This window comes from Brucella sp. IR073 (assembly GCF_049065735.1).
Lineage (GTDB): Bacteria > Pseudomonadota > Alphaproteobacteria > Rhizobiales > Rhizobiaceae > Paramesorhizobium.
Genome location: NZ_JBAKHD010000005.1, coordinates 1 through 56,301, shown reverse-complemented (window position 1 = coordinate 56,301; position 56,301 = coordinate 1). Strand labels below are relative to the sequence as shown.

The following is a 56,301-nucleotide window of genomic DNA, read 5'->3' as shown; positions in this document are numbered from 1 at the left end:
GGCGGTCGCCCTCCCCGCGAGGGCGTGGATCGAAACCCGACCCTGAATGGCCGCGCTCCGAAAGCGTCTAGTCGCCCTCCCCGCGAGGGCGTGGATCGAAACAGGATCTTCACGATAAGCTGATGGCTGCGGCCGGTCGCCCTCCCCGCGAGGGCGTGGATCGAAACTCGCCTTATCAGCGCTCGGCATCGTCTGGCTGCGTCGCCCTCCCCGCGAGGGCGTGGATCGAAACAAAAATCACCAGAACCCTAAGCTCGCAACCAGCGGTCGCCCTCCCCGCGAGGGCGTGGATCGAAACCTTCAAACCGATGTGCTGCGGATGGACGGTCTGCGGTCGCCCTTCCCACCAGGGCGTGTTCCCATGAAAGCTCGGCACGAATCGAACCGCCGGCGGCGGCGCACTGCCGCTCCCCGTCCCTCGTCTCCGCTCCTCCTTATCCACAACCCTCATCAACCCTTTCGCAACCATACACTAATTGAGCTTCCGATACTTTAGGAACTGCCGTTACATCACAACGTCCTGTTGCAGAAATGTGACAGACTTTTGACACGAAGCGGACTAGAGGAGCCTCATTGAATTCAACTGTGAGGTTTGAGATGAAAGCTGTACTTCTGGCTTCCGTAGCTGCGCTGTTTGCGACGTCCGCCATGGCCGCGGATGCTATCGTTTCGGAGCCGACGCCGCCTGCCGCTGCTGTCGACACCTTCTCGTGGACCGGCGGCTATATCGGCCTCAACGCTGGCTATGCCGGCGGCAAGTTCAAGCATCCGGTGACGCTTACCGATGAGCTGCTCGGCGAAACGCTGCTGTCCGACTCGATCGACTTCGACGCCGATGGCTTTGTCGGCGGTGTGCAGGCTGGCTACAACTACCAGCTGGGCAACGGCATTGTTCTGGGCGCGGAAGCCGATTTCCAGGGTTCGACGCTCAAGGGCGACGAGTCGGAACTGCTCGGGACCACTCTCAAGGGTGAGACCAAGGTCGAGTGGTTCGGTACGGTGCGTGCGCGCCTGGGCTACACCCCGGTCGAACGCCTCCTGGTCTACGCCACCGGCGGTCTGGCTTATGGCAAGATCAAGTCGTCCCTGAGCGACGGCACCGATAGCATTAGCGACTCCGAGACCAAGACTGGCTGGACGGTCGGCGCCGGCGCCGAATACGCGCTCGACAACCATTGGACGGTCAAGGGCGAGTATCTCTACACCGATCTGGGCAAGCGTACGCTGGTCGACTTCACCACCGCCGACCTCTACAACCTCAATGTTAAGAACGACGTGACGTTCCACACCATCCGCGTCGGCGTGAACTATAAGTTCTGAGCATGATCCCGAACCGAAGGTCAGCGTCAGCAAAAAGTTGTAGACTTTTCGGCTAAAGATCATGCGGCGAAAAAGTTAGAGCCACAAACGGATAGGAAGCCGCCCTTCTCCAGTCGGGCGGCTTTTTCTTTAAAGCATGTTGGTCGCGTTTCCCCGGAACACTCGCCTCCCCACGGAGTTCCCCTACGGTATCCCAACCAAGGAGGCCGATATGGAAACCCAGTACCCAACCCCGCCATTCGACACCCCGCACCAGCCGATGCCCGGCATGACGGAGGAAATGAATCCCAAGCCGGACCATGGCGAGAACAGCTATCGCGGCTCGGGCAAGCTCATGGGCAAGAAGGCGATCATCACAGGCGGCGATAGCGGCATCGGCCGCGCCGTCGCGATCGCCTTTGCCCGGGAAGGCGCTGATGTGCTCATTGCCTATGTGGAGGAGGATGAGGACGCGGAGGATACCTGCGCACTCATCGAGGCCGAGGGGCGCAAGGCCGTCGCGGTGAAGTGCGACCTGCAATATGCCGAGTCGTGCCGCGATGTGGTGCGCGCCGCCGCAAGCGAGCTGGGCAGCATCGATATCCTCGTCAACAATGCCGCGCATCAGGCGAGCTTCTCGCGCCTGGAGGACATAACGGACGAGGAATGGGAACTGACCTTCCGCGTCAATATCCACGCGATGTTCTATCTGGTGAAGGCCGCGCTGCCCTATATGAAGCCCGGCTCTTCCATCATCAACACCGCCTCGATCAATTCCGATATGCCCAACCCGACGCTCCTGGCCTATGCGACCACCAAGGGCGCGATCCAGAATTTCACCGCCGGCCTGGCGCAAATGCTGGCCGAAAAGGGCATTCGGGTGAACACGGTCGCACCGGGGCCGGTCTGGACGCCGCTCATCCCCTCCACGCTTCCGGATGATGCGGTTTCGAATTTCGGCAAGCAGGTGCCGATGAAGCGCCCGGCCCAGCCTGCGGAACTGGCTTCCGCCTATGTCATGCTGGCCGATCCGCTGTCGAGCTATACCTCCGGCGCTACCATCGCTGTGACGGGCGGAAAGCCGATTCTCTAGGGAAGCGTTGGCGGGACAGTACCCCCCTCTGCCCTGCCGGGCATCTCCCCCTCAAGGGGGGGAGATCGGCTGACAATGATGGTCCGCCTTTATTTTGCGATGTTTGCGATTGGTGCCGGCCGCTGGCGAGGGCGTAATCTCCCCCCTTGAGGGGGAGATGCCCGGCAGGGCAGAGGGGGGTTGCCTCGCGATTCCGTCAAAACACTATAATCAGTATCCCCTCCAGATACCTTGCAGCCGGCATTCACCCGGCTGCAATCCCCCGGCCCATGCGCACAAAAAAACGCCCGCCAGTTGGCGGGCGTTTCGTTGGGGAGCGTGCATCAATTAGTGCTCGCCGCCCTTGCGACCAGCTTCGGCAGCGCGTTCGCGGTCGTTCTTGAAGTTACCGCCAGATACCTGGCCACCCTTGTGGCCGGCTTCAGCGGCGCGCTCGGGATCGTTCTTGAAGTTGCCTCCCGAGGCACGTCCGCCCTTTGCGGCGATCTCGCGCTGCTTGTTCTCGTCCATGGAAGCAAAACCGCGGTTGGAAGTGTTATCAGCCATTGTCTTTCTCCTTGAGCTGGTGAAACACACCTTGTTAACCAGTGACTAACGAGGATGTTCCCGGCTATTTTCGTTTTTTTCTTAAAAGTTGATCTCACTCCGCTGCGTTGGATTTGAGCGCTTTTTACTACGGCTCGCTTGCTCCGGGCGGGCACGATCCCCGCAATCATCATGCCGCCGCCGGCGCAATCCGCCGCGTCGTGAGGGCCATCCACAGGCCGAGCGTGGCGGCAAGGCCGCCGATCAGGAACACGAACGAATAGCCGCATGAATCCGCGAGAATGCCGGCCACGGGTCCCGTCGCGCCATAGGCAAGGTCCTGAAAGGCGGCGAAGCCGCCCAGCGCCGTGCCGCGCAGATGCGCCGGCACCTGCTTGACCACTTCGGAGCCCATGGCGGGAAACACCAGCGAGCAGCCGAGCCCGGTCAGCAGCGCCCCGGCGAGAGCCGCATAGGGCCCCGGCGCCATCCACAAGAGATACTGGCCGCAGGCTTCCACCGCGAGCGAGACGATGGCGACGGGCGCTCCGCCGATCCGGTCCGGCAGATGGCCGCCGAGAAGCCGCATCAGCACGAAACCCACACCGAAGCAGGTGAGGCCAAGCCCGGCATGGGGCCAGCCACGGCTGAGGAAATAGAGCGAAAAGAATGCGCCCAGCGCCGCAAAGCCGACCCCTTGCAGTCCCACCGCGGCGCCCGGACGCCAGATGCGCCCGATGATCCGCCAGAACGGCTCGCGCTTGCCCGCCTGCGGCGCAATCGCCGGAAGCCAGTAAATGGCAACAAGCCCGGCAAGCGGCAGGACCGTCGTGACAGCCATCAGCCCGCCAAAGCCCAGCCGGTCGAGCAGCATCAGCCCCAGCGGGCCGCCCAGGGCGAAAGCGCCATACATGCCCATGCCGACCAGCGCCATCACCTGGCCCGAGCGGGCGTGGCCCATCAGGCCGATGCCCCAGCTGATCATGCCGACCATGGCCACGCTCTCGCCGAGCCCGAGAAGAAGCCGCCCGAGGATCAGCACGCTATAGCTCGCACCGGCGGAAAGCCCCGGCCAGCTCGCCAACAGGCAGATCACCCCCGCCGCCGCATAGATGACAAGGCCGCGCTGCATGCACAGCTTGCCGCCAAGCCTGTCCGCCCATGCCCCGGCCCGCCCGCGCGTCAGGATCGTGGAGAAAAAGGCAATGCCGACCGCGAGGCCGCCATAGGCATTGTCGAGGCCGAGCCCCTGCACCACATGCACCGGCACCGCCGGAAGCGCCATGGCGACGCTGAGATAAGACAGAAAAAGCGCCGCCGTCAGCGCGACGACACGGCGATAGGCCAGATCTGGCCGCGTGGTATCATGCATTGTTGCATACTCTTGATTAGAGTTTTTTACGGAAGCATCGGCGGGACAGTACCCCCCTCTGTCCTGCCGGACATCTCCCCCTCAAGGGGGGAGATTGGCTGACACGACGCGCTTCCTCCGTTCTGCGACGTTCGCGATTGGTGCCGAACGTCTATGAAGTCCAATCTCCCCCCTTGAGGGGGAGATGCCCGGCAGGGCAGAGGGGGGTTGCCTCGCGCTTCCGTCCAAACAAAATTTCCTCTAGGTGGATTCGAGCACCAGCTCACCCGACCCGCATGGAAAGCTCGATATCCTCCCCAAACGGCACCGACATGTACCCATTGCCGGGCGAGCGGACATACTCGAGATATTCAGGACAATAATTGGCATTGTCGGCGACGATGAAGGCGCCGGGGCGCAAGCGGTCTTCGACAAGCCTCAGAATTTCCGGATAGAGCGACTTCGCGCCGTCGAGGAGCAGCACGTCGACCGTTTCAGGAAGATCGGCGCTCAGCGTCTTGAGCGCGTCGCCCTCGCAGATTTCGATCAGATCGATAAGCCCGCCTTCCGTCAGGTGCTGCCGCGCCCGCTCGACTTTCGACGGCTCGAACTCGCTGGTGATGAGCCGCCCGCCGCCATTGTCGCGCAAGGCCGCGGCGAGGTGCAGGGTCGAGATGCCGAAGGATGTGCCGAACTCGACGACTGTCCTCGCCTTGCAGCCGCGCGCCAGCATATAGAGCAGCAGCCCGGTTTCGCGCGAGACGGGAAGCCACAAATCCTTGAGCCGTCCATAAAGGTCGAGATATTCGGTCTTGCTGCGCATCAGGCGCTCCCGCTCGGCGCGGGATATTGCGGCGAGCGCCGGGCTCGTCGCCCTCTCGGCTTCGTCAAACAGGCGGTCGAGAAGCGGCGCCAGCGGCGCGGTGGTAAGCGTGGTCATCATATTCTCCGTTAGCAAGGAAGACAGCTCTTGTGCCGGGCCGGAAAATACGAATAATTCATCGCGTTTCCTATTCGCATTGGTGGAGCGTATGATGAGCGGCGGCCGTAAAGCTCTGGTATCATTGAGAAAACAGCCGAAACAAGCCCGCTCCAGCGAGCTTGTTTCGGCCATTCTGCAAGCCGCTGTTCAGGTTTTGACGCAGGAAGGCGCACAGCGTTTTACCACCGCGCGCGTGGCGGAAAGGGCTGGCATCAGCATCGGCTCGCTCTATCAATATTTTCCGAACAAGGCGTCCATTCTGTTCCGGCTCCAATGCGACGAGTGGCGGCAGACGGCCCGCATGTTGCGGCAGATCCTGGAAGAGAGGGAGAAGCCGCCGCTCGACCGGCTGCGGACACTGGTGCACGCTTTCCTGCGGTCCGAATGCGAGGAGGCCGCGGTCCGCGTGGCCCTCGACGACGCGGCTCCGCTCTATCGCGATGCGCCCGAGGCGGAGGAAGCGCGGGCGGAAGCGGACCGGGTCCTGACGGATTTCATGCAAGACCTGCTCCCCGGCGCATCGGCGGATATCCGGGAGCGGGCCGGAGACCTGATCATGACGACGATGACGGCGGTCGGCAAGCAATTCTCGGAAACGCCGCGAACCGAGACCGAAATCGCGGCTTATGCGGACGCCATGGCCGATATGCTCCGCGCCTATGTGGTGGATCTACAGCGGGGTTGAACGCGCTTGGAGCAGTTCATGTTTTGACGGAATCGCGAGGCAACCCCCCCTCTGCCCTGCCAACGCCTCCGTCAAAAAAGCCCTACCCCAAAGCCCGCTCATAAGCCGCGCCATACGCACCCGCCAGAAAGCCATTGGAAAAGGCCGCGCCGGGCAGAAGCGCGGTAAGATCCTGCGCAGCCTCCTGTCCATCCAGAACCCGCCGGAAGATACTGGCGACCGCAACCATATCGGTGCCATGCGGCGAGAGGCGGAACGAGGTGACGCCCGCACCGGTCAATTGCCCGATATTATCAAGAAGATTGCAATAGGTGGAGGACAGCGTCTGCACGCCGTTGACCGCAAGGAAGGATTCGCCGTCGAGCGTATTCACCTCCAGCCCATCCGGATCCTCGCCGCAGACGAACTGGCAATTGTCCTTGGCCAGCCCATGCACCCGCGCATGATAGCAGCGCCCGGAAATGGCCAGCGGCACACGCCCGAAAGCCCAGACCTCCGGCTCGATGCCGCACGACGCCGCTTCCCGCGCCAGAATCCCGATGGAGGCGAGCGGCAACTCCGGCGGCAGGCAGACGCGTGTCGCGCCACGCCGCGCCAGATGGGCAAGCGTGCCCTCATTATAGACATTAACCAGCGGGCCGACCGTGAAACGCCGCCCGGGGTCCATATGCGCGAGCATGGTCAGGTCGTTGACCTCCACCTCCATGCCGTCATTGACCGCGAGGTCCACGCACATCTGCCGCTCGCGCTTCAGCGTGACGAGCGCCAGCGAGGAAAGGATCACCGTCTTGCCCGCGCGCTCGAGCCGCTCTATGGCCTCGGGAATGCGGTCGATATAGAATGGCAGGCGCTTGGAGCAGACCACTTCGCCAAGGCATACCCGGTCAACCGGCGCTTCGTCCGCGATCCGGGCATAGAAATCGCTCCATTGATCCGCCGTCCAGTTGAAGAGCAGCGGCCCGAGCGTGATGGTCGTTTTTTCCGTCATAGCCATGTCCTCATCACCTTTACCGCCACGTTTTGCGATAGGCGCCTGCGGTTGTCGTCTGTCCCTCGCTCAAATGCTGGAGCACGCCGGCGGGGATCGGCTCGCCCGCCATTTGCGCGTTGACCGCGTGGCGGAAGCTCGCCACCACGTCGCGGATATAGGACCGGCTGCGCTGACGCCCCTCGATCTTGAAGGCGCTGACGCCCGCTTGAACCAGTTGCGGGATGAGCGTTGCGGCGTCGAGGCTCACCGGGTCCTCGAAGACATGGCCCTTGTAATCGCCCGCCGAGAAGCACCCTTTGCAGAGTGTCGGATAGGGCGCCGGCTGATGCTTCGGCACGCGGTCGATGGTGAATTCGCCGAGGCGCGAGACGAGCTCGCCATTTTCCTCGCGGTAGTGGACATGGCTCGCCGGTGAGCAGACGCCGTTCATGTTGGGCGATTTGCCTGTCGCGTAGGAGGAGAGCGAGCAGCGCCCTTCCGCCATCACGCACAGGCCGCCGAAGACGAAAACCTCCGTCTCGCAGGCGACGTCCCGGTTGATCGCCGCGATCTCGCTGACGGTGAGCACACGCGGCAGCACCACCCGCTTGACGCCAAATTCCTCCACATAGAAGCGGATCGCATCGGCATTGGCCGCCGCCGCCTGCACCGAGAGATGGCGCCTCAGGCCGGGATGTTTCTCGCTGGCATAGGCGAGGAGGCCGATATCGGCGAGGATGACCGCATCCGCCTCTGCCCGCTCCGCATTGCCGATGGCCCGGTGCCAGATGTCAGCCGCTCCGGCCCTTGGAAACGTGTTGATGGCGAGGAGAACGCGCACTCCGGCGGCATGGGCATAGCGCACGCCCTCCGCCATTTCCTCGGGCGAAAAATTGAGGCCGGGGAAATTGCGCGCATTGGTCTCGTCATTGAAGCCGCAATAGACGCTGTCCGCCCCGGCATCGACGGCGGCGCGCAAGGCCGCGGGCGTTCCAGCCGGACAAACGAGCTCCGGCCTCACCTTGTTCTGCATGTCAACTCCTGTCGCAGCGCGTCAATGGCAGGCCGGTCAAGCGCGAGGCGACCGGCGCCAGCCTTTCGGCGATGGCCTCGCCGCCCTTCATGCCGAACATCGCCGCCGCCTCGGCGACGAGATCCAGTTCCGCATCGTCGATGGCATTGCGCAGGGCGAGCACCGCCTCCGTGTCACCCTCGATGACGATATCGCGGGAGAAGAACAGCGCGTCGCCATCCGCCGCGCCATGAACCAGACCGATCAGCGCGCCGAGCGGCCCGGCGATGCGCGCCTCCCATTTGCCACATTGATGCCTCCTCCGCGCCTCGATTCGGGGTGCATCACGGGCCGGATTCAGGCGAAAAACGAAGGGAAGATCGGTAGGATCGATCAAAAAAATCTTTTCGCCCTGCGCCCCCAGCCGCGCGAACAGCCCCGGCTTCCTACACGCGACGCTTGTGACCAACCGCTGCAGCAGAAGTTCGAGAGGACGAAGCGGCAAAGGCGTAAGCATGAGCCGAAGCGCGCCTGGGACGACGGGAATGACATTTGCATTGTTCATGACAGGGGAGAAAGCAGGCCGAAGCGCGCCCGTCTTTGCGCCAGCGCAAGGACATCGCCAGTCGCAAAGGCGCATGGAAAAATCCATGCCGATCCGCGACCTCCCCTCTTTCAGAAATTTGCGCGATTTTCTCCGTTTCCTCGAGGCTGGAGACGATCTCACCCGCGTCACGCCCCCGGTTTCGCTCGTCCATGAGATGACGGAGGTGCATCGCCGCGTCCTGAAGCGCGGCGGGCCGGCCTTACAGTTCGACCACGCAACCCATGCGGACGGCACCCGCGCGGCGATGCCAGTGGTGGTCAATCTCTTCGGCACAATCCCCCGCGTCGCCGCAGGCCTCGGCGTCACGCCGGAAAACCTGCCCGTGCTGGGCGAGGCGCTTTCCGCGTTGCGCGAACCCAAGCCGATCAATGGGTTAAGCGACGCGATGGGCCGCCTCCCCATGCTCAAGGCCGCCCTGCACACCCGCGCCCAAACCGTGTCGCACCCGCCGGTGCAGGCGATCATCCGCCGGGGAAACGACGCCGATCTTAGTCAGTTGCCGGTCCAGACCTGCTGGCCGGGAGAGCCTGCGCCGCTCATCACCTGGCCGCTCGTCATCACCCGGCCGCCCGATGCCGATCGGGCCGGGATCGCCCGCATGAATGTCGGCGTCTACCGGATTCAGCTTCTCTCCCGCGACCGGCTGGTCATGCGCTGGCTGGCCCATCGCGGCGGCGCGGCGCATCACCGCGCCTGGGCAGCCCAGGGCGAGGATATGCCGGTCGCCATCGCCATCGGCGCCGACCCCGCCACCATGCTCGCCGCCGCCCTGCCCGTGCCCGAGACGCTATCGGAAATGAGCTTCGCCGGCCTCCTGCGCGGCGAGCGCCCCCGCGTTGCACCCGCCCTCACCGTGCCGCTGATGGTGCCCGCCGATGCCGAAATTATCATCGAGGGTTGGGTTTCATCCACCGAAACGGCTCCCGAAGGTCCTTACGGAGACCATACCGGCTATTACAATCAGGTGGAGCGCTTCCCGGTCATCCGCGTGACGGCCATCACCACACGCGCCGATCCCCTCTATGTCTCGACCTTCACCGGCCGCCCGCCCGACGAGCCCTCGGTCATCGGCGAGGCGATGAACCATTTAGCCGTGCCGCTCATTCGCCAGCAAATGCCTGAAATCGCTGACATATATTTCCTGCCCGACGCCTGCTCCTACCGGCTGGCGGTGGTGTCGATCAGAAAGCGCTATCCCGGCCAGGCACGCCGGGTGATTGCGGGGCTCTGGGGCATGCTCCCGCAGTTCAGCTACACCAAAGGAATCGTGGTCGTGGATGACGACATCGATGTGCGAAGCGGCGCGGACATCCTCTGGGCCCTCTCCACCCGCGCCGACCCCTCGCGTGATCTGATGCTGCTGGAGCGCACGCCCATCGACTATCTTGACTTCGCCTCGCCGGAGCCGGGTCTCGGCGGCAAGCTCGGGATCGATGCGACCACCAAGATCAGGGCCGAGACGACGCGCGAATGGGGGAGGCCGCTTGTTATGTCTGATGATGTTATAGCTAAGGTTGACGCGCTGTGGGGGACGTTGTTTTGACAGGAACGCAAGGTGCCCTCCGAGGCACCCCCCTCTACCCTGCCGGGCATCTCCCCCTCAAGGGGGGAGATTGGCCTTCACCGATGACGCCTCCTCATTCGGCACCGTTGACGATTGGCGAAAGTGGAAATGACAGCGTAATCTCCCCCCTTGAGGGGGAGATGCCCGGCAGGGCAGAGGGGGGTATCCCCGCGCCGACGTTTCCACCTAAAAACACCCCGAGCGCCAAATGACCCGCGTCGTCCTCGCCATCAGCGGCGCGTCGGGCGCGGCCATCGGAGTGCGGATCGCCCACATCCTCCTCCAACTCGGCGTCGATATCGACCTCGTCATATCGCCAGCCGCCGAACGCACCATCCGCGAGGAAATCGGCCCCCACGCCCTCGCCGAACTCAGCGCTCTCCCCGTCCGCCATCACGACGCTTCCGATATCGGCGCAACCATCGCCTCCGGCTCCAACCCGACCCATGGCATGATCGTCGCGCCCTGTTCCATGCGCACGCTCTCGGCCATCGCCCATTCGCTTTCCGGCAATCTGCTGGTCCGGGCGGCGGACGTGCATCTGAAGGAGCGCCGCCCGCTGATCCTCATCGCTCGCGAAACCCCGCTCCATCTCGGCCATCTCCGGGGGATGACGACGGTGACCGAGATGGGCGCAATCATCATGCCGCCCGTCCCCGCCTTCTATCTGAAGCCCGCGAGCGTCGATGACATCATCGAACAGATCGCCCGCCGCGCCGTGGATCTGTTACGTATCGCGCCGGCAATAGCGACGGGATGGGATGGCGGACAGTCATAGCTTTTCCGCCTTACTCTCCGTAATCGTTCCATCGAAGCCGATGAAAACCGCCTCGGTCTCTTTCAATTTCCACAACACATCGTGTGCCTTTTCCGCCTCCATCAGGCTGAATGCAGTCGCGAGCGCGTCGGCCTTTTCCGCGTCTTCCGCAACGACCGTGACTCCAGCATAACGCCGCGCGGAAAGGCCGCTTGAGGGATCGAGGAGATGATTATACCGCCCGCTTTCCTCGAAGCGGAAGCCGAGCGGGCTTGAGGTGGCCACCGCGCGGTCACGGACCTCCAGAACCCTCGCAACCTCGCCCGTCCCAAGCGGATTCTCGATCCCCACCTTCCAAGCATTGCCGTCAGCATTCGCGCCAAGCGCCCGGCACTCGCCAAGGTCGGCAAGGCATGAGGTCAGCCCCGCCGCCTTGAGCATATCGACAATGCGGTCGGTGATATAGCCTTGGGCGATGCCGTTGAGCGTCAGGCCCATGCCGGGTCTGGCGAAGGCGATGCGGTCGCAGCCAATGAGCACGCCGTCAAACCCGACATTCGGTAGGACGGCGGCGATCTTCTGCTCCAGCGACCCCGCGCCGCCGGTCGTGAAATGCTCCCGATAGGCTTCCCATAAAGGCTGGACGGTGGGATCGAAAACACCGCCGGTGATGCTCCAATATCCCCGGCAGGCCTCGAGCAATTCCACCAGCTCGGCGGACGGATGATCGAGCGCGCCGTCGCGGTTAAGGCGAACGAGTTCCGAATCCGGCATATAGAGGCTGAATATCCGCTCTAGCCGCCGGATTTCCGCCTCGATCCGCTCGATGAGCCGATGCGCGCCTTGCCTGTCGGGATGATTGAGCGTGAGGCTGGCCGAACCACCCAGCGCCCTGCCTCGCCACTCTACGGCGGTAGGCGCAGCAGCCCGGACCCCCGCGGACAGCAGCGCCAGTCCCGCCGCGCTGGCGCTGATGGCAATCACACGGCGGCGGGATAAAGCGACCTGCATGTCACATCTCCCCGGCATGGGCGGCGGCGGTCTCATTGCCCGCGCCGAGAATATAACTCTTCGGGATATCGGCGAAGCGGACGACCACGCCGCCATGCTCGGCCACGAAGGCCTTCGCCGCCGCCTCCGCGCTGAACGGCACGGCCTCGTCGGCCCCCATCCCGCCCTTGAGGTCGCTCTGAATGACGAAAAACGCCTTTGACGCCTCGATCCAATTGTCCGGCCCCGGCTCTTCCCAGCTGGGTGCTCTGGCCATATCGGAAACGAAGACGCCCTTTATGTCCTTCGCCTCCTCCGGCAGCATGGTGAAGGCGATGGTATCGCGCGCCGAGGAGAACCAGATCGGATGATCGTAGCTCGCCGTGATCACCTGCCCTTTCGGGCCGGGATGCTCCAGTACGTTCATCCCGCAGAAATGGCCGATGGCCTCCGCCGTCATCGAGACGGGCTTGACCGGCGCTTCCGCTTTCTGCTCGCAAGCCTGCAGGCCGAGCGCCATCGCCGCGATCATCAGCAAATGTTTCATAATTCTCTCCGTGAAAAGGCGAGCCCCGCCAGGCCGAGCGGCAACAGGACCCAGACACCCAGCGCCGCGAGCAGCACGACCGGCCGCAAGGCGCTGTCGCCGGCAAGCCCCGCCATGCCCGCCAGCATGCTGACCGAGCCGGAACCTGCCAGATTGAGGAGCCGGTAAGCATCCGCAGGATTGAGGAGCAGCACCGCGTCGAGCACGGATGCATTGATCGTCCTGCCCTGATCCGCCACCAGCAGGCCCAGCAGCGCCATGTCGAACAGAAGCACGAAGAACAGCCACACGCCGATGGCCGCGCCCGCCGCCGTGCCCCGGTTGGCCGAGAGCGCGGAGATGAGATAGCCGATGGCGACGAAGACGCCGCCCAGCAGGACCGACGAGCCGATCATGGCGGCGAAGGCGGCAAGACTGCCCCGGTTCACAGACGCGCCGGTCAAGGGCAGCGAAGCCGCAGCACAGCCGTAGCCGATAGCAGTGGCAAAGGCGAGGATGGCGACATGGCCGATGAATTTGCCGAGCAATATCTGCCAGCGCGCCAGCGGATAGGAGAGAAGCAGCAGCATCGTCCCCCGCTCCACCTCGCCCACCAGCGCATCATGCGAAATCAGCAGCGCAATGAGCGGCACGAGGAAGATGGTGAGGCTCGAAAGGCTGACGATGACGATATCGAGCGGTTCCACCCCGACATTCCCGGTCGGAGCGCTGCCGAGAAAGGTGAGCGTCAGCGCCAGCGTCGCCAGCAGCACGGTGGCCGCCACGACCCAGCGATTGCGCAGGCCCTCCTGCACTTCCTTGCCGGCGATGATGAGAATGCTTCTCATGCCGCCCTCCCGTTGAGGAAATGCGCATAGAGCTCATCGAGCGAGGGCGGCAGCACGTCGATATCGAGCACCCGGTCCTCCAACGCCGCCGCGTGATGCAGAAACCGCACCTTCTTCTCCAGCGGCAGTTCCACTTCGATCAGCGTATCGCTCAACCGGCGGTGGGAGCCGTTGAGGCCCAGATGCGTTTCCACCCGCAATTGCTCGCCGGGTGCGGTGCGAAGGCGGATGCGCGCGGGCATGCTGGCGAGCCCGCGCAATTCCTCGATGGAACCATCGGCGATCTTGCGGCCGCGATCCATGATCACCACGCGGTCCGCCCGCCCCTCCATCTCCGCCAGCGCGTGCGAGGAGATGAGCACCGTGCAGCCCTCATCCCTGAGCGCGCTCACGATATCGTAGAAATGCTGCCGCAGCGCCGGGTCGAGGCCGGTGGTCGGCTCGTCCAATAGCAGCAGGCGCGGCTTGCCGAGCAGCGCCTGTGCGAGACCCAGTCGCTGCCGCATACCCTTGGAATAGGTGCCGACGCGGCGGCTGCCCGCCTCTCCAAGCCCGACGCGCTCAAGCAGATCGGGGACCGCACTGCCGCCCTCGCCTTTAAGCCGCGCATAAAAGGAAAGCGTCTCGCGCCCTGTCAGCGCCGGGTTGAAAGCGACATTCTCCGGCAGATACCCAAGCCGCCGCCGCACCTCCGCCTCGCCGCGCGCGGGATCGCTTCCAAGGACGCAAATCGTTCCGGCTTCCGGCCGGATGAGTCCCAGCATCAGCTTGATCAGCGTCGTCTTGCCTGCCCCGTTATGGCCGACAAGGGCGATTGTTTCGCCTTGCTCGAGGGTGAAGGAGACGTGGTCTGTTGCGGTGCGGGTGCCGTAGCGTTTTACCACGGCGTCGAGGGTGACACTCGGGCGGTTCAGATTTTGCATTGGATATTTCCTGCATTGGCCTGCGCCGAGACACCCCCCTCTGTCCTGCCGGACATCTCCCCCACAAGGGGGGAGATTGGCTGACAGGACGTTCCGCCCTCATCCTGCAACATCTGCGATTGGTGCCGAGCCTGCATGAAGGCGTAATCTCCCCCCTTGTGGGAGAGATGCCCGGCAGGGCAGAGGGGGGTGTCTCGCAACGCCGCCAAAACACGGACCTTTCCAAACACCATCCCCATCATCGCCTTCTCCCCACCCCCGGCGCCGCCATCAGCGGATGGCTATCCACCACACCGCCCGGCAGCACCGCCGGGAACTGCGCTTGCGCCCAACGGATCACCTGCGTCGCCGGGCTGGTCAGCAAAATCTTGGCGCGCGGGGCGGTCCAGAGCACCTTGTCGATGAGATCATTGGGCCGGTAGGGATTGTCGGCGATGCCGTCGCCGTTCAAATCGAAGGCCGGATTGTCGCTCCAGTAATTGCCGCGCCCGTCGCGCGACCAGTCGAGTTGGCGGGTGCCGACATATTTCACCTGGGTCCGGTTGGCGATGAAGGCGTTGCCGGAGATATCGTTGCCCTCCGAGCCAGCGGTGAAATGAATGCCGATCTGGCAGGATTCGAAGCGGTTGCCATAAAAGCGGTTCCGGTTGGCGTTATAGAGAAAGGCGCATTTCTGCGGTCCGAGCCGCATGGTCTCCCCCGCCGCCAGCTCGGTCTTTTCCTGCGGAATGCCGTGCTCGGCCTTCTGCACCCCCGCGTCGAGCCAGCGGGCAACCGGCTGCATCCGCCCGATGACGCGGTTGCCTGATATGGTGGAACTGTTGGCGTAATTGAGCAGAAGGCCGTGGTCGCGGTCGCCCTCGGAGAGGTTGTCCGTAATCTTCAGCCGATTCGTGTACATGATGGCGAAACCGACCGAATTGTTGCGCGAGACATTGCCGGTCACTTCGCTGTCGTCGGTGTACATATAATGGACGGCGAAGCGCACATCCTCCATGCGGTTGCCGCGGAAGACATTGCGGCGGCTGGCATTGGTATAGATGCCGTCGCGGCCATAGCGGATGGTGTTGGCGATCACCTTCGCCCCCGGCGCATTCCAGATCGATACGCCACTGCCGGTCTCGGCCATTCGCACCCCGCGCCTGCCGATAATCTCATTACGAATAGCGACCGAATCCGCCGCGCCGTGGAGATAAATGCCGTAGAGGTTGCCGATGAGCCGGTTGTTTTCCACCCGCGTGCCTGTGGCGGTTTGGGAGACGAAAATGCCGGAGCTCAACTCCGTCATGTCGCTGCCCGAGCCCCTCACCTCCAGCCCGCGCACGATAGCACCCGGGGCGGTGACGGTGATGGCATTGCCGGTGCCGAGCCCATCGATGACTGCGCCCGGCTCGCCGATGAGTTCGATGGCGCGGTCGACAATCACCGCGCCCTCATGCTTGCCTCTGAGAAGCCGGACGATATCGCCCGGCTCCGCTTGTTCCATCGCCGCCTCCACGCTTTCCCCCGGCGCGACATCGATCTGCCGCGCCTCCGCCGCCCCGCAAAGGGCGAACGCAAGCAGGGTGCTGGAGAGAAGCGGCAGGCGGCGAAGCATCATCACGCCTTCTGCGGCTCCACGAACATGCGGCCCTTCATCTCCATGTGCATGGCATGGCAGAACCACGAGCAGTAGTACCAGTAGACGCCCGGCTTCGACGCCTTGAAGGTGACGGAGGCCGTCGCCTGCGGGCCGATTTCCATGTTGACGCCGTAATTGATGATGGAGAAGCCGTGGGTCAGGTCCTCCACCTCGTCGATATTGGTCACATAGACGGTCACCTCATCGCCCTCGCGCACCGTGAATTTCTCCAGGCTGAAGGCCGGGGCTGCCGAGGTCATATAGACGCGCACCTTGTCGCCGTCGCGGATCACATCCGCCGCATTCATCAGATCGATGCCATCGGCCTTGGCTTGGCTGACCGCATCGGCGAAGAACGGATCGTCGCGCTTCCAGATGCTGATCGGGTTAATCTTGGAGCGGTGGACGATGGTCGCGTCATGCGGCTCGGCGAAGGTGGGGTTGTCATGCACCAGCACCATCTCATCGCCCGAGATGTCGATCAGCTGGTCGTTCTCCGGTTTCAGCGGCCCGACGTTGAGGTAACGGTCCTTGGAGAATTTGTTGAGCGAGATCAGCCATTTGCCGTCCGCCTCCTTGGTCTGGCCCATGGAGGTGTGGTTGTGGCCCGGCTGATAATGCACATCGAGCTTCTGGCGGATCGGATCAACCTTCTCGCCCTGATAGGCGCGCTTGGCGTCCTCGATGTTCCATTTGCATATCTGGCTGTCGATGAAGAGCGTCGTATAGGCGTTGCCCTTGCCGTCATAGGCCGTATGCAAGGGTCCGAGCCCCAGTTCCGGTTCGGCCACGACAGTATCGCGCGGCTTGATCTTGCCGGCGAAGAGATCGTCGAACTTGCGCACGTCGAAGACCGTGACGGTCGGCGAGAGCTTGCCGTTGGCCACGAGATGGATGCCGTCCGGCGCGGTGTTCATGCCGTGGGGGCCGTTCGCGACCGGGATATAGCGCGTGTAGCGCGAGCCGCGCCGCCCGTCGATGACGGGAACGCCGCCCATCTCCTTGTAATCGCCCCTGGCGACCGCGTCCTCGATGGCCTTCAGGTCGAAGAGGACGACCCAGTCCTGCTCCTTCGCCATCATCTCGGCGAGGTTCACGCCCTCTTCCGAATTGTAGCAGGTGGCGAAGGCGTATTTGCCCTGATAATCGGCATCGACATTGTCGAGATTGCCGTCCACCATCACCTGCCAGGCGATCTTCATCGTCTCGCCGTCGATGGCGGTGAAGATGGCGTGGTATTTGGTCTTGTCATCGAGCACCGAGCCGTCATTGGGGATCGGCACCCGGTCCTCGCCATTGCAGAAGACATAGCCGGTCTTGGGATATTTCTGCACCCGCAGCCCATGCACCGTATGCTGATTGGGCAGTTGGATGATCTTGTCGCATTTCATCACGTCGAGGCGGATGCGGCAGACGCGGGTGTTCGCCTTGTCATTGGCGAAGAGATAGCGCCCGTCATAGGTGCCATCGGTGAAGGAGGGATGCGGATGGTGAAGGTCGCCATTGAGGTAAATGCCGCCGCGATCCTTCAGGAACTCGACCGTCTCCGGCAGCAATCCCTCGGTCAGGATCTTGTGGCTTTCATTGGTCTGGCCCCAGCCGGTGGCGCTGTCGCGGTTGAACACCGGAATGCGCATCAGCTCGCGCATGGACGGCAGGCCGAGAATGCGAACCTCGCCGGTCTGGCCGCTGGAGAAGAAGACGTAATATTCGTCGAGCTCGCCCGGCTTCACCTCATAATCGTGGGCCGATGGGGCGGAAGCGCCCTGCGCTTGCGCGGGCGCCGCGAACCCGCCGCCAAGCGCCAGCATTCCCCCTGCCCCTGCCGCGCCCGCCGCTGCGACGGCGGCGGTGCTGCCCAAGAGCTGACGCCGGCTTAGCGTCGTCTTGCTTTCTTCCTGAGACATTACATTCTCTCCTTACGTTGTGGGAGCTTGAACCGGTTCCGGAGTCCCCACCGGAACGCCCCCATGGGTGATGACGGGCCGGGCGGGGCCTTTTCCACCGCCGGATGAAAGCTTCTGGAACTTCTCCCGCTTGCGGCGCACCTCGATCATGTGCGGGCAGCGCTGGTCGTCGTGATAGAGTTCCTGGCAGTGCATGCAGTAGATGCACTCGTTGACATTGATCTGCCCCTCCGGATGGATCGCCTGCACCGGGCATTCCTTGGCGCAGCGGTGGCAGGGCGAACCGCACTCGGCATACCGCTTCAGCCAGTCGAACATGCGGATGCGCCCCGGTATCGCCAGCGCCGCGCCGAGCGGGCAGAGATAGCGGCAATAGAAGCGCTCGATGAACAGGCCGGGGATAAGCACCGCCAGGGCGAAGACGACAAACGGCCAGTCCCGCGCGAATTTGAGGATGATCGCCGTCTTGAACGGCTCGATTTCCGCGAACTGCTCCGCCAGCGCCAGCGAATAGAAGGAAAGGCCGAACAGACCAAGAAAGAGGATATATTTGACCGGCCACAGCCGTTCATGCAGGCCGAAAGGAATCTTTACCTGCGGCACCTTCAGCCATTGCGCCAGATTGTTGGCGAGCTCCTGCAACGCGCCGAACGGGCACAGCCAGCCGCAGAACGGCCCCCTGCCCCAGAACAAAAGCGCCGCCGCCACCGACGCCCACAAGAGGAAGATAAGCGGCGCGGCAAGAAAGAACTCCCAGGCAAAGCCCGTCACCAGCGCGTTGAAGAAGGTCAGTACATTGACGACCGAAAGCTGCGCATTGGCATAGCAGCCGAGCCAGACGAGCGTGAACAGGAGAAAGCCGCACCGCACCCAGGCAAACAGCCTTGGCCGCTTCACCAGTGCATTCTGGAAGAAGAAGATACCGGTGAGGACGATAATCGCCGCGCCGGTGACCGCCACCGGAACCCGGTTCATCTCCCATATGCGCACCCAGAGGGCGGCTTCCTCCGCCTTCTCCGGCGCGGGGGCGTGCGCAACCGGAGCCACCACGGGCTTCAGATATCGCTCCGGCAGCTGATAGCCCAAGGTGAAGGGCAGCGTCACCTTGTCCCGCGCCCCGACGCGGCGATGGGCGAGCAATTGCAACTCCCACGGTTCGGTGACCTCGAAATCGAAATCCCTGGGCACGGTGAAAAGCGCGATTTCCTTGAGATGCGGCGCGCCCTCCGCCATGATGTCCCCGAGCCGGGTGTGGTCGCGGTCCTTGAAGCGAACGCCCTGCCCCGCCTGCAAAAGCTCTATGCGGTCGAAGATGCCGCCGCGCACATAGCCCGAGCCCTTGAAGGAATAGGCCCCGTCGCCCGCAATAAGTATTGCCTGCTGGCCGGGCTGAAGCCGCTCCTTCAGCCGCTGATAGCCGGTTTCCCCGAGCAGGCTGAGCCCGATGGCGGGCACGCTCACCGGCGCGAGATAGAGATCAATGAAGCGGTCGGCAGGATTGACGCTTTCGGGATGATCCGCGCCTTGCGGCTGGCCCGCGCGCCTGAACTCGTCCGTAATTTCGCCCACGGTCAGGCGCAGCGTGCGCACCGACCCGTCACCCACCAGCGTCTGCCAATCCGCCACACCGCGCAACGCGTCGTTCACCTCGCGCGGACCCGCCGCGACGGCCATTCCAGCTGCCTGCTTCCCGCCCAGCCTGCCGCTACGGATGATGCGGATGGCCGAGCGCACCACGCTGTCACCCATGACGAGCACGGTCACCGTCGCCCCGCTGACGATATCCACCTGCGGTGCCTGTTTTTCACCGCTGGCGACGCGCCCCATATCCGCGTCGATGAGCACGTTGAGCGAGGCCACGACCTTCGCCTCGGGAATGCCGATAAGGACGATCGGCTCCTTGTGATCGACAAGCTTCAGCCCGCGAATGGTCCCGTCGCGGTCGAGACCGGCGAGGATATGGATCGGCTTCCCCGAATAGCCGACCGAGTTGGTGAAATCCGAATTGAGGAACGCATATCCCGCCAGTTCGCCGCCCCTGTAGACCGGCGCAAGTGGCGGCTCTCCCTCCGGCGTGCCGAAACGGTCGGCGCCGGGGATCAGCTCGCCCGGTTGCACCTTGCCGAGATAGTTCGGCAACCCGCCCGCATGCGCACAGGAAGCGAAAATGAGAAGCCCCGCTGTAAGAAGCAGAAACAGTAGCCATGCCAGACCCGGACGGCCTGCTGCGGGGTGGAATGTGGGGAATGCGGTCATCAAACTTTTCTGCGACGGTTCGGATGGGACCATCGCCCGAACCCGGCCCCGCGTCCTTGCGCTAGCGCAAGCAATGCCCGGCTTTTCGTAAAAGAAAAGCGGAGCCGCCATCCGCGGCCCCGCCCATTCGTCCCCCGCCGCCTGTTAAATGCTTAATTACCCACCTGCCCCAGAAGCGCCTCGAAATGGGTCTTCGCCTTGCCCGGATGCTTCACGGCCTTGGCTGCGTCGAGATTGGTTGGCGCGCCCACCTGGATCAGCGCGACCATGCCCATGCCGTAATGCGGCAGGCATTTGACGCCATAGAGGCCTTCCTTGGTCACCGTCACCGTGACCTCTTCATTGGTCTTTCCCTTGAAGGCTTCTGCACCGTCAGGGAGCATTCCCTTGATGCTTTCGGCATTATGGCCCTTGTCGGTGGGCACGAATTTGATGGTGTCGCCCGGCGCGGCCTTGATGAAATCCGGCTCGAAGACCATGACGCCTTTCGCGCCCTTGTTGAGCATCTTGACCTCTATGTCGGCGGCGCCCGCATTGGCGGCGAGGAGGACGGCGGCGCCGAGGGTCAAACCAGCAAGGAGTTTTTTCATCGTTCTTCCCTTGTTCTTGGGCGAACTGTTTCGCCCGTCGGGCCGCTTATAAAGCTGCTTCCGTCCCTCATGTTTGAGCTAGCTCAAATTCAAACGGCGAATTCTTCGGCTATGGCAAATGAGAATATTGGAGCCGCCCATGCCACATCTCGACAAATCGCTGATTGCAGGGCTTCCGCCCTTCCATTTCCTCTCGGCGGAGGACATGGAATTCGTGCTTTCCCTCGCCCGCCCTGCCCGCTATGGCAAGGACGGCGAGATTTTCAGCCAGGGGCAGCGCGCCCATTCCTTTTTCCTGCTGCTTTCCGGCCATGTCCGGGTGGTGCGAACCTCGCCGGAGGGCGACCAGTTGGTGGTGCGCTACATCAACGAAGGGGAGCTCTTCGGCATCGCCATGGCGATGGGCACGCCCGCCTATCCCGCTACCGCGCTGGCGGCGGTCGATTGCGTCGTGCTGATCTGGCCCAATGCCGTCTGGCCGCAGATGCAGGAGCGGCTGCCTTCCTTCTCCATGAGCACCTACCGCACCATGGGCACGCGCCTCCTTGAGGCCCATGATCGTGTGCTGGAAATGTCGACCGAGCAGGTGGAGCAGCGCGTCGCCCGCGCGCTTCTGCGCCTGATGGAACGCGCGGGCCGCAAATGCGAGGAAGGCATCGCCATCAGCTTTCCCATCTCGCGGCAGGACATCGCCGAAATGACCGGCACGACGCTGCACACGGTAAGCCGCATCCTGAGCCATTGGGAAGGCGAAGGCGTCGTGAAGAACGGCAGGCAGAAGGTGGTCGTCACCGACCCTCATCAGCTTGCCGCCCTTGCGGAAAACAGGCACGCCTCCCGCAAGGACCGGCTTGCGTCAGGCCACACCCGCGCGCGGGCGTAGCCTCGGCGTCACCAGCGCCTGCCCGTAGAGCACGGCATAGCCCAGGAAGGCGAGCGCCCAGAGCGCGGCGGATGCGTGGAGCAGGGCCGTGCTTGCCGTGAACGGCTCCGCAATCCGCAAGAGCGCCGAAAGCGTGATCGCAGCAAAAACCATGCAGGTGCCGCTTCCCGCCCCCAAATCCCGCCCCGTATGCCCCAGCGTGGCGCGGGCCATGACGGCGAGCGTCATCGCGCCCATCGCGCCCGCGCCGAAGGCGTGGATGGCGGCGACCGGCGGAACAGTGCCGGGCGCAAAAATTGCGATGCCGGCCAGCAGGAACCCGGCGGGAACGAAGGCATAGGCGACATGAAGGATCAGCACCAGCGGATCGCGCAGCGTCCTGTCACCCGCCCAGCGCGCCAGCCGCACGAGATTGATGCCGCCGGCGATAAGAAGCGCAAACCCGGCAATCAGGGTTTCCGGGGCAAAGGCCCATGCGGCCAGAGCCAGCGCCGAGATGGTGATCGTCACCGCGTCGAAGCGATTGAACGGCACTGGCAGGCGCCCCGGATTCTCCCGGGCGAGCCAGTTGCGCGTGAAGCTCGGGATGATCCGCCCGCCTATGATCATGATGAGCATCATGACAGCGCCGATGCCGAGGCGGCGGCTCATGTCCGAAATACCGTCCTGATGCGCCTCGATGTGAAAGAGCACATTGGCCACGAGGAGGACGGCGACCGGCGCCAGCACTTTCAGATTGCGCCAGTTGCGCCCGGCGGTGATCTCCACCCCGGCGGCGACCGCGACGGCGGTGAGGAAAGCGCAATCGATAACCGCGGCGGCAACCCAGCCGATATCGGCGGAAAAGAACACCGCGAAGCGCCCCGGAAGCCAGAGCATGATGAGCACGAACAGCGACATGCCCTGCACGGGCAGGCGTCCGGTCCAGTTCGGGATGGCGGTCAGGAGGAAGCCCGTAATGATCGCCCCGAGATAGCCGAACAGCATTTCATGGATATGCCAATCGACCGGCGCGAACAGGCTTGCCGTTTCCCGATGTCCGTAAAAGAGCGGCAGCCAGAAAAGGATGGAAAGCCCGGCATAGAGACTGCCCAGGAGGAAGAACGGCCGGAAGCCGTAGGAAAGCACCGCCGGGTATTTTCCCGGCTTCACGCGGGGGACTGGCATTTGTTTTACCCTTTCATTCCACGATCGGCGCGATGCCGAGCGAGGACTCGCCGCGGCTGACCGCGATGGCCAGGCAGAAACTATGCGCCACACGCTGCGCCCGGCTCATGAACAGCGCCTCCACCTCAGGCGGGCAAAGCGTGGAGACTGTCTCGCGGAACAGCTTCAGCCATTGCCGGAAATGCGGCTCACCCAGCTCGGGGAATTTCAGATGCGCCGGCAGGGGCCGCCCGTCATAGCGTGAGGTGCGCAGGAGCATAGACGACCAGAAATCGCACATCCTGGCGAGATGCTCCGGCCAGCGGTGAGGCTCTATCGCGCCGTTGAAGATCGGCCCCAGAAGCGCATCGGCGCGGATCCTGTCATAGAAGCCATGCACCACGTCATGGATCATCTTCTCGGTGAGAACGTCCGGCAGCGGCGTCCCGTCGATGAGAACGGTTCGTCCGGAACTAGGGCTTTCGGTCATGCCTGTTTTTCCGTTTTCTTGGAGTGTCAGTATAAGGAGAGGCCAGCCCGGCCCTCTTTGCTCTGAAACAAATACCGGGCGCTTCAGCGGCGAAGCGCCGCGCTGAATATCGGCCTTTGCACCAGACCGCTCAAGGCAGGCCGGTAGGCAAGGATAAACAATCCCCATCCCGCCATCCAGCACAAGGCGCTGAGAGCCTGAAGAATGGGCAGCCAGCCCGCGCCGATTCTCAGGAAGGCGGACATACAGACAAGCATGTATGCGCCAACCATCGTTCTGCTGACGAGAAGCCGATCATTCTCCCTTACCATGGCGGGCCGCAGCATGAAGCTCAGCATCATTACTCCCATCGCGCCCATGGTCAGTGCATGGAGGGCGGACGAAACGGGGAACTCCGCCGGGAAAATCGAGGCGATGCCCGCCAGCAGCAGCCCGAAAGGCGTTGAGGCCCAAGCGGCATGGATCATGAACAGCGCCGGGTAGCGCACAGTCTCGAACCCCTGCCACCGCGCCATGCGGAGGAACAGCAGCGCCGCCGCGACAATCAGGAGGAAGCCGCGGGCAAGCCCATCGAGCAGAACCGCGCCGAGGATGGCGGGAATGGCGGCGTGGGAGAGGAACGGCCTGTCGTCCAGCCTAACCGGAACGCCCGTCCGTTTCAGCCAATGGCGCGTGAAAGCAGGCACCGCACGCCCGCCGATCAGGATGATCAGCATGGTGAATAAGAACGGCGCAAGCCGTCTCACCTCGCCGCTGTCGGAACCGGCGAGGATGGAGGCTCCGCCGAGAAGGACCGGCGCAAGCAATATCCAGAGGCGGCCCCAGGCACGCGCACGGAGGAGATGCCAGGCGAGGACCGCCGCCAACGCCGCGAAATAGCCCGACGCCCCCGCCAAGCGGACCGCGACAGGGAGCTCGTCGCCTGCAAGCCCGGTCAGCCGCGCCGCCAGCCAGAGCATGGTCAGCATCTGCGTCACCACCGGCTGAACCGGCCCGGCGCCGGTCCAGGCCGGAAGCGCGGTTAGGAGATAGCCGCCCACCGCCGCGCCGCCCATGCCGAAGAGCAGCTCATTTGCGTGCCACGCGGTACGGTCGAGGACGACGCTTTCAGGCAGGAGCCAGACCACGGGCGCGGCGAACGCCCACAGTCCGGCAAGCGCGAACAGCGGGCGGTGCGGCGCCGCCCATAGTGAGGGCCAATTCGTCAGGCTTAGTGGCAGCCGCCGCCGCAGCCGCAGCCGGAACTCTTATAGCGGCGGATTTCGATGCGCCAGACATCCGGCCCTTGCGCGAGATATTGCCAATGGAACACGCCGGGAAACCGCGCCTCGATCTGGTAGTGCAAGGGCCGCGGGTCATGGTCGCTGACCACATGCATCGCCGCGCCGGGGTGAAGCATGGTCAATTCCCCGAAAATCCTTGGGTGACGCTCGGCGGGGGGGATAATCCGCACATCGATCAGCGGAATGGTGTTGTTATCAGGCATGATGCTTCCTGAACCCTTTATGTCAAATGCAGCCGCACCATAAAAGGAGCGGCCGCGCCGCTATTTGCGGCGAGACAAACAGAACCGGGAAACACCTCTGCGGATCACGCGCTGGCCTGCAACTCCTGCCAAGCCTCGTAAGCCGAAAGCACCGTCTCCATCTGCGCCGTATGGCCGGCGATGAACTCCTCGCCATAAATCGTCTCGTCAGGATATTCGGTGATGAGCGTGATCGGCACGGTATGGCGGTTGTCGATGGAGGACATGCACGGGAAGCCGTTGATGATGCGGAAGCCGGTTTCGCCCGCATGGATCTCGTAAAGCGCGATCTGGCGGTTGTTGTTGTCGAGAAGGCCGGGAATAGCTCCCAGATGCCGCGTCACGCGGTCGAGGATCGTCTCGGCCTCAGCGCTCCATCCCTCATGGTGGCGCATGACCAGGAAGAAGCCCTTGGGCAGCGTCCACATGGCGAAATTGCGTGGAACGTAGCCTGAGAGCGGTCTCGTCCATTCATGCGAGGGATAACCGTGCAGGTTCACATGCAGCTTCGCGCCGCTAAGCTCTTCCGCCTTGAGCCGAATTTCCTTCTCGTGGAGATGCGGACCGGCATTCTCCCGCGTGCGGTATTCAAGATCGTCGCCCAGCGCCGTGTAGCGGGCCGCATGATGCATGTGCCGCGGATTCTCGGCACGCAGGCGCTGGTGCAGGGCGTAACCGTCAGGATTTTCTAGCGGCGATATCGTGAAATGCGCGCCCGGCCGGTCCTTGAGCCGCCGCGCCGCGCGGATCGCGCCGACGATGCCCGTCGTCTCGTTCGGATGTTGGCCGCCGCTGATCATGACCGGCGCATCGCTGCCCTTGACATAGCGGGCGAGAAGCGTACGGCCCGAGCGCGAGCGGGCGGAAAATTCCTCGCCGCCAATCTCCGCAAGCAGCCGCCCAAGCTGCGCCGCCGCCACGGGCTCGCTTGCCTTGTCAATGGCCTGCTCCTGGCCGTCGAGAAAGCCCGAACTGAGTGCCCTCGCCTCGACGCGAACCGAAACAGCGCCCTCGCTGCGGATGATCTCTGGCACGATCTGCCCCGGCTTGAGGCCCCGATCCCCCAGCGGTCGGCCGGACTTCTTCTGGAAGAACTCAAGCAGCGAGAAATAGAAATCCTCATGCAGCGCCTCGCGCAGACTGACGACTTCATCGCCTACCGGCAATTCCAAGTCCGCTGCCGGATAGGCCACGCGGATGTTCAGTTCCTCGAAATAAGGCTCCCGGTCGCCCCACTCGTGGCTTGCGACCGCCTTAACCGTCTCATGGAACAGGCGCTCATAGTCCGTCTCCAGCCGCTCGCCCGGCGTGTTGTCAATTCGCAACCAGCCCGTGGGAGAGACATTGGTCTCGCCTGCGATATCCGTATGCACGCGGTTGGGAGCGAATATCTTAAGCTTGTCGGTCTCGTCCTTGTATTTGAGCGTGACGCCGTAGAAAAATTCGCCGTCCTCGCGCGCGACGAAGGTGATCTTGCGATCGCCCACCATCGCCGCGAGCGGATAGGCCTCCAAGCGGAAGCGATTGGCTGGCGCTTGCGGATGAACCGGGTAATCAATCTCAATCGCTTCGACGCCGGTGAGGTCCAGCTCTTCGATGAACGCAAACAGCAGCGGCTTGTAGGCGCTGCGGATGCGGGCGGTGACGCCCTTCGCCGCGAGCCGCCGCTCGGCTTCCCGGCGGCTTTCGGCGTCGTCGAAGGTCCACGCCTCCACGATCTGCCCCGGCACCGCATCGGCAACGATCTTATCAAGCGTGCGCGAGAAGGATTTCTCGAAGATCATGTCATTCACCGTGAGCTTCTGCCGGTCGGGTCAAGCGTATCCCGCAGCCAGTCACCGAGGAGGTTGAGGCCAAGGACGGTGAGCATGATGGCAAGGCCGGGGAAGACGCTCACCCACCACGCGGTTTGCAGGTAAGTACGGCCATCCGCCAGCATCCCGCCCCAGCTCGGAATGGTGGGATCGACGCCCATGCCGAGGAATGTCAGGCTCGATTCCAAAAGGATGTTGGTGGCGACATTCAGCGTCATCAGCACGATGACAGGGCCGATCAGGTTCGGCAGCAGGTGCTGCAGGATGATGCGCCAGTCCTTGACCCCGATGGCGCGGGCCGAAAGGATGAACTCCCGCTCGCGCAAGGAAAGCACGGAGCCGCGCACGAGGCGGACATATTGCACCCATTGCGAGACGATCAGGAGGATGATCGTATTGGTGAGGCTTCCCCCGATGATGGCAATGAAGGTGATTGCCAGCAGAATGAACGGCATGGCGAGCTGGATATCGGCAAAGCGCATCACCAGCATATCCCAGAAGCCGCGATAATAGCCCGCGATCAGCCCCATGACGACGCCGACCACCACCGAGCCCGCGACCGATGTGATGCCGACGAACAGCGAAATCTTGCCGCCCGCCACCACCCGCGCCAGCACGTCGCGCCCCAGCGGATCGGTGCCGAAGGGATGGGCGGCATTGGTGAACGGCTTCACGAGCCGCGCCATCAGGTCGATCTTCTCACCGCCGCCCGGAAAGAGCACGTCCGAGAGAAGCACCGCGAGGCAGATGATGGCGGTGAGCGACACGCCCAGGATGAATTCCAGATTTTTATAGCGCGACGCGCGTGAGATGGTTGCAGCCATGGCGGTTACTCCGTGCGGATGCGCGGATCGACAAGCCCATAGGCGATATCGACCAGAAGATTGATGCCGACGATCAGCAGCGAGAGGACAGTAATGACGCCCTGCAAGACCGGAAAGTCCCGCGCCGCCACCGCGTCGAAAGCCAGCGTGCCGAGGCCCGGCCAGTTGAAGACCCGCTCGATGACGACGATGCCGCCCAAGAGCCCGCCGAACTGGATGCCGAAATAGGTGATGAGCGGAATGGCGCAATTGCGCAGCGCATGCTTGTAGAGCACCTTGGTTTCGCTGAGGCCTTTGGCCCGCGCGACCATGATATATTGCGATTGCAGCGTCTCCAGCATCGAGGTGCGAACGAGGCGGACATTGGTCGCCGTCAGGATCACGCCCATGGTGATGGCGGGCATGATATAGCTCGACAGCCCGACCATGCCGCTCGGCGGCAAAAGGTTCAGCGTAATGGCGAAGAGCAGCACCAGCATGGTGGCGAGCCAGAAATTCGGAAAGGACAGGCCGACCAGCGACAGGATGCGGATCGCCTGGTCCGCCCACTTGCCCCGCGCCGTCGCCGCCTTGATGCCGAGCGGGATGGAAATGACGATCGAAACCGCGATGGAAATGAAAGCAAGCAGCAGCGTGGCGGGGAGCGCATGCCCGATCAGCGTCGCCACGGACGTGCCGCCGACGAAGCTACGCCCGAGATCGAGCGTGACGAGGCCTTTCAGGAAATGAAAATATTGCACGAGAAACGGCTGGTCGGTCCCGAGCGCCGCGCGGATGCGCGCCAGATCATCCTCCGTCATGCTCCCGCCGCCTTGAAACATCGTGACAGCCGGATCGCCCGTCAGCCGGATGGCGAAGGAAACCACGAGCGTGATGACGATGACGACGAAAATCGCCTGGAGCAATCGCTTGATAAGAAAACCGGCCATGGGGTGTTCCCTTTAGATTATAGGAGACGCCGGCGGGACAGCGCCCCCCTCTGCCCTGCCGGGCATCTCCCCCGCAAGGGGGGAGATTGGCTGGCATCGCCCGCACCGCTCATACTGCAACGTTGGCGATTAGCGCCGTGCGTCTATGAAGGCGTAATCTCCCCCCTTGCGGGGGAGATGTCCGGCAGGACAGAGGGGGGCGCTGTCCCGCCAAGATATCCGCCTGTTACTCCACCGTCACATCCGTCAGCTTCATCCGGTTATCCGGCGCAGGGACAAACCCCTTCACCCGCTTGCTGATCCCGTAAATCGCATTGGAATTATAAAGCGGCACCTCCAGCGCGCGGTCGGCGGCATAGGCGGCCACTTCCCGCAATATCTTCTCGCGGCCCGCGCGGTCGGTCATCGAACGCTGTTCTTCCAGAAGCTTGTCCAGCTTTTCGTCCTTGTCATACGGGTTCCACTTCTCGCCCGAGTGGTACATGAGATAAGCGGTATTGTCGTAGTCGAAGGTCCACCCGCCCCATTTCTGCTGGAACATCGCGCCCGTCTTGCCCTGTGGGATGATGTCGTTGAGCAGAACATTGGTCTCGTAGGGCTTGATGGTCGCGGTGAGACCGACCATGGAGAGATAGCTCGAAATGACCTGCGCCACCTCGTTCATCGTCTGGTCGTTGCCGCGGATATCGATCTGGAGCGGCGTTCCGGGCTTCACGCCGGCCTCGGCGAGCAGCTTCTTGGCTCCATCAGGATCATAAGGCAGCGGCTTCAGATTGGGGTCATAGCCGAAGGAAAGCGCGCTTTGGAAGCTCGCGATTTCGGACGCCTGCCCGGCCAGGATCGATTTCACAATCGTGGCGCGGTCGATGGCCATGATGATTGCCTTGCGCACGCGCGGATCGGCGGTGATGCCGTCGCGGGTGTTAAAGCGCAGCGCATCGACGGTCGGCCCGGGAATGGAGAGAACCTCCAACTTCGGGTCGTTCTGAATGACCGGGATCATGCCGATGGGGATGGTCGGCGGGATGACGAGATCGACGCGCCCGGCCTGCAATTCGGCCACCGCCGTCGCCGGTTCCGCAATGAAGCGATATTCCAGCTCGGAAAGCTTCGGCGCACCGCCCCAATAATCCGGGTTGGCCGCAAGCTTGATATCGACCTTCGGTGCATAGGACACGAATTTGAACGGGCCGGTGCCGACCGGGTTCAGGTTGAAATAATCCTCGCCCTTCTCCTTGATATATTTCGGCGGCACGATCATCGCGCCATAGCCTGCGAGCTTGGTCAGCAGCACCGGGTCCGGCGTCTTCAGCTTCATATCAACCGTATAGGGATCGATGATTTCGACGGTGTCGATGGCCGTGTAGTTGGAGCGCTGCGGGCCCTTGGAGCCTTCCGTGCCCAAGAGGCGATCGAAGGTGAACTTGACCGCTTCGGCGTCGAACGGCTCGCCATTATGGAACTTCACGCCCTGGCGCAGCTTGAAACGAATGCGCTTGCCGTTATCCAGCTCTTCCCAGGATTCGGCCAACCCCGGCGCGACCTTCAGGTCCGGCCCGCGCCATGTCAGGCCGTCGAAAATATTGGTCGCGACCGCCGCCCATTGCACGAAGAAGGTGTCGATCGGGTCCCAGCTGCCGGGGTCCTGCGGGCTGGAAATGGTCAGCTTACCGGCGGCGAAGGCCGGTGCGGTGAATGCGGTGGCTGAAAGCGCAAGCGCCACGAAACCCGCCATAAGTCCCCTTTTTATCGTTGTCATTGTCTGCTCCTCTTTCAGTTATTTGCGATTTCTCGAGTTAAAGTATTTGCTTTCAAGCGGAGAACGCTGGCGGGACAGTACCCCCCTCTGCCCTGCCGGGCATCTCCCTCTCAAGGGGGGGGGGAGATCGGCTGATATCGCCCTCCGCTGCCCCATTCTGCAACGTTTGCGATTGGTGCCGAGCGTTCATGAAGGCGTGATCTCCCCCCTTGAGGGGGAGATGCCCGGCAGGGCAGAGGGGGGTGAACGACGCATCCATCAAAAGCCCCCGGTCAACCCATTTCGCGCCACGAAATGCCCCGGCCTGATCTCCTCATGCCCAACGATCTCCGGCTCATCCCCCACCCGGCGCACCGGATTGGGAATCTCGCCCTCGATAAGCGCCGTATGACGCTCCACCGTCGGATCAGCCACCGGGACAGCCGAAAGCAGCCGCCGCGTATAATCATGGGTCGGCGTCTCGAACACCTGGCGGCGCGTGCCCATTTCCATGATCTGACCGAGATAGAGCACGGCGACGCGGTGGCTCATCTTCTCCACGACAGCCATGTCATGGCTGATGAAGAGGTAGGCCAGTCCCCGCTCCGCCTGCAGATCCATGAACAGATTGATGATCTGCGCCTGAATCGACACATCGAGCGCCGACAGCGCCTCGTCGGCGATAATGAGCTTGGGGTCCGAGGCGAGCGCGCGGGCGATGCAGACGCGCTGGCGCTGGCCGCCGGAGAATTCATGCGGATAGCGGCTGGCATGGGCGGAGGTGAGGCCGACGCGCTCCAGAAGCTCATCCACCCGGCGACGCACCGCCTTTTGCCCTAGGATCAGGCCATGGGTGTTGATCGGCTCGGCAATGGAGAACCCGACCGTCTTCCTCGGATCGAGCGAGGCGAACGGGTCCTGAAAAATATATTGCACTTCCTGCCGCATGCGAAACCGCTCCGCCGCCGACATGGAGGAATAGGTCTTGCCGTTGAAGGCGATCTCGCCCGATGTCGCGGACTGCAGCTGCTGGATCGTGCGCCCGATGGTCGATTTGCCGGAGCCGGATTCACCCACCAGCGCCAGTGTCTCGCCGGGATGGATGTCGAAGCTCACCTTCTGCACGGCGGAAAGACGGTGCGTCGCCTTGCCGAAGAGGTTCTTGCGAATGTCGAAGCGCACGGAGAGGTCGCGTACGGAGAGAAGCGGCTTCTCGCCATAATCAGCGGTGTCCTGCACCCGCTCCTCGCCCACCAGCGCCGGCTCGCCGTCTTTCAGCACGATCAGCGGCAGGCGCTTCGGATAATCTTCGCCCGCCATGCTGCCGAGGCGCGGCACGGCGGAAAGCAGCGTGCGGGTGTAGGGATGCCGGGGATTGGCGAAGATATCCCTGACCGGGCCTTCCTCGACCTTCTTCCCCTTCCACATCACCACCACATGGTCGGCCATCTCGGCCACGACGCCCATGTCATGGGTGATGAAAACCATGCCCATTCGAAGCGTCTTCTGCAAATCGCGCATGATGTTGAGGATCTGCGCTTGGATGGTCACGTCGAGCGCGGTGGTCGGCTCGTCGGCGATGAGCAGCTTCGGGCGGCAGGCGAGCGCCATGGCGATCATCACGCGCTGGCGCATGCCCCCGGAGAGCTGATGCGGATAGCGCTTGAGAAGCTGGGCGGAGTCAGGGAGGCGCACCATGTCGAGCAGCCGCCGGGCCTCGGTGAGCGCCGCCGCCTTGTCCATCTTCTCATGCAGGACAAGCACTTCGCAGATCTGGTCGCCGATGGTGAATACCGGGTTCAGCGAGGTCATCGGCTCTTGGAAGATCATCGCGATCTCCTTGCCTCTGATCGCGCGCATCTCCTTCTGGGAAGCCTTCAGCAGATCCTTATCGCCGAACAGAATACGCCCGCTCGGAAACTTCGCGCCCATCATATCGGCAAGCCGAAGCGTGGTGAGTGAGGTTACCGATTTTCCGGAGCCGGATTCCCCGACGATGGCCACCGTCTTGCCTGGCTCGACGCTGAAGGAAAGATCGTCCACGACGCGGTTGCCGCCGAACGCGACGCTTAAATTTTCGACCGAGAGGAGCCGCGCGGGTTTGTCCATCGTCATGTCTGCGCCTCCGGCTTGATCGTCGCGAGCTTGGCGCCGGCGGTCTGCATGGAACCCGCTTGTGCAAGAAGACTGACGCGGCCCGCGACCGGCGCGATCACCGGCGTTTCCATCTTCATTACATCCATGACAGCCAGCACATCCCCTTTTTCCACCACGGCTCCGTCAGCGACATTCCATTGCACGAGCAGGCCCGGCACGGGCGCGGTCACGTCGCCTGCTTCAACTCCAGAGCCAACTGTTTCCGGGACCACACTCTGCCCCGGCACCTGCCCAAGTAATCGCAGGAATGTGTCAGGAATGCCAATTTCAACCCTTTTGCCGTCGATCTCGATGGGCGCGCGCAAGAGCGTACGCTCCGGTACGGGCTCCGGCCGCGCCTCGGCTTCGAGCGCCCCGGCGAAATCCGTCTCGATCCAGCGCGTGTGAACGCGGAAATCCTCGCCCGTGAAATCCGGATGCTCCAGCACGGCACGGTGGAACGGCAACACGGAGGGCACGCCCTCGATGCGGAACTCGCTTAAGCTCCGGCGCGCGCGGGCAATCGCCTGATCGCGCGTCGGCCCCCAGACGATCAGCTTCGCGGCAAGGGAGTCGAACATGGGCGGGATATCAGTACCGCCGGTTACGCCCGAGTCGAGCCGCACGCCCGGCCCGGCAGGCGCGTCGAATGCGGTGATCCGGCCTGCGAAGGGAAGGAAGCCGCGTCCGGGGTCTTCCATATTGATGCGGAACTCCAGGGCGTGGCCGCGCGGTTCCGGTGTTTGCGTCATCGTCAAGGGCAGCCCTTCGGCGATACGGAACTGCTCGATCACGAGATCGATCCCGGTCGTCTCCTCGGTAACGGGGTGCTCCACCTGAAGCCTCGTATTGACCTCGAGGAAGGAGATCACCCCATCGGCGGAGAGCAGAAACTCCACCGTGCCCGCCCCGGTATAACCGGCCTCACGGCAGATATCGCCCGCCGCCTTGTGAATCTTCTCCCGCTGTTCGGGCGAGAGAAAGGGCGCGGGCGCTTCCTCGACGAGCTTCTGGTTGCGCCGTTGCAGCGAGCAATCGCGCGTGCCGACGACCACCACATTGCCATGGCGGTCGGCCAGCACCTGCGCCTCGATATGGCGCGGGCGGTCGAGGAACTGCTCGAGATAGCACTCGCCGCGCCCGAAGGCGGCGATAGCTTCGCGGGTGGCGGATTCGAAAAGCTCTTGCACCTCGTCCAAATGCCGGGCGATCTTGAGCCCCCTGCCCCCGCCGCCATGCGCCGCCTTGATGGCAATGGGAAGGCCGAATTTTTTGGCGAAGGCATAAGCTTCTTCTGCTGACGCAATCGCCCCGTCGCTACCCGCGACCAGCGGTGCGCCGACCTTCTGCGCAATGCGCCGCGCCTCCAGCTTGTCGCCCAAAGCCTCGATAACATCAGGGTCAGGGCCGATCCATGTCAGCCCCGCCTCGATGACCGCCCGCGCGAACTCCGCCCGCTCTGAGAGAAAGCCATAGCCCGGATGCACGCTATCTGCGCCGGAGCGCTTCGCGATGGCAATGAGCTTATCGATGTCGAGATAGGTTTCCCTGGCCGAAACGCCGTCAAGCGCATAGGCCTCATCCGCCAGCGCGACGAACGGCGCATCCGCGTCGGCGTCGGCATAGACGGCCACGGAGGCAAGGCCGTAATCCCTACAGGCCCTGTTGATCCGCACCGCGATCTCGCCGCGATTTGCTATCAGAACCTTCTTCATGCGCTTTTTCCTGAAATGATCCGCGGTGCGAAATCGTGGGCCGCATGGAAGCGGATGCGTGCGCCGACAGGTATCTGCCCGGCAAGGTCGAGATGATGGGCGGCGACATTGGCGATAACCGGATAGCCGCCCGTCAGGGGATGATCGGTGAGGAACAGCACCGGCTGACCGCTCGCCGGCACCTGCACCGCGCCGCGCACCGTCGCCTCGCTCGGCAATTCCGCATGGATTTTGCGCTCCAGCGCCTCGCCCGCAAGCCGGATGCCGACACGGCTCGACTGCGGCGTCACCGTCCATTCCTGGGAGAGAAAGTTCTGGACGGCCGCGTCGGTGAACCAGTCCGTGCGCGGGCCGAGCACGACATCCAGCACCACCGTCGCGCCCATGGCAGGCATGGCGAAGGCAGGAGATTCCGGCAATGACACAACCGTCCCCGCCGGCACAGTGCGGATGCCGACCACATCGCCCGCCTTTAGCGCGGCGGGGCCGATCTGCGCCAGCGTATCCGTGGCGCAGCTTGCCAGAACCGGAGCCACATCGAACCCGCCCCTGACCACGAGATAAGAGCGCATTCCGGCGACGGGAACCCCCAGCGAAACCACATCGCCGTCATCGAGCGCGACGGGGCTGTTCATCGGCAAGGCGATTTTCCGCCCCCGCGCGTCGGTGACGGTAATAGCCACTTCCGCCCCGGTAACCGCCATCACACCGCGCCCGCGCATGGCAAAACTCAACCCGCCAAGCGTAATCTCCAGCGCCGCCGCGCCCGCCGGATTTCCCACCAGCCGGTTGGCCGCCTTGAAGCTCGCCCGGTCCGCCGCACCTGATACGCTGATCCCCTGCCCCGCCTGCCCGGCACGGCCAAGGTCCTGAAACAGAACAGGCAGGCCGGTGGAGAGGATTTCGATGGCCGCCTCATCCGAGCCAGCCAATCTCCCCCCTTGCAGGGGAGATGCCCGGTAGGGCAGAGGGGGGTGCTCTCGCGCCGGCGTTCCCACTTCATACACCCCATCCTCCGCCATATTCCGAAACCGCACCCGGCTCCCCGGCTGCAGCAGCGAAGCGGGATTGCGTTCGATGTCGAACATGGCAAGTGGCGTCGAGCCGATGAGCTGCCAGCCGCCGGGGCTTGCCTTGGGATAAACCCCGCTGAACTCCCCCGCGAGCCCCACCGCTCCCTCCGGAACCTGCGTTCGCGGCGACAAGCGGCGCGGCACCGTCAGGCGCGGGTCGCCGCCGGCGAGATAGCCGAAGCCGGGGGCGAAGCCCATGAAGGCGACCACATACTCGCTTTGCGTATGGAGACGCACCACATCATCGATGCTCATGCCCAGAAGGCCCGCGACCTCAGGCAGATCCTCGCCATCATAGCGGACGGGAATCTCGATCAGCGCCCCCGATGCCCGCTTCCGCTCGCCGCCCGCCCGCGCCGCAAGCGCCTCTATCAGCGCATCCTCGGAAATTTCGCCTATGTCGAATGAAACGAGCAGCGTCCGCGCGGCGGGAACGATCTCGCGCAGGCCGGGAACGGGATCGTCCTCCAGCGCCGCGCTGAGCGCCAGCACCTGATCGAGCCCGGCAAGCTCCACCAGCACATGCCCTGCCCTTACCGGAAGGATTCGCATTGACGTATCGGGCGCTGCTGCCATGGGCGCGTCAGACCGCCGGAACAAAGGAACGAATGCCGAGCCCGGCCTCTTCGAGGCGCTCACGCACGCGCCGGGCAATGGCCACCGCGCCGGGGCTGTCGCCATGCACGCAGATCGACTGCGCATCAACCTTGGTAAGACTGCCGTCGACAGAGGGAAGCACGCCCTCCCTGACCAGCCGCACCATGCGCTCGGCTATCTTCTCGGGGTCGTGAAGGACAGCGCCCGTCTCCCGCCGCGACACCAGCTGGCCATCCGCCGTATAGGCGCGGTCGGCGAAAGCCTCAGTCACGACGGTCAGCCCCGCCGCCCGTGCCTGCTCGACGAGCGGCGAACCGGCCAGCGCCATCAGCACCAGCGACTCGTCCACGGCGCGGATCGCAGCAATCACATCCGCCGCCTGCCGCGCATTGACGGCAATGGTGTTATAGAGCGCGCCATGCGGCTTCACGTAAGCGACGCGCGCCCCCGCCGCCTTCGCCAAGCCCTGCAGCGCGCCGATCTGGTAAATCACATCGCCGATGAGTTCTTCGCTCGACGGGTCCATGTTGCGGCGGCCGAAACCGGCGAGGTCGCGATAGCCCACATGCGCTCCGACCGCAACGCCGCGCTCCGCCGCCGCCCGCAAGGTCCTGAGAATCCCCGCCGGGTCGCCCGCATGGAAACCGCAGGCGATATTGGCGCTGCTCACCACCTCGAGCATGGCAGCATCGTCGCCCATCTTCCACGGGCCGAAGCTTTCACCCAGATCACTGTTGAGGTCGATGGTCAGCATCCGCATACAGCCCGATATTCCCTGCTATGGTCAGACGCTAACAAAGGAGGGCAATCCTGTCCATAGTGTTGAACAATTTTTACATACTGCTCTATAATTAGGCAAATTGCATAGAAATTATGCCAAAGAGCCTGCGCCATGAAATATTTCGAAGGAGACTTCTTGTTGCATGGAGCGAAGCACGTTAGCGGAAGTTATTGAGACTCAGGTGAAATAAGGGAGTATCGCTTGGCTGAACCGGCGCAAACGCTTGCCGAAACGGTTGCCGCGCGCATCCGCGAGAAGGTTATTTCCGGCATATTGCGTCCGGGAAGCCATCTTTCGGAACTGGCGCTGAGCGAAGAGCTGCAAGTTTCGCGCAACACGCTGCGGGAGGTCTTCCGCATCCTCACCAAGGAAGGGCTGCTGCGCTACGAGACCAACCGTGGCGTCTTCGTCGCGACGCCGAGCATGTCCACCATTATGGACATCTACCGTGTGCGCCGTTTCATCGAATGTCCTGCGCTGGCGCAGGGCAACCCGCGCCATCCCGGCGCAAAAAATATGCGCGACGCCGTCGAGACCGCCTACCGCTGCCGCGACGCTGTCGACTGGCTCGGCGTCGGCAGCGCCGACATCGCCTTTCATGCCGCCATCGTCGAGTTCGCCGACAGCCCGCGTCTTTCGAACCTCTACGCCCAGATCTCGCTGGAACTCCGCCTCGCCTTCGGCCTCATCCAGGACCCGGAATTCCTGCACGGTGCCTTCATCGACCAGAATCTGGAGATTCTCATCGAACTCGAAGCCGGCAGGCAGGCGAATGCCGCCCGGATTCTCGAAGAATATCTCTTCCGCGCCGAACGCTTTATTCTAGGCGCGTATAACAGGGTGAATGGCGGAGCGTGATTATCCGCTTATTTTCTCATCCCCCATATTGTGCGGCACGCGCGGGGACGATAATCTTGCCCTAGGGCTATGGGAGATGGCCGTGGGGAGGATTATATGGCAGGGCTTTTATCGCTCTCGCGCGCAATCGATGCGATCAATACATTTCTGGGCAAGGCCGTAGCCTGGCTGCTGCTGCTCGCGATCTTTATCAGCGCAATCAATGCAGTCACGCGGAAGCTTTTCAATTTAAGCTCCAACGCATGGCTGGAGGCGCAGTGGTATCTTTTCTCCGCGGCCTTTCTCGTCGCGGCAGCCTATACGCTCCTCTCCAATGAGCATGTGAAGGTGGACCTTGTCTACGGCCATCTGTCGCGCCGGGCGCAGCTATGGGTGGAACTGCTCGGCACGATCTTCTTCCTTCTCCCCTTCTGCCTCATTACGATTTACCTCTCCTGGCCGACGGTCATGGAGAAATTCGCGACCGGCGAAACCTCGAACAATACCGGCGGGCTTATCCTCTGGCCGGTCTGGGCGATGATTCCCCTGGGGTTCTGGCTTCTGGCGCTGCAAGGCGTCTCCGAGCTCATCAAACGCATCGCGATCCTGCGCGGCGACATGCCCGACGCCATCGCGCTTGCGGACGCCGAAGCCCAGACCCTTTGAAGGGGACCTAAGGAATGTTTGCCTTTTTCGCGGAAAATCTCGCGCCGATCATGTTCTTGTCGCTGATCGTGGTGCTCCTGATCGGCTACCCGGTCGCCTTTGCGCTCGCCTTTGTCGGCTTCGTCTTCGGTTTTATCGGCATCGAAATGGGGCTGCTGCCCGTCAATCTGTTCGGCGCGATCCCGGACCGAATCTTCGGCCAGATGTCGAACGAGACTTTGCTCGCCATCCCCTTCTTCACCTTCATGGGGCTTATTCTCGAAAAGAGCGGCATGGCGGAAGATTTGCTCGACACCATCGGCCAACTTTTCGGCCCGGTGCGCGGCGGCCTCGCCTTCGCGGTGATCTTCGTGGGCGCGATTCTTGCGGCGACCACAGGCGTCGTCGCGGCCTCGGTCATCTCCATGGGCCTGATTTCGCTGCCGATCATGCTGCGCTATGGCTATGACCGGCGCGTGGCGGCGGGCACGATTGCCGCATCGGGAACCCTTGCGCAGATCATCCCGCCCAGCCTGGTGCTGATCGTCCTTGCCGACCAATTGGGCCGGTCGGTCGGCGATATGTACAAGGGCGCGCTCGTGCCGGGCCTGCTGCTCGTCGCCGCCTATGCCGCCTATATCATCGTCATGTCGCTGCTCCAGCCGAAGAGCGTTCCTGCCCTGCCGCTGGAGGCGCGCTCGCTTAAGGGGTGGAAGCTGTTGCGGCGGGTCGTCATCTCGCTCGTGCCGCCGCTGCTGCTCATATTCCTCGTGCTCGGCACGATCTTCATCGGCCTTGCCACGCCGACCGAGGGCGGCGCGATGGGTGCGGTGGGCGCGCTGGCGCTCGCCGCCATCAACCGGCGGCTCGATCTCTCCATCGTCAAGGCCGCGCTTTACGCGACGGTGAAGCTCTCCTCCTTCGTGATCTTCATCCTGCTCGGCGCGCGCGTCTTCTCGCTGACTTTCTACGGCGTCAACGGGCATCTGTGGGTGGAGCATCTGATGACCTCCATCCCCGGCGGCGAAATCGGCTTCCTCATCGTCGCCAATTTGCTCGTCTTCTTCCTGGCCTTCTTCCTCGATTATTTCGAGCTGGCCTTCATCATCATCCCGCTGCTCGCCCCCGTCGCTGATAGCCTCGGCATCGACCTGATTTGGTTCGGCGTCATGCTGGCGGTCAACATGCAGACCTCGTTCCTGCATCCGCCCTTCGGCTTCTCGCTCTTCTACCTGCGCTCAGTCGCGCCTACGCGCGCCTATAAGGACAGGGTGACGGGCGAGACCATCCAGCCGGTGACGTCGGGCCAGATCTATATGGGCGCAATACCCTTCCTCGTCATGCAGCTGGCCATGGTGGCGATCATTATCGCCTTCCCGAAGCTCGTCACCCATTACAAATCCGGCCAGACGGCCGTCGATCCCGCTACCATCCAGTTGAACGTGCCGATGCCGGGCACGGACGGCGCCAATCCGTTCGGCACACCGCCGCCGCCCTTCGGCGCGGAAAGCCCGCAGGAAGCGCCGCCACCGCCCGCATTCGGCTCCCCGACGCCCAGTTTCGGCGCGCCGGAGCAGAAAAACCCCTGATATCAAGCCATTTCGTGAGGAGGAGAACAGACATGACGGACAACAAAGTAAGCCGCCGCGGCTTCCTGACCAAGGGAGCCATCGCCGGTGCAGCGACCGCCACGGGGGCGACGCTCGCCGCGCCCGCCATCGCCCAGAGCCTGCCGACGCTGCGCTGGCGCCTGACCTCGGGCTTCCCCAACAATCTCGACACCATCTATGGCGGCGCCGTGGTCATGGCCGAAACGCTGTCGAAGATCACCGAAGGCAAGTTCCAGATCCAGGTGTTCCAGGCCGGCGAGCTGGTGCCGGGCGCGCAGGCGCTCGACGCGGTGAAGGCCAACACGGTCGAGATCGCCCATACCTGCGGCTATTATTTCACCGGAAAGGACCCCACCTTCGCCATCGGCTCGACGATCCCCTTCGGCCTCAACGGACGCCAGCAGAACGCCTGGCTTTACCATGGCGGCGGCAATGAGGCCTATAACGCCTTCCTCGCCGATTACGGCATTGTCGGCATTCCCGGCGGCGCGACCGGCGCGCAGATGGGCGGCTGGTTTCGCAAGGAGATCAAGAGCGTCGCCGATTTGAAAGGCGTCAAGATGCGCATTGCCGGCGTGGCGGGCGAAGTCATGTCCCGCCTCGGCGTGGTGCCGCAGCAGCTGCCCGGCGGCGACATCTATCCGGCGCTCGAGCGCGGCACGATCGATGCGGCGGAGTGGATCGGCCCCTATGACGACGAAAAGCTCGGCTTCTACCAGATCGCCCCGAACTATTATTACCCGGCCTATTGGGAAGGCGGCCTGACGATCCACTTCTTCATCAACAAGGCGCAGTACGAAGCCCTGCCGGAACCCTACAAGGCCGCGCTGAACGCCGCCTGTCAGGGCGCGAACGTCAACATGCAGTCGCTCTACGACGTCAAGAACACGACCGCCATCCGGTCGCTAGTGGCCAAGGGCGTCAAGCTGCGCCCGCTGCCGCGCGACGTGATGGACGCCGCCTACAAGGCTTCGTTTGAGCTTTATGCCGAATATTCGCAGAAGCATCCCGCCTGGGCGAAAATCTATCCGGGCTGGAAGAAGTTCCGCGACGAATCCTTCGAATGGTTCCGCGTCGCGGAATATAGCTACGACAGCTATATGTATGCGGCCCAGGCTGCGGGGAAGTAAGCTGTAGGACTTGGAGCAGGATGCCTGATACGCATTGCACTGCTCCAAGACCCTTTCTTTTAATGGGACCGCTTGAAATCATCTGCGCCGTTATGGCGGCGGCGCGGTCGAGGCATGGATTCCTGTGACAAGCACAGGAATAACGGCCGGATTTGCTGTTATCGCCACCAACGTTTCCAACTTGAGTTTCCCACCTTTTGGCTTTGAACAACGGTTCTCGGTGAGGAAAACCTCTCAACCCGTCATTCCTGTGCTCGTCACAGGAATCCACGCCTCAACGCAGAAGCAGCCGCAGCGATGAAAGCACGCTTTCCTCCTCATTGTGGCACGCTCTCGCCCTACACAAACTGTTGATCACACCGTTTCATGGATTGCGTTAGGAAGATGATACGCATATAGATAGGAAGCTATCTATTAGGATCGCATCGAAATGAAACCAGCCTGGGACGAGTTTGCGACGCTGCTGGCCGCGACGACGCGCGGATGGCGCAAGGCCTTCGACGTGGCGATGGCGGAGCATGGCCTCTCCGACGCCACCGCACTGCCGCTGATGATTCTGCTGCGCCATGGCGACCGCATCCCGCAGGGGGTGCTGGCGGAAAGGGTGGGCATCGAGGGGCCGACCATAGTCCGCGTCATCGATGAGCTGGAGAAGGAAGGGCTGATCCGGCGCCTCGCCGACGATGCCGACCGCCGCATCAAGCTTGTCGGGCTCACCGAGGGGGGGCGCATCACCGCGACGAAAGTGGAAAAGATTGCCACTCGCCTGCGCACCACACTTCTTGGCGATCTCGACCCGGACGCGGTCGACACCGCCATGGATGTGCTGCGCCGGCTGAACGAGAAATTCCAAGGCGGCGCTTCCTGAGCCGCTCTCAAACACATCGAACCCGTCATGACCAAGCCCGCCGAAACCGCGCCCCGTTTCCAGGATGTCGTTTTCTCGCTGAAGACCTTCGGTGCCGCGATGCTCGCCCTCTGGATCGCGCTGATTGCGAACCTGCCCAATCCCTATTGGGCGGTGGCGGCGGTTTATATCGTGGCGCATCCGCTTTCCGGCGCGACCACTTCCAAGGCCTTCTATCGTCTCATCGGCACCATGATCGGCGGCGCGGTCACGGTTCTCCTGGTGCCGAACCTCGTCAATTCGCCCGAAATCCTCACCCTCGCCATCGGATTGTGGATGGCGGCCTGCCTCGTCGTCAGCCTGCTCGACGGCACGCCACGCAGCTATCTCTTCATGCTGGCGGGCTATACGGTGGCGATTGCCGGTTTCGCCGTGGTTTCGACACCGCAGACCGCCTTCGACTATGCGGTGGGCCGCGTCGAGGAGATCGCCATCGGCATCATCTGCGCTGCGCTGGTCAATCGTCTCTTCTTCCCGCGCCACAGCGGCCCCGTGCTCGTCGCCCGCATCGACAACTGGCTGAAGGACGGCGCAAGGCTGGCGCTCGCCACCATGCGCGGCGAAGGCGACAGCCCGGATGCGCTGCGGGACCGCCGGCGCCTCGCCGCCGACACGCTGGAACTGCGCAATCTCACCACTCATGCCGCCTATGACACCTCCTCCGTCCGCGGCGCGGAGACGCAATTGCGGGTTCTGCAGCAGCGCATGGTCGCCGTCCTGCCGATCATTACCAGCCTGCGCGACCTCCTCGCCATGAAACCCGGCGAAGGCGAAAAGCCATGGCCGCCTTCGGTGCAGCGATTGCTCGACGAAGCCTGCATCTGGCTGGAAAGCGGGGAGAATCTCACCGAGGAGCGACGCGCCGGTCTCCTGCGGCTCATCGGCGATATCGAGCGGCATGACGCAACGGCGAGCGAGGGAAAGCAGCTGCTGGCCCTCAACCTCGCCGCCCGCGTGCGCGACCTGATCCAGATCTGGAGCGATTGCCTGACGCTGAGGCAGGATATCAGCACCGGCTCGCGCCATTCCCTGCGCTGGCGGCGCTACGACACGCACCGCAAGAGCCGCCCCATGCACCGCGACTACGGCATGGCGCTCCTCTCAGGCTTCTCGGCCCTGCTTTCCACCATGGTTGCCGCCGCGTTCTGGATCGCCTCGGGCTGGTCGCAAGGCAGCGTCGCGGCAATGATGGCCGGCATTTTCTGCTGCATCTTCGCCGGCATGGACGATCCCGTGCCTGCCATGCGCCGGTTCAACTGGCTGACGCTCATCGTCATCGCCGCCGCCTTCGTGTTTGAATTCGCGCTGCTGCCGCTGGTGGACGGGTTTGTCCCGCTCGCGCTGTCGCTCGGCCTTTTCCTCATCCCGGCGGGCATCCTGCTCGCCATCCCCGCGCAATTCCTGCTCGGCATGGTGCTTTGCGTCAATCTGCCCAACCTGATCATGCTGCAGGGGCATCTGAACCAGGATTTCGCCAGCTTCGCCAATGCCAATATCGCGACGGTGCTGGGCATCGGCATTGCGGCGGTGGTCACCTCCATCGTCCGCTCGGTCGGCGCGGAATGGAGCGTCCGCCGCCTTGCCCGCGCGGGCTGGCGGGACATCGCCCTCGTCGCCAGCCTTGAGGCCGGACGCCCGCGCCGTGAATATATGAACCGGCTGCTCCTGCGCATGATCGACCGCGTCGGCCTGATGACGCCGCGCCTCGCCCTCATTCCGTCATCCGCTATCGCCCGGGTCGATCTCCTGCGCGACTTGCGCAACGGCATGAACGTCATCGACCTGCAGCGCTACCGCCTGAGACTGCCCGAAGCCTGCCGCGAAGCCGTCAACAAGGTGCTCGACGGGGTCGGCGCGCATTACCACGCGCTGGCGCGCGGCGAACCATATGCGGCACCCGGCGACGGCCTGCTGCAGTCGATCGACCAGGCCATCGCCGCAGTCATCGGCAACGGATCACCCGGCACCGCCAACCGCCCGCGCCTGGCGCTGGTGGCGTTGCGCTTCAACCTCTTTCCCGATGCGCCGCCGCTCGACCTGCCGCCTCGTGCCCAATTACCGAACCGAAAAGCGGCCTGAGCATCTTCCCAAGAGAAACATGACTGCCATGCGACCTGAACTCGATATTTACGGCATCTATATTCCCACCCTCGGCGTCCTGGCGCTGATCGCCTATTTCGCCAATGGCCTGATGCAGCGCGTCCTTGCGCGCCTGCGCTTTTACCGTTTCGTGTGGCACCGGCCCCTCTTCGATGCCGCCATGTATTTCTGCATTCTCGGCACCGCTGCCGTGCTTCTCAATGGAATTCACGCATGAAAAAGCTCTTCGCCCATTCCGGACGGGTGTTCCTGACGCTCGTCATGGTCACCATCGCCGGGCTTCTCGGCCTGCATCTCTGGGATTATTACATGAACGCGCCCTGGACCCGCGACGGCAAGATCCGCGCCGATGTGGTGCGCATCGCGCCCGATGTTTCCGGCCCGGTGAGCGAGGTGCTGGTGCATGACAATGAGCCCGTCAAAAAGGGCGATGTCATCTTCCGCATCGACCAGGCCCGCTTCAAGCTCGCCTTGAAACAGGCGGAAGCCAAGGTGGACAGCACCAGGGCCGCGCTCGACATGGCCAACCGCGACCTCGCGCGCTATCGCCAGCTCGATGACAACACCGTCACCCGGCAGAAGCTGGAACAGGCGGAAACGGCCTCCCAGCAGGCCGATGCCGCATGGCGCCAGGCGCAGCTCGACCGCGACCTCGCCGCGCTCAATCTGGAGTGTTCCTCGGTGAAAGCCCCGGTCAACGGCCTCATCACCAATTTCTCGCTGCAGCCCGGCGACTATGTCTCCGCCGGCAACGCCGTGACCGCGCTGGTCGATACGGATTCCTTCTATGTCGCCGGCTATTTCGAGGAAAACAAGCTCGACCGCATCCACATCGGCGACCCGGTCGTCATCGATGTCATGGGCAGCAAGACCCAGCTCAAGGGCACGGTGGACAGCATAGCTGGGGGCATCGAGGACCGCGAGCGCAGCGATACGAGCAGCCTCCTCGCCAACGTCTCGCCCACCTTCAACTGGGTCCGCCTCGCCCAGCGCATCCCCGTGCGGGTGAAGCTCGACAAGCTGCCCGAAGGCGCACACCTCGTCGCAGGCCGCACGGTCAGTGTGACGGTAGTGAATTAGCCCATGAAGCCTAACGGTCTGGTGGCACCGCATCCAAGGCTTCGGCGAGGGCCTTGCGTCCGCTCGTAGCAAGCCAGGAGCGAAAAGAGAGGAGCTCCGGATTGATCTCGCGCATGAGGTCCAAATCGACCTGTTCCGCCAGCGGGCCGTTCTCCAAGCTCCGGGCCATATGTGCGAGGTCAGCATGAGCTGCGAGAACGTCGTCCGGAAAGCGTGCGTAGGATATGGGACGACCCGCGACTTCGGTAAAGGCGGCTTCGAGGTCGCGGCCTGTAACTCTATCGCTTGCGATTTTTAGGGTCACCCCGCCGAACCCGGTCTTATCGGCGAATATGGCGGCAACGAATTTCCCGATGTCCTCTACGGCAATAAGCTGGATCGAATGTTCCGGCCTGATAAGAGAGCGCAATTGCCCCTTGTCCAAACCGAAACCGGGCCGTACGAGCATTTCCATAAAGATCATCGGCCTGATGATGGTTGCGCTAATGGGCAATTTGCGAATATAGGCCTCAATGCGTGGTTTCGCGTCGAAACGAGCCACACCTGTCAGCGTATCGCCGACGCTGGCGCCCGAGGAATAGACGAAGTGCGTAACGCCGCTTTCGGCGGCCAGCGCCGCGATTGATATCCCATAGCGTACCTCATCGTCTGCCGCCAAATTAGCTGGCAGCACACTGAAGGTGCCATGAGTGTCTTTCATCGCAGTCCGAATGGCATCGGTGTCCTCGAACGAACCGGTGACGAGTTCGATCCCTGCGTCTCGGAGCGCAATCGAAGCCGGTTCGACGGGGTTACGTACAAGTGCGCGAACAGGCCATCCCGCCCTCAGCAAGGCGTTTGCGACGGCCCCTCCCTGTCGCCCTGTAGCGCCGAAAACCAGAATTGGACGTTTATCATTAGCCATTGAGAACCCTCGTGTTGGACAAGGGCAATCCATATATACGATTATAAATCATCCGGAAGACGGCACATTTTTTAGCATTGGGCACAAGAATGATACGCTTGAAACAGCCTCAGGATTCAGATTGCAGTCCTCAGTTCAGACCAGTCCCGTCTAACGGGATCTGTGCCCGGCTCGGGGACAAATGGACTGTTCAGGTTCTTTGGCGCCTTTCCCTGGCAAACGGACAGCGGCTCCGTTTTTCCGCGCTAAAAAAAGAGATCGACGGGATCACTCAGCGGATGCTGACCCTGACGCTACGCAATCTCGAACGCGACGGCTTTGTCGTCCGTCATTATTCTCCGGAAGTGCCGCCCCGGGTAGAATATGAGCTGACCGAGATAGGTGTTGGCGTTCTGCGCGCCCTTGAGGGACTTAATTTTTGGCTTCGAGAGAACCTGCCCATCATCGAGGGGTATCGTCGCGCCTACGACCAAGACAAGCAGTAACGAAGTTTTGCCGCAATCCGGCCGTGCTCCAAACTGCCCCGCTTCGGCCAAGCGCCGCCCCGAGTTTCCCCGGGGCGGACATGTCTCAAGCGTCTCACCCCTCCCTGAAATCCGTCCCGCGGCTCACCTCATCCCAAACATCCATCTCCTCAATCACCGCATCGAGCTTCTCGCGGGCGCGGCGGACGGCGTCGGAGCCTAGAAGCAGGTGAACCGGCGGTTCGGATGTCGTGACGGCCTTGATGATCGCCTGCGCGGCGCGCGCTGGGTCGCCCGGCTGTTTACCGTCGGCGGAGGCGAAGCGGGCGCTGACTGTGCCCACGCTTTGCGCATAGGCGCTGTCTTCCGGCGCGGTCCAGCGGATGGAGTGGCTCGACAGGAAGTCGGTGCGGAACGCGCCCGGTGCCACGGCGGTCACCTTGATCCCGAGCGGCTGCAATTCCTGCGCAAGCGCGGTGGACAGCCCTTCGAGCGCAAACTTGACCGAGGCGTAGAGCGCATAGCCCGGCCCCGGCGCGCGCCCGGCAATCGAGGTGATGTTGATGATATGGCCCGAGCCCTGCTGCCGCAGATGAGGCAGCGCCGCGCGGATGATCCGCACCGGCGCGAAGACATCGACCGCGAACAGCCGTTCCATCTCCTCGTCCGTCGAGGTTTCAAGCGCGCCGAGCAGGCCGTAGCCGGCATTGTTGACGATGACATCGATCTTGCCGGCGATGCCGAATGCCTCGCGCACCACCCGTTCCGCCGCGTCCTTCCCGGCCAGGTCGGCCTTGAGCACGTGAAGCCGTCCGCTCTCCGCGCCGATTTCGGGCGCCCCGTCCCGCACCGTGCCGATGACCGTATCGCCTCTGGCGAGAGCGGCCTTCGTCAGTTCCAGCCCGAAGCCGCGTGAAATACCCGTGATGAACCATGTGGTCATGATTGGTCTCCTTCTAACGCTGAGGAACATATCCACCGGCCCGCTCCGGTATAATACGCGGAAAATCACTTTCGCTTGTTAGCTCCGCTTAAAAATGCTTTCCTGCGCGTATGGACAACATTCTTCCCGGCTCCGATTATAACCAGCTCCGCGCCTTCGTGGCGGTGGCCGAGGCGCTGAGCTTCAGCCGCGCCGCCGAGACGCTCGGCATCACCCCTTCGGCATTGAGCCAGACGATCCGCGGGCTGGAAGAGAGCATCGGCATCCAGCTTCTCAACCGGACGACGCGCAGCGTTTCGCTAACGGCAGCGGGCGAGAACCTCTTTCACCGGATAAGACCGGCGATTACCGAGCTGGGCGCTGCCGTGGTCACCGCGCGGCAGGCGCGGGAGCGTCCCTCCGGCACGGTGCGCGTTCACACGTTCCGTTCGGGTGCGGCGCGCTATATCGAACCCATCCTGCCGGACTTCCTGCGCACCCACCCGGAAATCGTCGTCGACATGACCCTGGACGACGAAGCGGTCGATATGGTCGCGGGCGGGTTCGATGTGTCGCTGCGCATCGGCGAAGTGATCGAGCAGGACATGATCGCCGTGCGGATAGGCCCTGAAATGCGCCAGATCGCCGTAGCCTCCCCGGACTATATCGGGCGGCATGGCGCGCCGTCGCATCCCCGCGATCTATTGCGCCATCGCTGCATCCGCTGGCGCTGGCCGGGCCAGTTTCAGCCCTATGCGTGGGAGTTCTGCGAGGACGGCAGGTGGTTCCATGTGACGGTCGATGGCCCGCTGATCGTCAATGACAAGGAATTGGCCAAACGCGCCGCGCTTGCGGGCGTCGGCATCAGCTTCTGCACCGACGAGATCGTGGCCGCCGATCTTGCCGAAGGACGGCTTGTCCCGCTGCTCGAAGCATGGTCGGAGCCTTTCCCCGGCTTTTTCCTCTGCTATCCCAGGCAGCGCCAGATGGCCCCGGCGCTGCGCGCATTCATCGATGCCGTGCGGCAGGCGGCTAGCGCTTGAGCCACTCATTGAGCTCGGCCTCCGCCCGCTCCAGCGCGCTATAGTTCAGAAGCTTGCGCAGCAGGGCGACCGTAACCGCGCGGGCGCGCAGGTTGAAGCGCCCCTCCTCCGCCTCGCCCATGTCCTGATAGACGCCGAGCTTTTCATAAAGCTGCTGCAGCCGGTTCTGGACGCTCCTTAGAGATAAATTGCGGCGGCGAGCGATGACGCGGTCCGTCAGCCCGAGCGCGATATCGATGAGGATTTCATATTCGCTCTCGCTGAAGCCGCTGGCATGGCCGAGGCTCTTTTGCTGGAGGCCGCGCACTTCCCGGTCGATCACGCATTGCGCCTCGACGAAAATGCTGCGCAGCGCCAGGCGCAGCTTGTCGTCGGATGCCGATTTGAGGACATAGCCATAGGCCGCGCCTTCCGGAACGATGCGCGACACGCCGCGCACATAGGCCTCGTCGGCATAGTTCGACCAGAACAGGATGCGCGTTTCCGGGCTTTCCTTCCAGATGGTGCGCGCCGCCTCGATGCCGTTGCGCCCGTTCATCTGCAGATCCATGACGATATGTGCCGTGCGGTGCTGGCGCGCCAGCTTTTCGCCCGCCGAGCCATTGTCCGCTTCCAATATGGCGCGGCATTCCGGCAATGCCGCCCGCACCGCCTCTCCCAGATAGGCGCGGTGCAAGGGGTCATCCTCAACGATCAGAACCTGCATTTTTCCTCCCATTTCCTTATGCCCCGCCCGGTGAACATGCTTCGGCGGGCAAAAGGATCGTCACGCTGGTCCCGGCACCGTCCGCATTTTTCCGGATCGCAAAGCTTGCCGAGATCAGCCGCGCGCGGGTGCGCATATTGTCGATGCCGTGGCCGGGCCGCTGCGCATGGCGGTCCATGCCGAAGCCATTATCCGCCACCTCCACGAAAAGCCGCCCGCCCTTGTCGCGCAGCCGGACCGTGAGCTCGGTCGGCTGGGCGTGGCGTATCGCATTGTTGATCGCCTCCTGCACGATGCGGAACAGCGAGGTCGCGACCGTCTCCTCCAGCCGGTCCGCCATGCCGCCGCTCTGGTCGTCGAGCCGCCATGTGACCGGCGAGCCGCTGTCCCGCACCGAGCGGCTCAAGTGGTTTTCCGTCGCTTCGGCAAAGCCGAACAGCTGGAGAATGGAGGGCTTCGCCTCCTCGATGATCTGCCTCAGATCGTCCATGCAATGCTGCAGCCCGCGGAACAGCGGCTCCATCTGCTCGCCGGAAAGGTCCGGCGCATGGGTCAGACGCTCGACATGGCGGGCAAGCCGCGTCAGGTCGGCCAGCGTCTGGTCATGGAGGTCCATGCCGATGCGCTGCCGTTCCGCCTCGAGCGCTTCGGTCAGCTTGAGCGCACCCAGCCGCAGCCCCTCCTCGCGCGCCCGCGCCTCCGCCTCGACAATCGCCGAGCGCTTAGCCTGTTCCGCCGCGCGGATCGCGAAGAAATAGGGCGCCAGCAGATCGGCTATGGACTGCGCATTCTCCACATTGCGCAAGCCGTAGCAGGCGGGCGTCAGGCTGGAGCAGCTGAGCGCGCCGATGATATCGCCCTGTGCCTTCAGCGGCACATGCAGCCGCCCTTTCAGATCGTGCTCGATAATCGGGCTCGAAAAGGCGCCTTCGAAGTGGAATCGCGGATCGGTGCGCGCATCCGCCGTCAGGAGATAATCGACCTCGCCCGACAGGAGCGTGCGGATGGGACTGCCAGAAAGGAGCGCGGGCGGATTGCGGCTCCAGGCCGTGGCGATGCCGCTTTCATAGGCGATATGAAACTTGCCATCGAGCATCTTGATGCAGACATCGAGATGGTCATAGGGCAGGATATGCGCGATTTCCGCCGCCACCGCCTGGATGATGGCGTCGAAATCCAATTGCCCTGCCAGCAGGCGGGAAATATTGAGATAATAGTCGAGCAGCCTTTCCGGCGCGAGTTCAGCCAAGCGTTTCTCCTCCCAAACGCAAAGCGATCCTATATCCGGCGCATGCCGCTCCGCCTTCGGGAAACCGCAATTTTGCTGCGGGAACCCGCAATGCGGTTGCTTCATTCGGCCTTCACAGAACGCTCCGCTTCCTCCATCCTCGCTTCACCAGAAAAAAGGCCGCAAGACAAGTGCGTCCTGCGGGAAGGCTGGTGCCGTTGAGGAGCGGCGGTGCGGGGGAAGATTTCGCGCCATATCAGTTCGAACGTTCCGGAGCGCCGGGGGCGCGGCGGAATGCATAGCATGATCCGGAAAAGTTGCAGACTTTTCCGACAAGATCATGCGGCGAAAACAAAGAGTTAACGGGAGGAAATCATGAAATTCGGAAAAATCCTTTTTGCGTCCGTGGCGCTGGCCGGTCTCATGGCCGCAAGCGGCGCGATGGCCGATACGTCATCGAAGAAGATCGCCTTCTCCAACAACTATGCCGGCAATTCCTGGCGTCAGGCGATGCTGCAAAGCTGGGACAAGGTGACCAAGGAAGCTGTGAAAGCGGGCGTGGTGTCTGCCGCCGACGCCTTCACGACGGCTGAAAACCAGGCGACCGAGCAGGCCGCACAGATCCAGAACATGATCCTGCAGGGCTATGACGCTATCGTCATCAATGCCGCCTCGCCCACGGCGCTCAACGGCGCGGTCAAGGAAGCCTGCGATGCGGGGATTGTAGTCGTTTCGTTTGACGGCATCGTCACCGAGCCCTGCGCCTGGCGCATCGCCGTCGATTTTCAGAAAATGGGCGAAAGCCAGATCGACTATCTCGCCAAGCGCCTGCCCGAGGGCGGCAACCTCCTGGAAATCCGCGGCCTCGCCGGGGTTTCGGTTGATGACAACATCCATGCCGGCATCGAGGCGGGCGTGAAGAAGCATCCGAAGTTCAAGATCGTCGGCTCCGTCAATGGCGACTGGGCTTCCGACGTCGCCCAGCGCGCGGTCGCCGGCATTCTGCCGAGCCTGCCGAAGATCGATGCAGTCGTGACGCAGGGCGGCGACGGCTACGGCGCGGCCCAGGCTTTCGCCGCCGCCAAGCGCGAGACGCCGATCATCATCATGGGCAACCGCGAGGATGAATTGCAGTGGTGGAAGCAGCAGAAGGATGCGAACGGCTATGAAACCATGTCGGTTTCCATCGCGCCCGGCGTCTCGACGCTGGCCTTCTGGGTCGCGCAGCAAATTCTCGACGGCAAGGAAGTCAAGAAGGACCTCGTCGTTCCCTTCCTGAGCGTCAGCCAGGACACGCTCGACAAGGACCTCGCCAACACCCAGAAGGGCGGCGTGGCAAATGTCGAATATTCGCTGGAGGATGCTCAGAAGGTGATCGACGCGGCGAAATAAGCGTTGCTCACCCCCCTCTGCCCTGCCGGGCATCTCCCCCTCAAGGGGGGAGATTACGCCTTCATCAACGTGCCGCACCAATCGCAGAAGCTGTAAGAGGGCGACGGAGCGTCGTGTCAGCCAATCTCCCCCCTTGAGGGGGAGATGTCCGGCAGGACAGAGGGGGGTGTCGTCGCGCACCACCGAAAAAATGAATCTCTAACAACAGTCTGAGTGCATGACACAACCAGCCGAGAAAAACGAGGTCGTCGCCGCGCGCGATATCCATGTGCGGTTCGGCGCGGTGAGGGCGCTGGATGGGGCGGAACTCGTGATCCGCGCGGGCGAATGCGTGGGCCTTGTCGGCCATAATGGCGCGGGCAAGTCGACCATCGTCAATGTCATCAATGGCGGGCTCAGCCCACATGAGGGCAGCCTCTCCTATCATGGCGAGCCGGGCCATGGCGTCGCCACCGCCCGCAAGGCCGGCGTGCGCTGCGTCTTTCAGGAGCTCTCGCTTTTCCCGAACCTGACGATCGCGGAAAACGTCCGGATCATGCAGCCGGATCTCAAGGGTGCGAACTGGCGCGGCAAGGCCGTCGAGCTCATTTCGAAGAAGCTTGGCGAAATCTTCCCTGGCCATCGGATCGACTGTTCCGCCACCGTGGACGAGCTTTCCATCGCCGAGCGGCAGATGGTCGAGATCGCCATCAACTTCATCGCGCCGGGCAGCGCGCCGAAACTCGTCATTCTCGATGAGCCGACCTCATCGCTCGATGCGGGCATCGCCGCGCAGCTCATGACCTATGTTCGCAAATTCACCGCGACGGGCGGCGCGGTCATCCTCATTTCGCACATGCTGAGCGAAATTCTCTCCACCTGCGACCGCATCGTTGTCATGAAGGACGGCAAGGTGGTTGCCGCCCGCGCGGCGAGCGGGTTCACCAATCGCAGCCTCGTCGAAGCCATGGGCAGCGTTGAGCGCGAGAAATCCGCGCGCCGTGTGGTGAAAAGTGAAATGGCGGGCGCAGCGGTTCTGTCCCTTCCTCAGCGTTCCCGCGATATCAAGCCGTTCCAGGCCTTCAAAGGCGAGGTTATCGGCCTTGCCGGCCTCGCCGGTCACGGTCAGACGAAAATGCTGCTCGATCTCTATTATGCCCGGCGTCCGAACTGGCTGCCCGCCCGCCAGTGCGACATCGCCTTCGTCGCGGGCGACCGCAGCCTCAACGGCACCTTTCCGCTCTGGAGCATCCTCCATAATCTCACCATCGGCTCGCTCGACCGGCTGTCGTCGTTCAAGCTGGTCGATCAAAAGCGGGAGGGTGGGCTTGGAGGTCAGTGGAAGGAGCGGATACAGATCCGCACCCCCGACATGGCCAACCGCATCCTGTCGCTGTCGGGCGGCAATCAGCAGAAAGTGCTTTTCGCCCGCGCGCTCGCCACCAGCGCCACCACCATCCTGATGGACGATCCCATGCGCGGCGTCGATGTCGGCACCAAGCAGGAAGTCTACGAAATCCTGCGCCATGAGGCCGAACAAGGCCGCACCTTTGTCTGGTACTCAACCGAAATGGATGAAATCGAACTCTGCGACCGGGTCTATGTCTTCCGCGACGGCGCCATCGTCGCGGAGCTTGCTGGCGAGGACATCACGGAAAAGAACGTGCTTGCCGCCTCTTTCGAGGGAGCGACATTAGAATGATTCATGATTTGACGGCTGTGAGAATTCTGGACCGTTGCCGGAATGAGAAGCGTAGAGGAATGGATCCCAGTGACAAGCACTGGGATGACGGATGGTTTGGCTGTTGGCGGACAATGTCCAACCTCGCCACCCACACACCGCGGTGCAAGGTATGGCGAACCCATTCCCGCCTTCGTCATCCCAGTGCTTGTCACTGGGATCCATTCCTCGACATTAAAATTGCCGGTACCTTCGGAAATACCTAACCTTATTGCTTCGGCCTGAAAGTAAAATGCTCTAGCATGATGCGCCTCTCCTCCTCCACCATCCGCCTGCTGACGCCGGTGTTCTCGCTGGCCCTCCTACTCGCCGCCGTCTTCTATATGCAGCCGCGCGCCATGAGCTATACCGGGCTCAACCTGCTCTTCAATCTCGCCGTGCCGATTGCGCTGGCGACGATTGCGCAGATGCTCATCATGGCGGTGGGTGATCTTGACCTGTCGATGGGCACCTTCGTCAGTTTCGTCGTCTGCGTCGCGGCGACCTGGCTCAACACCGCGCCCGTCATCGGCGTTCTGATCCTCATCGCCGCGATTGCAACTTACGCTGCGCTCGGCGCGATCATCCATCTGCGCAATTTGCCCTCCATCGTCGTCACGCTCGGCATGAGCTTCGTCTGGGGCGGTTTCGCCGTGCTGCTGCTCCCCTCCCCCGGCGGGCAGGCGCCGGACTGGGCGCGGTGGATCATGACCACCAAGCCGCCCTTCGTGCCCATGGCCATCGTCGCCAGCATCCTCATCGCTCTCGTGACGCACTTCATCGTCATGCGCTCCACCTTCGGCGTGCTGATGCGCGGCGCGGGCGGCAATGCCCGCTCCATCGAGCGCGCAGGCTGGTCGATCACCACCATCCGCGCCGGAACCTACGCCCTCGCGGCCTTCTTCGCGGTGCTCGCGGGCATTGCGCTGGTCGGCCTCACCACCTCGGCGGATGCCAATATTGCGCTGCGCTATACCCTGCTTTCCATCGCGGGCGTCATTCTCGGCGGCGGCGAGTTCGTCGGCGGGCGTGTCTCACCCATCGGCGCGGTTATCGGCGCATTGACCCTGGCGCTTGCGGGCTCGTTCCTCTCCTTCATGCGCATCTCGCCCGACTGGCAGATCGGCGCGCAAGGCGGCATCCTCATCGTCGTGCTGGCGCTGCGCCTTTTCCTCAATCGCCTCGAAAGACAGGGAAAGAAGCAATGAACGCCCTTTCCGCCCTCAACCGCCGCCCCTGGATCTGGTCGTTCCTCGCCGCCGCCGCGGTCTGGCTTGCCACGCTCTTCTTCACCGGCGGGGCGGGCGCGCACGGCCTTTCCCATGCCGCCCTCACCTTCGCCTCCTTCTCTGTCATCGTCGGCCTCGGGCAGATGTTCGTCATCACCCTCGGCCCCGGCAATATCGATCTCTCTGTGCCCGCCAACATGACGCTCGCCGCCACCTTGGCGCTGAAATTCATGGATACGCAGGACGGCATGGTGCTGGCGGGGCTTGCCGTCGCGCTTCTCACCGGCCTTGCCATCGGCATCTGCAACTATGCGCTCATCAAGCTCCTGCGCATTCCGCCCATCATCGCCACCCTATCGATGAGCTTCCTCGTCCAGTCCGCCGCCATCTGGAGCAATCGCGGATTGCGCGTGAAACCGCCGGAGAGCCTGGCGCAATTCACCACCGCCTCGACGCTTGGGCTTCCCAATGTCGCCCTGGTCGCCCTCGTCCTCTCCCTGATCGGCTGGGTGCTGCTCAGGAAAAGCATCTATGGCCGCTGGATTTCCGCCATCGGGCAGAACCCCTTCGCCGCGCGCATGGCGGGCATTCCGGTCGACGGCACGCGCTTCGCCACCTATCTCCTCTGCGCGGTGCTGGCCTCGCTCTGCGGTTTCCTGCTCGCCTGCTTCTCGGGCGGCGCGGCGCTCAATATGGGCACGGAATATCTGCTGATGTCGATTGCCGTGGTCATCATCGGCGGCACGGCCGTCGCGGGCGGGGATTCCAACATCCCCGGCATCTGGGGCGCCGCGCTTTTCATGTTTCTCATCGTCTCGATGCTCAACACCTATGGTTTCGGCGCGGGCGTCCGGCTCGTCTTGACCGGGCTCACCATCATCGCGGTGATCATGCTCGCCAGCGGCCGCCGATCCGAACGCTGAGCTTTTCCGGAGTATTCTGTTGTCCCATATCTACGAAATCCACGACGAACGTTTTCGCCATATGATCGTGCCGAGCGCCGGTCTAGACGAGCTTTATTCCGGTTGCCGCTGGGCGGAAGGGCCGGTCTGGTTCAGCGACATGAACTGCCTGCTGTGGAGCGACATTCCCAATGAGCGCATCCTGCGCTGGGTGCCGGAAGGCGAGGTTTCCATCTTCCGCCAGCCCTCCAATTTCGCCAATGGCAATACGCGCGACCGCGAGGGCCGCCTCATCACCTGCGAGCATGGCGGACGCCGCGTCGTCAGGACCGAGCACGACGGCAGCATCACCGTGCTCGCCGGCAACTATCAGGGCAAAAAGCTCAATGCGCCGAACGATGTGGTGGTTCGCTCCGACGGCACGATCTGGTTCACCGATCCCACCTACGGCATCATGTCCGACTATGAAGGCTACAAGGCGGAACCGGAGCAGCCGACCCGCAATGTCTACCGCCTCGATCCCAGAGCCGGCACGCTCGACGCCGTCATAACCGACTTCCGCCAGCCCAACGGCCTCGCCTTCTCCCCCGACGAAACCAAACTTTTCGTCGCCGACAGCGCCTATAGCCATGACGAAACCGCCCCGCGCCATATCCGCGTCTTTACCGTCGCGGATGACGGTAAAAGCGTAACCGGCGGTACGGTCTTCTGCACCATCGACACCGGCCTGCCGGACGGCTTCCGTTTCGACACCGGCGGCAATCTCTGGACCAGCGCGGGCGACGGCGTCCATTGCTTCTCGCCCCAGGGAACGCTGCTCGGCAAGATCAAAACCCCGCAAACCGTCGCCAACGTCACCTTCGGCGGCCCCCGCCGCAACCGCCTGTTCATCGCGGCGACCAAATCGCTCTACGCGGTGTATCTGGCAGTCAACGGCGCGCAATATCCTTGAGCGGGGGCCGGGGATTGTTTTTAGACGGAAGCAGTATACGCTTCTTCACCGTCGCACCGGAAGCAAGGTCGAGGCATGGATTCCTGTGACAAGCAAAGGAATGACGGATTGCTTTGATGTAGCCGATAGTCTCCACCCCCGCAGCCTGCACAACGGTTCTCGTTGAGGGCAGCCATCCCCACTTTCGTCATTCCTGTGCTTGTCACAGGAATCCATGCCTCGACATTTTCATCGCGGCAACGGTTTAGGCCGTAGTGACAATTTAACTATTTGATCCAGAGCATAATACTGGCGAGCTTGATGAAGCCGAGGAAGTTGGCGGCGAGTTTGTCGTAACGAGTGGCAATGCGCCGCCACTGCTTGAGTTTGGCGAAGAAGCCTTCGATACCCCATC

General features: G+C 63.1%; 51 protein-coding genes, 1 pseudogene and 1 CRISPR repeat array (1 of these 53 only partly in view). Of the genes and pseudogenes, 21 read left to right on the top strand and 31 right to left on the bottom strand.

The genetic code is table 11. From position 1 onward, the window contains the following. Positions 1-298: direct repeats of the CRISPR family, unit length 32 nt; unit sequence GTCGCCCTCCCCGCGAGGGCGTGGATCGAAAC; it reaches 1,461 nt to the left of the window's first position. Between the two features lie 299 nt (positions 299-597). Both ACOWVG_RS12185 and ACOWVG_RS12180 read left to right on the top strand, forming a co-directional pair. Further along, positions 598-1,320: an outer membrane protein gene (locus tag ACOWVG_RS12185; protein WP_420962479.1), complete on the top strand. Its 723-nt coding sequence runs from the start codon at positions 598-600 to the stop codon at positions 1,318-1,320. Between the two features lie 211 nt (positions 1,321-1,531). Beyond that, on the top strand, positions 1,532-2,392 hold the full coding sequence (locus ACOWVG_RS12180) for an SDR family oxidoreductase (RefSeq protein WP_420962478.1): 861 nt from the start codon (positions 1,532-1,534) through the stop codon (positions 2,390-2,392). A gap of 327 nt (positions 2,393-2,719) precedes the next feature. On the opposite strand, the gene ACOWVG_RS12175 is transcribed toward ACOWVG_RS12180, so the two are convergent. The 3 genes from ACOWVG_RS12175 to ACOWVG_RS12165 form a co-directional block, all read right to left on the bottom strand. Further along, entirely contained in the window at positions 2,720-2,938 is a 219-nt protein-coding gene (locus ACOWVG_RS12175) for a general stress protein (protein WP_188825330.1), read from the bottom strand. A 169-nt stretch (positions 2,939-3,107) separates the two neighbouring features. Then, positions 3,108-4,289: an arabinose transporter gene (locus ACOWVG_RS12170; protein WP_420962476.1), complete on the bottom strand. Its 1,182-nt coding sequence runs from the start codon at positions 4,287-4,289 to the stop codon at positions 3,108-3,110. Between the two features lie 262 nt (positions 4,290-4,551). Further along, the gene (locus ACOWVG_RS12165) at positions 4,552-5,208 is read right to left on the bottom strand and encodes an O-methyltransferase (RefSeq protein ID WP_420962475.1); all 657 of its coding nucleotides are present in this window, start codon (positions 5,206-5,208) and stop codon (positions 4,552-4,554) included. 94 nt (positions 5,209-5,302) lie between these two features. Between ACOWVG_RS12165 and ACOWVG_RS12160 the strand changes: the two genes are divergently transcribed. After that, positions 5,303-5,935, top strand: a complete 633-nt coding sequence (locus ACOWVG_RS12160) for a TetR family transcriptional regulator (RefSeq protein ID WP_420962474.1) — start codon at positions 5,303-5,305, stop codon at positions 5,933-5,935. A gap of 82 nt (positions 5,936-6,017) precedes the next feature. On the opposite strand, the gene ubiV is transcribed toward ACOWVG_RS12160, so the two are convergent. Genes ubiV through ubiT form a run of 3 tightly spaced genes read right to left on the bottom strand, consistent with a single transcriptional unit; the run spans position 6,018 to position 8,434 of the window. Beyond that, entirely contained in the window at positions 6,018-6,929 is a 912-nt protein-coding gene (ubiV, locus tag ACOWVG_RS12155) for a ubiquinone anaerobic biosynthesis protein UbiV (RefSeq protein WP_420962473.1), read from the bottom strand. A 13-nt stretch (positions 6,930-6,942) separates the two neighbouring features. Beyond that, the gene (gene ubiU, locus ACOWVG_RS12150) at positions 6,943-7,938 is read right to left on the bottom strand and encodes a ubiquinone anaerobic biosynthesis protein UbiU (RefSeq protein WP_420962472.1); all 996 of its coding nucleotides are present in this window, start codon (positions 7,936-7,938) and stop codon (positions 6,943-6,945) included. 1 nt (position 7,939) lies between these two features. After that, positions 7,940-8,434 (bottom strand): ubiquinone anaerobic biosynthesis accessory factor UbiT, encoded by a 495-nt coding sequence (ubiT, locus tag ACOWVG_RS12145; protein WP_420962471.1) that lies wholly within the window; start codon positions 8,432-8,434, stop codon positions 7,940-7,942. Between the two features lie 133 nt (positions 8,435-8,567). Here ubiT and ACOWVG_RS12140 point away from each other — a divergent pair, with 133 nt between their 5' ends. Together ACOWVG_RS12140 and ACOWVG_RS12135 are read left to right on the top strand one after the other, a co-directional pair. Continuing rightward, positions 8,568-10,067 carry a UbiD family decarboxylase gene (locus ACOWVG_RS12140; protein WP_420962470.1) on the top strand — a complete coding sequence of 500 codons (1,500 nt, stop codon included), beginning with the start codon at positions 8,568-8,570 and terminating at the stop codon, positions 10,065-10,067. A 229-nt stretch (positions 10,068-10,296) separates the two neighbouring features. Beyond that, positions 10,297-10,866, top strand: a complete 570-nt coding sequence (locus ACOWVG_RS12135) for a UbiX family flavin prenyltransferase (protein WP_420962469.1) — start codon at positions 10,297-10,299, stop codon at positions 10,864-10,866. Here ACOWVG_RS12135 and ACOWVG_RS12130 read toward each other — a convergent pair. The 8 genes from ACOWVG_RS12130 to ACOWVG_RS12095 form a co-directional block, all read right to left on the bottom strand. Continuing rightward, positions 10,861-11,856, bottom strand: a complete 996-nt coding sequence (locus tag ACOWVG_RS12130; RefSeq protein ID WP_420962468.1) for an FAD:protein FMN transferase — start codon at positions 11,854-11,856, stop codon at positions 10,861-10,863. The two genes, ACOWVG_RS12135 and ACOWVG_RS12130, sit on opposite strands and share 6 nt — an antisense overlap. 1 nt (position 11,857) lies before the next feature. After that, positions 11,858-12,382 carry a nitrous oxide reductase accessory protein NosL gene (locus ACOWVG_RS12125; protein WP_420962467.1) on the bottom strand — a complete coding sequence of 175 codons (525 nt, stop codon included), beginning with the start codon at positions 12,380-12,382 and terminating at the stop codon, positions 11,858-11,860. Continuing rightward, on the bottom strand, positions 12,379-13,209 hold the full coding sequence (locus tag ACOWVG_RS12120) for an ABC transporter permease (protein WP_420962466.1): 831 nt from the start codon (positions 13,207-13,209) through the stop codon (positions 12,379-12,381). The genes ACOWVG_RS12125 and ACOWVG_RS12120 overlap by 4 nt, the downstream gene beginning before the upstream one ends. Continuing rightward, positions 13,206-14,132 carry an ABC transporter ATP-binding protein gene (locus ACOWVG_RS12115; protein WP_420962465.1) on the bottom strand — a complete coding sequence of 309 codons (927 nt, stop codon included), beginning with the start codon at positions 14,130-14,132 and terminating at the stop codon, positions 13,206-13,208. The genes ACOWVG_RS12120 and ACOWVG_RS12115 overlap by 4 nt, the downstream gene beginning before the upstream one ends. 238 nt (positions 14,133-14,370) lie before the next feature. Further along, positions 14,371-15,732, bottom strand: coding sequence for a nitrous oxide reductase family maturation protein NosD (locus tag ACOWVG_RS12110; protein ID WP_420962464.1), 1,362 nt, complete (start codon positions 15,730-15,732; stop codon positions 14,371-14,373). Then, complete coding sequence (nosZ, locus tag ACOWVG_RS12105) at positions 15,732-17,660, bottom strand: TAT-dependent nitrous-oxide reductase (RefSeq protein WP_420962463.1); 1,929 nt, start codon at positions 17,658-17,660, stop codon at positions 15,732-15,734. The genes ACOWVG_RS12110 and nosZ overlap by 1 nt, the downstream gene beginning before the upstream one ends. A gap of 12 nt (positions 17,661-17,672) precedes the next feature. Continuing rightward, entirely contained in the window at positions 17,673-19,916 is a 2,244-nt protein-coding gene (locus tag ACOWVG_RS12100; RefSeq protein WP_420962462.1) for a 4Fe-4S binding protein, read from the bottom strand. Between the two features lie 152 nt (positions 19,917-20,068). Next, positions 20,069-20,506 (bottom strand): pseudoazurin, encoded by a 438-nt coding sequence (locus ACOWVG_RS12095; RefSeq protein ID WP_420962461.1) that lies wholly within the window; start codon positions 20,504-20,506, stop codon positions 20,069-20,071. Positions 20,507-20,645: 139 nt separating this feature from the next. Here ACOWVG_RS12095 and ACOWVG_RS12090 point away from each other — a divergent pair, with 139 nt between their 5' ends. After that, positions 20,646-21,389 carry a Crp/Fnr family transcriptional regulator gene (locus ACOWVG_RS12090; RefSeq protein ID WP_420962460.1) on the top strand — a complete coding sequence of 248 codons (744 nt, stop codon included), beginning with the start codon at positions 20,646-20,648 and terminating at the stop codon, positions 21,387-21,389. On the opposite strand, the gene ACOWVG_RS12085 is transcribed toward ACOWVG_RS12090, so the two are convergent. The 12 genes from ACOWVG_RS12085 to ACOWVG_RS12030 all read right to left on the bottom strand — a co-directional run bounded on the left by ACOWVG_RS12085 (position 21,363) and on the right by ACOWVG_RS12030 (position 36,130). Next, the gene (locus tag ACOWVG_RS12085) at positions 21,363-22,556 is read right to left on the bottom strand and encodes an NnrS family protein (protein ID WP_420962459.1); all 1,194 of its coding nucleotides are present in this window, start codon (positions 22,554-22,556) and stop codon (positions 21,363-21,365) included. The two genes, ACOWVG_RS12090 and ACOWVG_RS12085, sit on opposite strands and share 27 nt — an antisense overlap. Positions 22,557-22,569: 13 nt before the next feature. Next, entirely contained in the window at positions 22,570-23,025 is a 456-nt protein-coding gene (locus tag ACOWVG_RS12080) for a group III truncated hemoglobin (RefSeq protein ID WP_420962458.1), read from the bottom strand. Between the two features lie 83 nt (positions 23,026-23,108). Beyond that, positions 23,109-24,233 carry an NnrS family protein gene (locus tag ACOWVG_RS12075; protein WP_420962889.1) on the bottom strand — a complete coding sequence of 375 codons (1,125 nt, stop codon included), beginning with the start codon at positions 24,231-24,233 and terminating at the stop codon, positions 23,109-23,111. 2 nt (positions 24,234-24,235) lie between these two features. Further along, positions 24,236-24,511, bottom strand: a complete 276-nt coding sequence (locus ACOWVG_RS12070) for a DUF2249 domain-containing protein (RefSeq protein ID WP_420962456.1) — start codon at positions 24,509-24,511, stop codon at positions 24,236-24,238. 104 nt (positions 24,512-24,615) lie between these two features. Beyond that, complete coding sequence (locus ACOWVG_RS12065) at positions 24,616-26,334, bottom strand: M14 family metallopeptidase (protein WP_420962888.1); 1,719 nt, start codon at positions 26,332-26,334, stop codon at positions 24,616-24,618. Positions 26,335-26,339: 5 nt separating this feature from the next. Beyond that, positions 26,340-27,188, bottom strand: coding sequence for an ABC transporter permease (locus ACOWVG_RS12060; RefSeq protein WP_420962455.1), 849 nt, complete (start codon positions 27,186-27,188; stop codon positions 26,340-26,342). A gap of 5 nt (positions 27,189-27,193) precedes the next feature. Beyond that, on the bottom strand, positions 27,194-28,117 hold the full coding sequence (locus ACOWVG_RS12055; RefSeq protein WP_420962454.1) for an ABC transporter permease: 924 nt from the start codon (positions 28,115-28,117) through the stop codon (positions 27,194-27,196). A gap of 226 nt (positions 28,118-28,343) precedes the next feature. Continuing rightward, complete coding sequence (locus ACOWVG_RS12050; protein ID WP_420962453.1) at positions 28,344-29,876, bottom strand: ABC transporter substrate-binding protein; 1,533 nt, start codon at positions 29,874-29,876, stop codon at positions 28,344-28,346. 258 nt (positions 29,877-30,134) lie between these two features. Further along, positions 30,135-31,970, bottom strand: a complete 1,836-nt coding sequence (locus tag ACOWVG_RS12045; RefSeq protein ID WP_420962452.1) for a dipeptide ABC transporter ATP-binding protein — start codon at positions 31,968-31,970, stop codon at positions 30,135-30,137. After that, positions 31,967-33,706, bottom strand: a complete 1,740-nt coding sequence (locus ACOWVG_RS12040; protein WP_420962451.1) for an acetyl/propionyl/methylcrotonyl-CoA carboxylase subunit alpha — start codon at positions 33,704-33,706, stop codon at positions 31,967-31,969. Before ACOWVG_RS12040 ends, ACOWVG_RS12045 begins: the two co-directional genes overlap by 4 nt. Next, the gene (gene pxpB / locus ACOWVG_RS12035) at positions 33,703-35,331 is read right to left on the bottom strand and encodes a 5-oxoprolinase subunit PxpB (protein WP_420962450.1); all 1,629 of its coding nucleotides are present in this window, start codon (positions 35,329-35,331) and stop codon (positions 33,703-33,705) included. The genes ACOWVG_RS12040 and pxpB overlap by 4 nt, the downstream gene beginning before the upstream one ends. A gap of 31 nt (positions 35,332-35,362) precedes the next feature. Continuing rightward, on the bottom strand, positions 35,363-36,130 hold the full coding sequence (locus ACOWVG_RS12030; protein WP_420962887.1) for a LamB/YcsF family protein: 768 nt from the start codon (positions 36,128-36,130) through the stop codon (positions 35,363-35,365). 228 nt (positions 36,131-36,358) lie between these two features. Here ACOWVG_RS12030 and ACOWVG_RS12025 point away from each other — a divergent pair, with 228 nt between their 5' ends. The 8 genes from ACOWVG_RS12025 (at position 36,359) to ACOWVG_RS11990 (ending at position 44,466) form a co-directional block, all read left to right on the top strand. Beyond that, on the top strand, positions 36,359-37,015 hold the full coding sequence (locus ACOWVG_RS12025) for a GntR family transcriptional regulator (RefSeq protein WP_420962449.1): 657 nt from the start codon (positions 36,359-36,361) through the stop codon (positions 37,013-37,015). 96 nt (positions 37,016-37,111) lie between these two features. Next, the gene (locus tag ACOWVG_RS12020; protein WP_420962448.1) at positions 37,112-37,660 is read left to right on the top strand and encodes a TRAP transporter small permease subunit; all 549 of its coding nucleotides are present in this window, start codon (positions 37,112-37,114) and stop codon (positions 37,658-37,660) included. Positions 37,661-37,674: 14 nt separating this feature from the next. Next, positions 37,675-39,228 carry a TRAP transporter large permease gene (locus ACOWVG_RS12015; protein ID WP_420962447.1) on the top strand — a complete coding sequence of 518 codons (1,554 nt, stop codon included), beginning with the start codon at positions 37,675-37,677 and terminating at the stop codon, positions 39,226-39,228. Positions 39,229-39,260: 32 nt separating this feature from the next. Beyond that, positions 39,261-40,379: a TRAP transporter substrate-binding protein gene (locus ACOWVG_RS12010; RefSeq protein WP_420962446.1), complete on the top strand. Its 1,119-nt coding sequence runs from the start codon at positions 39,261-39,263 to the stop codon at positions 40,377-40,379. Between the two features lie 430 nt (positions 40,380-40,809). Beyond that, a complete protein-coding gene (locus tag ACOWVG_RS12005) occupies positions 40,810-41,247 on the top strand; it encodes a MarR family winged helix-turn-helix transcriptional regulator (RefSeq protein ID WP_420962445.1) in 438 nt (145 codons plus the stop codon). 27 nt (positions 41,248-41,274) lie between these two features. Then, the gene (locus ACOWVG_RS12000) at positions 41,275-43,365 is read left to right on the top strand and encodes an FUSC family protein (protein WP_420962443.1); all 2,091 of its coding nucleotides are present in this window, start codon (positions 41,275-41,277) and stop codon (positions 43,363-43,365) included. 28 nt (positions 43,366-43,393) lie between these two features. Continuing rightward, positions 43,394-43,603, top strand: a complete 210-nt coding sequence (locus ACOWVG_RS11995; protein WP_420962886.1) for a DUF1656 domain-containing protein — start codon at positions 43,394-43,396, stop codon at positions 43,601-43,603. Continuing rightward, on the top strand, positions 43,600-44,466 hold the full coding sequence (locus ACOWVG_RS11990) for an efflux RND transporter periplasmic adaptor subunit (protein WP_420962441.1): 867 nt from the start codon (positions 43,600-43,602) through the stop codon (positions 44,464-44,466). The genes ACOWVG_RS11995 and ACOWVG_RS11990 overlap by 4 nt, the downstream gene beginning before the upstream one ends. 10 nt (positions 44,467-44,476) lie before the next feature. On the opposite strand, the gene ACOWVG_RS11985 is transcribed toward ACOWVG_RS11990, so the two are convergent. After that, entirely contained in the window at positions 44,477-45,370 is an 894-nt protein-coding gene (locus ACOWVG_RS11985) for an NmrA/HSCARG family protein (protein ID WP_420962440.1), read from the bottom strand. Positions 45,371-45,459: 89 nt separating this feature from the next. Here ACOWVG_RS11985 and ACOWVG_RS11980 point away from each other — a divergent pair, with 89 nt between their 5' ends. Further along, positions 45,460-45,855, top strand: coding sequence for a winged helix-turn-helix transcriptional regulator (locus tag ACOWVG_RS11980; RefSeq protein ID WP_420962439.1), 396 nt, complete (start codon positions 45,460-45,462; stop codon positions 45,853-45,855). Positions 45,856-45,949: 94 nt separating this feature from the next. Here ACOWVG_RS11980 and ACOWVG_RS11975 read toward each other — a convergent pair whose 3' ends face one another. Beyond that, positions 45,950-46,777 (bottom strand): SDR family NAD(P)-dependent oxidoreductase, encoded by an 828-nt coding sequence (locus ACOWVG_RS11975; RefSeq protein ID WP_420962438.1) that lies wholly within the window; start codon positions 46,775-46,777, stop codon positions 45,950-45,952. Positions 46,778-46,887: 110 nt separating this feature from the next. Between ACOWVG_RS11975 and ACOWVG_RS11970 the strand changes: the two genes are divergently transcribed. Beyond that, positions 46,888-47,799 (top strand): LysR family transcriptional regulator, encoded by a 912-nt coding sequence (locus ACOWVG_RS11970; RefSeq protein WP_420962437.1) that lies wholly within the window; start codon positions 46,888-46,890, stop codon positions 47,797-47,799. On the opposite strand, the gene ACOWVG_RS11965 is transcribed toward ACOWVG_RS11970, so the two are convergent. After that, complete coding sequence (locus tag ACOWVG_RS11965; protein ID WP_420962436.1) at positions 47,789-48,505, bottom strand: response regulator; 717 nt, start codon at positions 48,503-48,505, stop codon at positions 47,789-47,791. The two genes, ACOWVG_RS11970 and ACOWVG_RS11965, sit on opposite strands and share 11 nt — an antisense overlap. 16 nt (positions 48,506-48,521) lie before the next feature. After that, the gene (locus ACOWVG_RS11960) at positions 48,522-49,754 is read right to left on the bottom strand and encodes a GAF domain-containing sensor histidine kinase (protein ID WP_420962435.1); all 1,233 of its coding nucleotides are present in this window, start codon (positions 49,752-49,754) and stop codon (positions 48,522-48,524) included. Positions 49,755-50,108: 354 nt separating this feature from the next. Between ACOWVG_RS11960 and ACOWVG_RS11955 the strand changes: the two genes are divergently transcribed. From ACOWVG_RS11955 to ACOWVG_RS11935, 5 genes are all read left to right on the top strand, one after another. Then, positions 50,109-51,125, top strand: a complete 1,017-nt coding sequence (locus ACOWVG_RS11955) for an ABC transporter substrate-binding protein (RefSeq protein ID WP_420962434.1) — start codon at positions 50,109-50,111, stop codon at positions 51,123-51,125. 217 nt (positions 51,126-51,342) lie between these two features. Continuing rightward, positions 51,343-52,806 (top strand): sugar ABC transporter ATP-binding protein, encoded by a 1,464-nt coding sequence (locus tag ACOWVG_RS11950; RefSeq protein ID WP_420962433.1) that lies wholly within the window; start codon positions 51,343-51,345, stop codon positions 52,804-52,806. Positions 52,807-53,090: 284 nt separating this feature from the next. Beyond that, entirely contained in the window at positions 53,091-54,032 is a 942-nt protein-coding gene (locus tag ACOWVG_RS11945; RefSeq protein WP_420962885.1) for an ABC transporter permease, read from the top strand. Continuing rightward, entirely contained in the window at positions 54,029-54,976 is a 948-nt protein-coding gene (locus tag ACOWVG_RS11940) for an ABC transporter permease (RefSeq protein WP_420962432.1), read from the top strand. The genes ACOWVG_RS11945 and ACOWVG_RS11940 overlap by 4 nt, the downstream gene beginning before the upstream one ends. Positions 54,977-55,037: 61 nt before the next feature. Next, on the top strand, positions 55,038-55,907 hold the full coding sequence (locus ACOWVG_RS11935) for an SMP-30/gluconolactonase/LRE family protein (protein WP_420962884.1): 870 nt from the start codon (positions 55,038-55,040) through the stop codon (positions 55,905-55,907). Positions 55,908-56,173: 266 nt separating this feature from the next. On the opposite strand, the pseudogene ACOWVG_RS11930 reads toward ACOWVG_RS11935, so the two are convergent. Beyond that, a pseudogene (locus ACOWVG_RS11930) lies at positions 56,174-56,301 on the bottom strand (IS5/IS1182 family transposase); the annotation flags it as partial.

Bases quoted from the DNA above. Each gene is read 5' to 3' on its own strand.
- ACOWVG_RS12185 (WP_420962479.1), top strand. From the start codon at position 598: ATGAAAGCTGTACTTCTGGCTTCCGTAGCTGCGCTGTTTGCGACGTCC.
- ACOWVG_RS12180 (WP_420962478.1), top strand. From the start codon at position 1,532: ATGGAAACCCAGTACCCAACCCCGCCATTCGACACCCCGCACCAGCCG.
- ACOWVG_RS12175 (WP_188825330.1), bottom strand. From the start codon at position 2,938: ATGGCTGATAACACTTCCAACCGCGGTTTTGCTTCCATGGACGAGAAC.
- ACOWVG_RS12170 (WP_420962476.1), bottom strand. From the start codon at position 4,289: ATGCATGATACCACGCGGCCAGATCTGGCCTATCGCCGTGTCGTCGCG.
- ACOWVG_RS12165 (WP_420962475.1), bottom strand. From the start codon at position 5,208: ATGACCACGCTTACCACCGCGCCGCTGGCGCCGCTTCTCGACCGCCTG.
- ACOWVG_RS12160 (WP_420962474.1), top strand. From the start codon at position 5,303: ATGAGCGGCGGCCGTAAAGCTCTGGTATCATTGAGAAAACAGCCGAAA.
- ubiV (WP_420962473.1), bottom strand. From the start codon at position 6,929: ATGGCTATGACGGAAAAAACGACCATCACGCTCGGGCCGCTGCTCTTC.
- ubiU (WP_420962472.1), bottom strand. From the start codon at position 7,938: ATGCAGAACAAGGTGAGGCCGGAGCTCGTTTGTCCGGCTGGAACGCCC.
- ubiT (WP_420962471.1), bottom strand. From the start codon at position 8,434: ATGCTTACGCCTTTGCCGCTTCGTCCTCTCGAACTTCTGCTGCAGCGG.
- ACOWVG_RS12140 (WP_420962470.1), top strand. From the start codon at position 8,568: ATGCCGATCCGCGACCTCCCCTCTTTCAGAAATTTGCGCGATTTTCTC.
- ACOWVG_RS12135 (WP_420962469.1), top strand. From the start codon at position 10,297: ATGACCCGCGTCGTCCTCGCCATCAGCGGCGCGTCGGGCGCGGCCATC.
- ACOWVG_RS12130 (WP_420962468.1), bottom strand. From the start codon at position 11,856: ATGCAGGTCGCTTTATCCCGCCGCCGTGTGATTGCCATCAGCGCCAGC.
- ACOWVG_RS12125 (WP_420962467.1), bottom strand. From the start codon at position 12,382: ATGAAACATTTGCTGATGATCGCGGCGATGGCGCTCGGCCTGCAGGCT.
- ACOWVG_RS12120 (WP_420962466.1), bottom strand. From the start codon at position 13,209: ATGAGAAGCATTCTCATCATCGCCGGCAAGGAAGTGCAGGAGGGCCTG.
- ACOWVG_RS12115 (WP_420962465.1), bottom strand. From the start codon at position 14,132: ATGCAAAATCTGAACCGCCCGAGTGTCACCCTCGACGCCGTGGTAAAA.
- ACOWVG_RS12110 (WP_420962464.1), bottom strand. From the start codon at position 15,732: ATGATGCTTCGCCGCCTGCCGCTTCTCTCCAGCACCCTGCTTGCGTTC.
- nosZ (WP_420962463.1), bottom strand. From the start codon at position 17,660: ATGTCTCAGGAAGAAAGCAAGACGACGCTAAGCCGGCGTCAGCTCTTG.
- ACOWVG_RS12100 (WP_420962462.1), bottom strand. From the start codon at position 19,916: ATGACCGCATTCCCCACATTCCACCCCGCAGCAGGCCGTCCGGGTCTG.
- ACOWVG_RS12095 (WP_420962461.1), bottom strand. From the start codon at position 20,506: ATGAAAAAACTCCTTGCTGGTTTGACCCTCGGCGCCGCCGTCCTCCTC.
- ACOWVG_RS12090 (WP_420962460.1), top strand. From the start codon at position 20,646: ATGCCACATCTCGACAAATCGCTGATTGCAGGGCTTCCGCCCTTCCAT.
- ACOWVG_RS12085 (WP_420962459.1), bottom strand. From the start codon at position 22,556: ATGCCAGTCCCCCGCGTGAAGCCGGGAAAATACCCGGCGGTGCTTTCC.
- ACOWVG_RS12080 (WP_420962458.1), bottom strand. From the start codon at position 23,025: ATGACCGAAAGCCCTAGTTCCGGACGAACCGTTCTCATCGACGGGACG.
- ACOWVG_RS12070 (WP_420962456.1), bottom strand. From the start codon at position 24,511: ATGCCTGATAACAACACCATTCCGCTGATCGATGTGCGGATTATCCCC.
- ACOWVG_RS12065 (WP_420962888.1), bottom strand. From the start codon at position 26,334: ATGATCTTCGAGAAATCCTTCTCGCGCACGCTTGATAAGATCGTTGCC.
- ACOWVG_RS12060 (WP_420962455.1), bottom strand. From the start codon at position 27,188: ATGGCTGCAACCATCTCACGCGCGTCGCGCTATAAAAATCTGGAATTC.
- ACOWVG_RS12055 (WP_420962454.1), bottom strand. From the start codon at position 28,117: ATGGCCGGTTTTCTTATCAAGCGATTGCTCCAGGCGATTTTCGTCGTC.
- ACOWVG_RS12050 (WP_420962453.1), bottom strand. From the start codon at position 29,876: ATGACAACGATAAAAAGGGGACTTATGGCGGGTTTCGTGGCGCTTGCG.
- ACOWVG_RS12045 (WP_420962452.1), bottom strand. From the start codon at position 31,970: ATGACGATGGACAAACCCGCGCGGCTCCTCTCGGTCGAAAATTTAAGC.
- ACOWVG_RS12040 (WP_420962451.1), bottom strand. From the start codon at position 33,706: ATGAAGAAGGTTCTGATAGCAAATCGCGGCGAGATCGCGGTGCGGATC.
- pxpB (WP_420962450.1), bottom strand. From the start codon at position 35,331: ATGCGAATCCTTCCGGTAAGGGCAGGGCATGTGCTGGTGGAGCTTGCC.
- ACOWVG_RS12030 (WP_420962887.1), bottom strand. From the start codon at position 36,130: ATGCTGACCATCGACCTCAACAGTGATCTGGGTGAAAGCTTCGGCCCG.
- ACOWVG_RS12020 (WP_420962448.1), top strand. From the start codon at position 37,112: ATGGCAGGGCTTTTATCGCTCTCGCGCGCAATCGATGCGATCAATACA.
- ACOWVG_RS12015 (WP_420962447.1), top strand. From the start codon at position 37,675: ATGTTTGCCTTTTTCGCGGAAAATCTCGCGCCGATCATGTTCTTGTCG.
- ACOWVG_RS12010 (WP_420962446.1), top strand. From the start codon at position 39,261: ATGACGGACAACAAAGTAAGCCGCCGCGGCTTCCTGACCAAGGGAGCC.
- ACOWVG_RS12005 (WP_420962445.1), top strand. From the start codon at position 40,810: ATGAAACCAGCCTGGGACGAGTTTGCGACGCTGCTGGCCGCGACGACG.
- ACOWVG_RS12000 (WP_420962443.1), top strand. From the start codon at position 41,275: ATGACCAAGCCCGCCGAAACCGCGCCCCGTTTCCAGGATGTCGTTTTC.
- ACOWVG_RS11995 (WP_420962886.1), top strand. From the start codon at position 43,394: ATGCGACCTGAACTCGATATTTACGGCATCTATATTCCCACCCTCGGC.
- ACOWVG_RS11990 (WP_420962441.1), top strand. From the start codon at position 43,600: ATGAAAAAGCTCTTCGCCCATTCCGGACGGGTGTTCCTGACGCTCGTC.
- ACOWVG_RS11985 (WP_420962440.1), bottom strand. From the start codon at position 45,370: ATGGCTAATGATAAACGTCCAATTCTGGTTTTCGGCGCTACAGGGCGA.
- ACOWVG_RS11980 (WP_420962439.1), top strand. From the start codon at position 45,460: ATGATACGCTTGAAACAGCCTCAGGATTCAGATTGCAGTCCTCAGTTC.
- ACOWVG_RS11975 (WP_420962438.1), bottom strand. From the start codon at position 46,777: ATGACCACATGGTTCATCACGGGTATTTCACGCGGCTTCGGGCTGGAA.
- ACOWVG_RS11970 (WP_420962437.1), top strand. From the start codon at position 46,888: ATGGACAACATTCTTCCCGGCTCCGATTATAACCAGCTCCGCGCCTTC.
- ACOWVG_RS11965 (WP_420962436.1), bottom strand. From the start codon at position 48,505: ATGCAGGTTCTGATCGTTGAGGATGACCCCTTGCACCGCGCCTATCTG.
- ACOWVG_RS11955 (WP_420962434.1), top strand. From the start codon at position 50,109: ATGAAATTCGGAAAAATCCTTTTTGCGTCCGTGGCGCTGGCCGGTCTC.
- ACOWVG_RS11950 (WP_420962433.1), top strand. From the start codon at position 51,343: ATGACACAACCAGCCGAGAAAAACGAGGTCGTCGCCGCGCGCGATATC.
- ACOWVG_RS11945 (WP_420962885.1), top strand. From the start codon at position 53,091: ATGCGCCTCTCCTCCTCCACCATCCGCCTGCTGACGCCGGTGTTCTCG.
- ACOWVG_RS11940 (WP_420962432.1), top strand. From the start codon at position 54,029: ATGAACGCCCTTTCCGCCCTCAACCGCCGCCCCTGGATCTGGTCGTTC.
- ACOWVG_RS11935 (WP_420962884.1), top strand. From the start codon at position 55,038: ATGATCGTGCCGAGCGCCGGTCTAGACGAGCTTTATTCCGGTTGCCGC.